This window comes from Arthrobacter sp. Rue61a (genome assembly GCF_000294695.2).
Taxonomy (GTDB): Bacteria; Actinomycetota; Actinomycetes; order Actinomycetales; family Micrococcaceae; genus Arthrobacter; species Arthrobacter aurescens_A.
Window position 1 is genome coordinate 2,286,052 of sequence record NC_018531.1, and the last position, 57,386, is coordinate 2,343,437.

A 57,386-nucleotide genomic window follows, 5' to 3' on the forward strand; every position below is an offset into this window, starting at 1 on the left:
TTGCTTGGCGGCGAACTGGCGGACGTCGAGGTCGAAGGCCAGGACGGTGATCATTTGTTGGACCAAGGTTGATGCTTGGGGGCCCATGTAGTGGGCGCCGAGGAGTTTGCCGGTGTCTTGGTCGGCAATGAGTTTGCAGATGCTGGTGGTGTCTTCCATGGCCCAGCCGTAGGCGACGTCCCCGTAGCTCTGGACCTTGGTGGTCACGTTATGCCCGCGTTCGCGGGCTTGGGATTCTGTCATACCGACGGTGGCGATCTGGGGATGGGTGAAAATGGCTGCGGGGACGTGGTCGTGTGGCATTTTCTGCATGTTGTCCGGGTTGAGCAGGTTGTGGCGCACGGCGCGCATCTCGGCGTTGGCGACGTGTTTGAGCATATACGGCGAGGATACGTCACCGAGGGCCCAGACACCTGCAGCTGAGGTTGACCGGCCGTACTCGTCAACCTTGATACGTCCGGCGCCTATCGTCTCGATCCCGCCGGAGGGCAGGTCCAATAGGTCCCCGTTAGGGATGCGCCCGGTGGCCACCAGCAGTACCTCCCCGGTGGCGGAGGAACCGTCGTCGAGCGTGACGGTGATGCCCCGGTCTGTCTGCTCAGCGCTGGTGGTGGTCCGTCCGGACCGGATATCGAAACGTTTGGCGGCCAGGTTGTTGTACGGGTCAAGCAGGTCCTCGTCGAGGTGCCGCAGGAGCGTGGAACGGGCGATGATGGTGACGTCCGTGCCAAGGGCGTCGAAGACGTGTGCGAACTCCATGGCGATGTAGCCGCCGCCGATGATGACCAAGGATTTAGGCAGCTGCGGGAGCCGCATGATGTCCTCGTTGGTGTGGTACCGCACGCCGGAGGCGGAGATGACGTCGGGTACGGCAGGCCTGGAGCCTGCGGCGATGACGATCCGGTCACCGGAGATGGTTCTCTGCTGGCTTCCTTGGCCGGTGCGTAAGGTGCGTTCTCCGACGAAGACCGCGTGCTGGTCGTAGACGTCGATGTTCGGAGTCCGTGGGCCGCGACGGTATTCTTCACCGGCGGCGGAGTCGGGGTCGATGCGGTCCTCGAAGATACGGCTGACAATGCCCGGCCAGTCTACGGAGTTGACCTCGGCGTGGAGGCCTAGCCGACCGGACTCGACGGTCTCCAGAGCGGTGTCGGCGGTGTAGACGTACATTTTCGACGGGATGCAGCCAGCGTTCAGGCAGGTGCCACCGAAGGACCCTTCCTCGATGATCGCGATCGACTGGTCTTCGAACTCGGGACCAGGAATGGAGTTCCCGGAGCCGGTGCCGATGATGATCAGGTCGTAGTGCCGATCCACGGTGGTCTTGCCGGCAGTGGTGTGCATGGAAGTGGTCCTCACTCTGGGGTCTTCTCCACCCTACTGAACAGCACCTGAACGAGACGGGAGATATCGGCTAGGTGCGTGTGGCTGACTGCGTCGCGGCTGCCCTCATTCCGCCTCGCGATATGCCTTCACTCTCTGTGCTGATGCTTACGTGCCTGTCCGGTTCGTAGGCGCTGACCTGGAAGTTGAGATCCGTTCGAGCCGGCCATTTGGCAGCCCCTGTGGAGTGGTAAACCTCAAAAGGGGCTGCTGCGCTCAAGACATTATTGATGTTTGACCAGCCAATCTCTTAGAACAGCGGCCAAGGCACCGCCGACATCTCACCACTCGGAGCCGGGAATCGCCCTGCCAAGCGCAACCGGGCGCAGCGCGTGCCGAGCGATGCGATTTCTTCGGCGCTCAGCAAGTCCGCCAGTTCTCGGCCAAGTCCGTGGTGCAATCCTTCGCTGACACGGTCGATTCCGTCGCATTCCTCGGCGGTCAGGGCGTCTCCGAGCCATCCCCATAGCACCGTGCGCAGCTTGTGGTCAGTGTGGAAGGTGAGCCCATGGTCAACGCCATGCCGGTGTCCGTCGGTCATGGCTAGGATGTGGTTGCCCTTGCGATCAGCGTTGTTAACCACCAGGTCGAACACCGCCATGCGCCTGAGGGCTGGTGAGTCTTCGTGAACGAGGGCCACCCTCTGTCCATTCTCATCGTGTCCCTCGAGGACTTGCTTCCAGCCTGTCTCCGGCAGGTTCTCCGTCGGGACCAGGTCCACGGCGGCTTGGACGGGGTCGTGCTCCCGCCAGAGTTGGACCATTCCGTCGCCCAAGGGCCCGTCGCGCAACCATGTGCGTGGCACGATGTCCCAGCCCAAGACTTGCGAGACCAGATAGGCGGCCACTTCACGGTGGGCGAGAGTGCCGTCGGGAAAATCCCACAGCGGGCTTTCGCCTGCTATCGGCTTGTAGACGACAGGTACGTCGCCGATGCTGCCCAGAAATGTAGCGTTTGAGGCGGTTGTGATGCGGCCGGTCAGCGTTAGCTCGGCAGTCAATAAGTCAGGCGCAGGCATCAGGCCTCGGGAAAGGTGCAGGTGTGTCCGTCGGCATCAATGGGGTAACCGCACAGCGAGCAGGTGGGACGCCCGGCACCCACGATCTCACGGGTGCGCTTGGCGAAAGCCCGTGCGGTGCCCACCGGCATTCGCACCAGCAGCATCATGTCCAGTTCGTCGGCGCCTTCTTCGAGGGGGTCGTCGTTGTCATCAGTATCTACATCGGCGAGGGGATAAGCCTCGAGGACAACCTGGGCCGTAGTTGGGTCCCAACCCAGACTCATGGCGCCGGTGCGGAACTGCTCCTGAGGGGCCTCGATGGGGTCGTTGTCGACGAGTTCAATGGGAGTACTCGTGGGAACGCTGAAGGGATTGCCGTCGACGGTGATGAGCTGATCGAGCATTTCGTCGATCTTCTCCGCGAGCAGAGCCGATTGCTGCTTTTCGAGGGCAACACTCACGATCTGTGCCCCTGCGCGGACCTGCAGGTAGAACGTGCGCTCTCCTGGAAGGCCAATGGTGCCGATGACTACCCGATCAGGCCAGGCAAATTCGTGAACGCGTGTGGGCATGTCATTATCTTAGGCACACGTGGTTCACGCCGTCTTCTGCCCCGCACCGCCTCCCACGGGCGCGTCGCCGGAACGGATACCGTTTGACAGCCACTCGAGGTCACCCGCTTCGGTATTGGTCGCGTAGACGCTCGGCCTACTAGCGCTGTAGTTGACGATTGATGCGGAGGCCGGGCTCACGTTGAGACGCTGGAACAGGTCGAGGTGCATACCGAGCGCGTCGGCAAGGATTGACTTGATGACGTCGCCGTGACTGACGGCTACCCACACGGCGCCTGGCCCGAACTCGGCTTCGAAGGCTGCATCGTGGCGTCGAATCGCTGCCACCGACCGAGCCTGCATCGCGGCCATGGATTCACCGCCAGGAAAGACGACGGCGGACGGTTGCGATTGGACCACAGGCCACAAATCCTCGGTCGCAAGTTCACTGAGCTTGCGCCCCTGCCACTGACCGTAATCGCACTCGTTCAGGTCGGGATCGACCGGCGCGAACGGCGTGCCGGCCTGGCGATCGAGGATAATGCTGGCGGTCTGCCGACACCGCTCGAGAGGGCTCGACACCACAGCGACTACGGGCACAGCCGCGAGCCGGTCTCCGGTAAGAGCAGCTTGGTCGCGCCCGGTTTGGTCCAGACTGACGCCAAGTGCCCGCCCGGCCAGCAGCCCGGTGGCATTGGCTGTGGTGCGGCCGTGCCGCACGAGAATAACTGTCGCCATCCACCCAGCCTAACCACCGTTCGCTCATGGTGCAGGACAACGAGGACTACAGTGGATGTATGGCTGCCAGCCGCAATCCGCTCGATGACCTGCGCGAAACCATCGGTCATCTGGCCAATCAGCTCAAGCTGCCCGGTTCGGAGCGCGTCGACGACCTGGTGGGCGATCTCATCGGTGCCAGGCCCGGCCCTGCCCGGCCGCTGTCCGAGGTGCAGGCCGAACTCGATGCCCTGGTGGGACTGGAGACCGTGAAGGAACAAGTGCGCGCCCTCGTCGCACTTCTTCAGGTCCAGGCCCGCCGTAAGACGCACGGCCTTCCGGAGGTGGCCACATCACAGCATCTGGTGTTCCTCGGAAACCCGGGCACTGGCAAGACGACCGTGGCACGGCTCCTGGCCGAGATGTACCGCGCGGTGGGTTTGCTGCAGAAAGGACACCTTGTGGAGGTGGACCGTTCCGGCCTGGTGGGGCAGTACGTCGGTGCGACCGCCATCAAGACGGACCGGGTGATCCGGCGGGCGCTTGATGGTGTCCTGTTCATCGATGAGGCCTACGCGTTGGCCCCGGAAGACGGCCGCATGGATTTCGGCCCCGAGGCGATCGAGGTCCTGCTCAAGCGGATGGAGGACCACCGCCACCGGCTGGTGGTGATCGTGGCAGGATACCCGCGGCTGATGGAGTCCTTCTTGCTATCCAACCCCGGGCTGCGTTCCCGGTTCGCCCGGGAGATCACGTTCCCCGACTACTCCGTCGACGCACTCCAGACGATTTTCCATCAGATGCTGGCCCAACATGAGTACACGCTGGAGCCTGATGCGGACCAGATGCTGCGCCGCATCCTCGCCGGGCTCCATGCAGGCGAGGACTCCGGCAACGCACGGTTCGCCCGTACGCTGTTCGAACAGGCGCTCAACCGCCAGGCGCTGCGGCTCTCGCTCGACGGTGAACAAAGTCTCGACGCACTTGATCGCGAGGCCCTCATGAAGCTCACCGCGGACGACATCGTCGGGGCCGCTCTGGCCCTGGGTGAGGAACCCGAGCCGGAACCGACGCCGGAACCGGAGCCGTCACGCTGGTGGCGCTGGTTGGCCTGACGGGATCCGTGGCGACACCCAAATTTTCAAGGGCGTGGTACTAGCCGGCGTCACCGCGGGGGCAGTTCGCTGCCACGGTGACGCCGGTTCGGGTAGAGGTTTCTCCGAACGCGCTAAACGATCGGGGCGGGTGGTTGTTCTCCGCTCAACACTGCAAGTGTGTTGTCGGCTGCGAGCATGGCCATGGCGGTGCGTGTCTCCACCGTGGCCGAGCCGAGGTGCGGAAGAAGCGCAACATTGTCCAGCTCCAGTAGCCCGGGATGGACACGGGGTTCCTGCTCGTAGACGTCGAGCCCGGCTCCGGCGATTGCACCCTCTCGAAGCGCGGATGCCAGTGCGTCTTCGTCAACGATCGGTCCGCGGGCGGTGTTGACGAGGAACGCCGAATTCTTCATGGCCGCGAGTTGCCCGGCCCCGATCAGGTGATGAGTGGCGGGCCCATAGGGGCAGTGCAATGACACGACGTCGGACAAGGTCAGCAGCTCGTCGAGATCGACACGTCGTGCGTCCAGTTCGGCGGCGATCTGAGGGTCGATCTCGCTGCGGGATTGGTAGACGATGTCCATGCCGAAGGCTTTGGCCCTGCGCGCGGTTGCTCGCCCGATGCCGCCCATGCCCACGACGCCGAGAGTCTTGCCCTGCAGGCTGGACCCGAGCAGGAAGAACATGCCCCACTTCCAAGCCTGGCCGGAGCGGATGAGCCGTTCACCCTCGCCGAGTCGTCGGGTTGCCATGAGGATGAGGCCGAACGCGATGTCGGCTGTGGCCTCGGTGAGCACGCCGGGCGTGTTGGTGGCCACGACGCCCCGTTCAGTGCAGGCGGGCACGTCGATGTTGTCATAGCCGACGGCGACGTTCGCCACGACTTTGAGCTGCGGTCCGGCGGCGTCGAGCAGCTCGGCATCGACGCGCTCGGTGAGCAGGGACACGATCGCATCGGCACCGGCTACGCGGCGCAGGAGTTCTTCGCGGGAAATGGTCTCGGGACCATCCCAGGCATCGACGTCGTGTTCGGCGCGGAGCTTTTCAATGGCAGCATCGGGAATGCGTCCCGTGACGACAACCCGGCTCATGCCGTCGCGATCCAGTCGCGCAGGCGGCCAAGGCCGTCGCGGATGTCCGCGACGTCGATGCCTGAGTAGGCGAGCCGGATGTACTGCCGCTCCTCGCCAGGTTGGCGGCGCCCGAAGTGCTCACGAGTGCAGAAGGAGACGCCGGTTTTGTAGAGTGCGTCGCTGGCGAAGTCTCCGACTGCCGTGTAGCCCATCTTTTCCATGGCGGCGGTGACATCGGGGAACAGATAGAACGTGGATTGTGGCACAGCGACGTGCATGCCGGGGATGGCGTTCACGAGCTCGCATGCAGCATCCCGGCGTTCACGCAGAATGTCGAGCATCTGTTGGACCGGTTCCTGGGTGCCGCGGAGTGCTTCGATTCCGGCCCACTGTACGTAGTGGGTGGTGCAGGATTCGTCGTTGGTGTTGAGGGTGCTGAGTACTTTGGCGATCTCGAGTGGCGCAACGGCGCAGCCGAGGCGTGAGCCGGTCATGGCGAACTTCTTGCTGAAGGTGTAGAGGATGACGGTGCGCTCTGCCATGCCTGGAAGGGACGCGATCGAGCTGGAGACACCCTCGTAGCGGGTCTCGAAATAGGCCTCGTCGGAGAGCACCCAGAGGTCGTGCTCCTGCGCGATTTGGGCGATGGCTTCACGTTCGGCGGCAGTCGACTCGGCTGAGATGGGATTCTGCAGGTCGTTGTAGATGATTGCGGCCGTGTTCGGTGTTATGGACGCGCGCACCTGGTCGAGGTCAATGGAGAAGCCTTGGCTGGTGGGGAGGTAGCGGTAGGGCACCGCGGTGCCTCCGAGGTATTCGATCTGTGACTCGTAGATCGGGAATCCAGGGTTCGGGTAGAGCACTTCCTGTCCGGGGTTCATGACTGCCTGCAGGAACTTGGTGATGACGGGCTTGCCTCCGGTCATGACCACGACGTTGTCGGGGGACAGGCTGATGCCGCGACGTGAGCCTATATCCTCGGCGAGGGCTTCGCGCAGCTGTGGGATGCCGGGCCCGGGGCAGTAGCCTGTGTGGCCGTCAGCGATGGCCTTGCTCATTGCCTCGACGATATGCGGGGCGGTGGGGATGTTGATATCGCCGAGGTGGAAGGGGTAAACCAGATTCCCCTTGGCCTTCCATGAGGCCGCAGCTTGGGCGACGCTAAAGGCGGTTTCGGTGCCGAGCCGTTCGAGTCGTTGCGCGAGATGCTGCATGCTATTTACTCCTCGTTGAGTCTGATACATCAGTAGACATCTAATACGTAACTAATATATCAAAGGCTCATGTGAGCTGGCCAACATAGCTCGCCGGAACGTCGGGCCCTGCTTCTACCGAGGCTTGGACGACGAAAGTCGGCTGATTCCCCGTAGTGCCGCAGTCGCCAGTGGGCGTCCAGCCAACAGGGCGCTTGACTTCCATGAACGAACAACCCTGATGACGCTTGTACTGAATAGCCCTCGGCTACGCCAGTACTGCGCCAGTGACCATGTTGACCGGATGGTGTGCACTGCGAGGACGACCGTAAAGAGTGAGATGACCAGGCCCGCCGCTGAGGCCGCTACGATCATCACCCCTGTCATGTGCACCAAAAAGACGGCAGAGATCACAACAGTGTGGGTGTCCAGAAGTTCCATATTCATTTCTTGAGATGTGGCTTAGCGGGTTGGCTTGGATTTTGCTGGCCGGTAACCCGCGATTGCGGCGCGGACATCGCCCTCTTCGTGGCCCTCATGCTTCTTCCCAAACGGCAGCACCTTGAGCAGCGGGTGCAGGATGACCATGATGACCAGACCCCAGACGGCTCCGAGAATCGCTGAGCACAACGTGTTCACCAGCCACGCAAGGAAGCCGCCCGCCACCGGGATCCCGGCGAAGGGCGTCTCGAGTACATGAACCAGGTCATAAGGGGCGTGCCAGCCGAGATCGTACGCTCCCTGCAACATGATGTGACCGCCAACCCACAGCATGGCGATGGTCCCGATAAGCGTGATCGCCGCCAGCACGGCTGGCATCCCCTTCACGAGCAGCCGGCCAAAGCGCTGGGAGCCCGAGGAGGCCTTGGTGGTCAGGTGCAAGCCGATATCGTCCATCTTGACGATGAGTCCGACGGCGCCATACACGACAACCGTGATGACGAACGCTACGACCACCAGGATGAGCGCCCGGACCCATAGGGACTCATCCGCTACCTCGTTCATGGCGATGACCATGATCTCGCAGGACAGGATGAAGTCAGTGGTGATGGCACCCTTGGTGACCTTGGCTTCCGCTTCAGGACCGCGTTGGACCGCCGGCGCCTTCTCGGTGGCGGAATGGCCGCGGAGCTTGTGCCAGACCTTTTCGGCGCCCTCATAGCAGAGGTAGGTGCCGCCCAGCATGAGGATGAATGGAATTACTCCCGGGATGAAGGCGCTGACAAGCAGCAGCGCCGGGAGGATGATCAGTAGCTTGTTTCGCAGAGAGCCCCAGAAGATCCGCTTGATCATAGGCAGTTCCCGTGACGGGTCCGCCCCGGACACGTACTGCGGAGTGACAGCGGCGTCGTCGATGACCACACCGGCAGCTTTGGCCCCGGCCTTGGCAGCTCCCGCGGCAATGTCGTCCACGGAGGCGGCCGCTATGCGGGCCAAGGCTGCGACGTCGTCCAGCAGCGCAACGAGACCGCCGCTCACAGAGCCACCCCGTCCTGCTCAAGGGTGGGCAGCTGTAGGTGAACTCGTGGGTCGAGGCGCGTAATTGGCATGTTCGGAGTATACGATGACCGACAAAACCGTAGATGTACGTGACGCGCGGAAAAGGAACGGCCCCTACGAGTGGGGGCCGTTCCTTATCGGTGCCGGAAGCCTAGTGCTCGGCTTCTGCGGCGTGCTTCTTGGCGGTCTTTTCGGCGTCCTTCTCAGCGCGCAGCGCCTCCGCCTCGTGCTGTTCCTCGGCCTTTTCCTGGTGAATGACTTGGGCGAAGAGCTTTTCCATTTCCTTCGCTACGCCTGCAGCCGAGGCAGGATTTTGGCCGGTGACCAGTCGGTCGTCCACCGCCACTTTCTCTTCAAAGACGCCTGCAGTGACGTGACGCGCTCCCTGCTCCTCCAAGCGGTCTGCAAGGAAGAACGGGATGACCTTGTCCTTGCCGGCGGCCACTTCCTCCTCGTTGGTGAATGCGGCGACGTCCCGACCCTGCACCAGACGGAACCCGTTCTCCAATTCCACGTTCAGCAGTCCAGCCGGACCGTGGCAGACTGCGCCCACCAAGCCGCCGGCGTCGTAGACGCTGGCTACCAGTCGCTGTAATCCTTCGCTGTCCGGGAAGTCCCACATGGTGCCGTGCCCTCCAACGAGGTAGACGGCATCGTATTGCCCGGGATCTATGACGTCGACCCGAGCGGTGTTGTAGAGCCCGGCGCGCGTGGTCTCATCCGTCGTGAAGGCGACCTGGATGGGATCGTCGGTATCTACTTCGTCGCTGGGAGGCTGGCCGCCCTTGATGGAGGCAAAATCGACGAAATGACCTGAATCTTTAAAAACTTTCCAGGGATGTGCAGCTTCGGCCACGTTGTAGCCGGTCTTCTCGCCCGTATCGCCGAGCTCGGACACGCTGGTCAGTACCATGAGGATTTTCTTCATGAAATGCTCCTTTCGTCCAACGTCCACACTACGCCCCACCCGTTTCAGGCCCTCAGGCAGGCTGGAGGACCGAAGCCCCTCGCTTCCGCGGAACACGCGAGCTGATTGAACCCACTGACCGGAATTGCTGAATGGCTCAGCTTTGCCAAGTTCGTCAGCATGCGCACCTATGCTTGGCTCATGTCTACTGATGAAGAGAAGGACCCGCCTGTACCTGCTGACGTTGAAGGCAAGATCCCGAAAAAGGTTCACGACGCCCCGGACCGAGAATCAAAGGAAGCCTCTGCCGACGAACCCCGCGAAACGTAGCCGGCAGGGCCCGTTCCGTCTCTTCCAGGTCTTCTTCACGTGCCGTTCCCAGCTTGTTGACACATGCTAAGTAACGCGGGTAACCTAAGTCACATGCCCAGTAGATAACGCGCGTTACCAACAGCGTTCCCTGCCGAGCTGCCGGACAAAGAGGGTCTGGCACCACACTCTGATCAATCAAGAGCACCCGGAGCATTCAATGGCGAAAACCACCCCCGGCGAGACCGTACCCGTACGGCAGCGGGGAGTCACCATGAAGGACGTCGCCAAACATGCCGGCGTTTCCCGGACTGCAGTCTCGTTTGTGCTGAGCAATCGCGAAAATGCCAGCATTTCCGAGGAAACCCGCACTCGGATCAATGAGGCCGTGCAGGAATTGGGTTACCGCCCCAATGCCGGTGCACGTGCGCTGGCATCCCAGCGAAGCGATTGGTACGGGATCGTGACAGAGATCGTCACTGCACCGTTCGCCGTCGACATCATCAAAGGTGCCCAGGACCAAGCCTGGCTTGACCGCCGATTCCTGCTCATCGCGCCCTCCGACCAGGCCGATGCTGTAGGACCCAACCAGGGCCTGGAAGATGCTGCAACTGAAAAGCTGCTGGAACAACGAGTGGAAGGACTTCTCTACGCAGCTACTTTTCACCGGGGCGTCCACGTCCCGGCGAGCGCCAATGAAGTACCCACCGTGTTGATCAACTGCTTCGATGCAGACGGTAAGCTTCCCTCGATCGTCCCTGACGAGCGTGGGGGAGGCAGGATCGCTGTCGAGCGGCTGCTCCAAGCCGGCCACACCCGGATTGGAGTCATCAACCTCGACCCGGTTATTCCTGCGGCAGTAGGGCGGTTGGAAGGTGCACGCGAAGCACTTGCCGTCGCCGGACTGGAGCTGGACCCCGAACTGGTGGTGTCCGGTTATGCAACGGCCGACGGCGGCTATGAAGCCGCATGCCGGATCCTGGACCGCTATCCACGACAGGACGGGCCAACGGCACTTTTCTGCCTCAATGACCGCATGGCGATGGGCGCTTACGACGCCATTAAGGAACGGGGCCTGACCATCCCCGGAGACATCGCCGTGATCGGCTTCGACAACCAGGAACTCATTGCGGCCTATTTGCGGCCAAAATTAACCACGGTTGCGTTGCCATTCGAAAAAATGGGCGCCCTGGGTGTCCAAACGCTCGCCGCTCTTACAGCAGGACAGCCGATCCTTGCCGACCAGCAATTGGTCGACTGTCCGCTGCTAGAACGCTCTTCGGTCTGACCGCGAAATCAACGTCGAAGAGCAACCCTTACCCACCCCTTCACCTTGCTGATGAAGATAGGAAAGAGATAACCATCATGACACAACCCCGATACTTCCGGGCTGCCCGGATGACGGCGGCAAGCCTTGCAGTGGGCGCGATGCTGCTCACCGGCTGCACGGCCAATGTCACCAAGACAAGCACGTCCGACGCCGGAGCGAACGCCAGCGCGTTCCTCACCATCCCGCGTGAGGACATGGGCACGTTCGTGCAGAACTTCAACCCGTTCGCCCCCACGGTAAACCCGATGGTTCAGCAGTCCATCTACGAATCCCTCCTGATCTTCAACCCGGCCAAGGGAGGCACGGTGCCATGGCTCGCCACCGAATGGAAGGCAGCCGAGGATGGCAAGTCGGTCACCTTCACTCTTCGGGATGGTGTGAAATGGTCCGACGGGCAGCCGTTCGTGGCTGACGATGTTGCCTACACGTTCGAACTTCAAAAGAAGATCAAGGGCGGCTTCGAGTACCTGGACACCGTCACCGCCCAGGGCAACAAGGTCACGTTCAACTTCAACAAGCCGTGGTCACCGGCCCTTTACGACGTCGGCCAGATCACCATCCTGCCCAAGCACATCTGGTCCGCTTTGCCGGACCCGGAAAAGGACGCAAACGCCAAACCGGTGGGTACTGGACCCTACACCGAGGTGGACAGCTTCCAGGCCCAGTCCTTCGTACTGACCAAGAACCCCCACTACTGGCAGCCGGACAAGCAGAAAATCGCCGGCATCAAGATGCTCGCTTTTGCAGGAAACGACGGCGCCAACCTCGCCGCCGCGAATGGCGACGTTGACTGGGCTCCGCAGTACATCCCGAACATCGAAAAGACCTTCGTTTCCAAGGATAAGGAACACCGTCAATACTGGTTCCCGGCTACGGGTGCCATGATCAACTGGCAGCTCAACACCACCAAGGCGCCGTTCAATGAGGTTGATGTCCGTAAAGCACTGAGCATGGCCGTGGACCGCGAGCAAGTCACCAAGATCGGCATGAGCGGTTACGCCAAGCCTGCGGACTGCACCGGGCTCTCCGGCAACTACGAGACCTGGAAGAACGCCGCGGTCAAGGACAACTGCACATGGACCAACCGTGACGTGCAGACCGCCAACGAGCTTTTGGACAAGGCGGGATACCCCAAGGGCGCCGACGGGAAGCGCACACTCAAGGATGGCAAGCCCTTCGAGTTCAAGATCTCCGTGGGCGCCACTTCCTCTGATTGGCTGTCCGTTGCCAACGTGATCGCGCAGAACCTGGCCGAGGTGGGCGTAACCGCCAAGGTGGAATCCCCGGACTGGGCTGCTGTTGTTGCAGGCTACGAGACGGGTGACTTCGACTCCGGCATCGTCTGGAGCGCCAACGACCCCAGCCCGTACAAGTACTTCAACACCTCCATGGGCACCGCCACGGTGAAGCCCGTGGGCACCAAGACGTTTGATAACTACCACCGCTTCGGCGACACGAAGGCGGATGCCCTGCTGGCCGACTTCGCTGCGGAGGCCGACGAGTCCAAGCAAAAGGACATCGCCAACAAGCTGCAGGAAGAATACAACGACGTCGCACCGCTGGTGCCGCTGTTCTCCGGCCCTGAATGGGGTGCCTTCAATGACACCCGCTTTACCGGTTGGCCCACCGAGGCCAACCCTTACGCCACGCTGTCGGTCCGGTCACCTACCACGGTGCTTGTTCTGACCACGTTGGAACCGCGCAAGTAGCGTAGCCGGCCGCAACCGGCGGCCAGCCCTCACACTGCACGCCCGGCGGCGCCCTCGCGTCGTCGAAGGATACTCCCGCCGGGCGTGCCCCCAAACTTTCCGCAATTCCCGAATGGAGGGAAACCGTGCGCTTCATCCTGCGCCGCCTGGGTTTCTACCTGATCGCCTTCTGGGCATCCATCACCCTGAATTTCCTGCTCCCGCGATTCATGCCCGGTGACCCCGTGTCCCGGATGTTTGCCCGCTCCCAGGACCGAATGCAGCCCGAACAAATCGAGGCCCTGCGCAAGCTGCTGGGTGTTGACGATCGGCCCATTTGGGAGCAATACATCGACTACATGCACAATATCTTCACCGGGCAAATGGGTGTTTCCATCTCCCGTTTCCCCACCCCCGTCACCGAAGTCATCTCGACCCAAATCGGCTGGACACTCCTGCTGGGCGGAACCGCACTGGTGGTGGCCGCCGTCGTGGGTAACCTGCTGGGCATCCTCGCCGCTTGGCGCCGTGGCGGCGCGATCGACTCCGCGCTCCCGCCGGTGCTGGTGTTCATTGGTTCATTCCCCTACTTCTGGCTTGCCATGGGTGCGCTGTATCTGTTCGGTGTGGTGCTGGGTTGGTTCCCGATCCGGCATGCGTTCACCGACGGTTTGGAGCCGGCGTTCACGTGGGAGTTCATCGGCGACGTCGGTGCCCACCTCGTGCTGCCGGCGCTGACGATCGTGCTGGTTTCCATCGGAGGTTGGATGCTGGGCATGCGAAACACCATGATCGCCACGAATTCCGAGGACTACATCACCATGGCCGAAGCAAAGGGACTCCGCCCCGGCCGCATCATGCTCCGCTACGCGGCACGCAATGCCATGCTCCCGTCGGTAACGAGCTTCGGCATGGGCCTCGGATTCGTGGTGGGCGGTGCGCTGCTCACGGAGGTGGTGTTCGCCTACCCCGGCGTCGGTTACCAACTCCTCAACGCCGTCCAAGGCCTTGACTATCCGCTCATGCAGGGCCTGTTCCTGACCATCACCGCTGCTGTTCTGCTGGCCAACTTCCTGGTGGACATCCTGTACGTCCGCCTCGACCCGCGCGTGCGCAGCAACTAGAGGACCGATCATGACAACCGCACTTCTGAAGCAGCCAACTCCAACACCGGCTGTCCGCAAGCCCAACCGCAGCTTTATCCACGGCTTAATCAGCAACAAGAAAGCGCTGACAGGTATGGCCGTAATGGTCGTCTTCATTGCACTGGCCTTGCTGGCACCGGTGCTGTTTCCGGGCGATCCTTCGAGGATCACGGCGATGGCCTCCCTGGAGCCTTCAACCGAGCACTGGTTGGGTACCACCGCCAAAGGACAGGATGTGCTGGCGCTGACCGTCCACGGTTCCCGCAGCTCACTGTTCGTGGGGCTGACCGTGGGCTTGGCGTCCACCTTCATCGGCATCCTCGTGGGCCTTGCCTCCGCGTACTTTGGAAAATTCATTGACGAAGCACTGTCCTTGGTCACCAATGTTTTCCTGCTTCTGCCTGGCCTGCCATTGCTGGTCATCCTGGCCGCCTTCCTTCCACCGGGCCTGGGCACAGTGATCCTGGTTCTTGTGGTCACCGGGTGGGCCGGGTCAGCCCGCGTCCTGCGCTCACAAGCACTATCCATCCGCTCCAAAGACTTTGTGGCCGCGGCCGTAGTGTCCGGCGAACGGGCAGGCCGCATCATGTTCCGCGAGATCCTGCCCAACATGGCCTCGATCGTCATGGGCACCTTGCTGGCCTGCGTGATCTATGGCATCGGCGCCCAAGCGGGCCTGGAATTCCTTGGCCTGGGCGATGTCAGCACGGTCTCCTGGGGCAACAACCTCTTCTGGGCCGGCAACGAAGGAGCACTGCTCACCGGCAGTTGGTGGGTGTTCGTACCCTCAGGCGTCTGCATTGCGCTGGTCGCGTTCGCCCTTGCCCTGATCAACTACGCCGTGGACGAGGTCACCAATCCGCGGCTGCGAAAGATCAAGACGCCCAAAACAACACCCACGAAAGCCGAAACGAGCGCCGCCAAATGACCATCTCCCAAGTTTCCTTCGGCTCCCGCCAACCCGTCCTGGACGTCAAGGACCTCACCGTCAAGTACATCGGCGACACCCGCTCAACCACCGCCGTCGATCGTGTTTCCTTCAGCATCGGCACCGGTGAGGTGTTCGGCCTCGCGGGGGAGTCCGGCTGTGGCAAGTCCACCATTGCCAACTCGATCATGAGGCTCCTGAAGGATCCCGCCAAGATCGCCGGTGGCAGCATTTCCTTCGGCGGCAAGGACGTCCTCGCCATGAGCCCGGAAGAACTGCGCCGCTTCCGCTGGCAGGACGTGGCCATGGTGTTCCAATCGGCCATGAACTCCCTCAATCCGGTGCTGACCATTGGCGAACAGATCGTGGACATCTTCACCACGCACGCCGGCTACTCCCGCAAGGAATCACTCCGGCGTGCTGGTGAGCTGCTGGAACTTGTGAGGATCGATCCTGCCCGGCTCAAGTCCCATCCGCACGAGCTCTCGGGAGGCATGCGTCAACGTGCCGTCATTGCCATGGCCGTGGCGCTCAAGCCGTCACTCTTGATCCTGGACGAACCCACCACCGCACTGGACGTGGTGGTGCAGCAGGAAATCATGGCGCAAATCAAGGACCTCCAGCGCGAACTCGGCTTCGCCGTCCTCTTCATCACGCACGACATGTCCCTCATGGTGGAGCTTTCACACCGCATGGCCGTGATGTACGGCGGCCGCATCGTGGAGACCGCCAAGGCCCAGGAGGTGTACGCCAACCCCCGCCACCCCTACACTCAGGCGCTCATGGGCGCGTTTCCACCGCTCACCGGTCCCCGCGTTCCGCTGACAGGCCTGCCCGACGGCGTGAAGTTCCGGAACATCCCGGACCTCACCGAGGTGGTGCCGGGCCATTTTGTGGCTCCGTTTGGTGCCGACGCTTCGGTGATTGATTCAGCAAACCTGGAAGGAGCTGTACGATGAGCCACTCCCTGATGACCCCCTCGGCTGTGTCCAAAACCGGTACACCTGCCCTGGAGATTCGCGGCCTGGGTAAGTCGTTCCCTGTCGGCGGGCTGTTCTCCCGCGATTCGGTCCGTGCACTGCACGGCGTCGACCTGACCATTGGCCGGGGCGAAATCGTAGCCCTCGTGGGAGAGTCCGGTTCCGGCAAAAGCACCTTGGCCCGCTGCGTCGCCAGGCTCGAGAAGCCGAGCTCCGGTGTGATCCTCATTGACGGCGTCCACGTCCTCAAACGCGACCGCTTCCAAGCGTCACGGGCGTTTCGATCCCAGCTGCAGATGGTGTTCCAGGACCCCTTCGGCTCCTTGAACCCGGCCCACAGGATCGAGCATTTCCTGCGGCGTTCCTTGGCCATCCACGGCAAGGGCGGCGGTTCCGAGGAGCAGTCCCAGCGGAGGCTCGAAGAACTCATGACCACCGTTGGCCTGGACGCCGACATGTTGAACTCTTATCCGCACGAGCTCTCCGGCGGTCAACGCCAACGCGTTGCGATCGCCCGGGCCCTGGCCGTTGAACCGCAGGTCATCCTGGCCGACGAGCCTACCTCCATGCTGGACGTTTCCGTCCGGATCGGCGTACTGAACCTCATGCGCAAGCTCCGCGACGAGCAAGGCATCTCCATGCTGTACATAACGCACGACCTCGCGTCCGCCCGATACCTGGCGGACCGGACGGCGGTCATGTTCGCCGGTGAGGTGGTGGAGGAAGGCGAATCCCTGGACTTGTTGGCCAACCCCGCTCACCCCTACACACAACTCCTGGTCTCGGCCGTCCCGGATCCGGCCAGGGCAGGCTCCTACGATCCCGTCCGCAGGGCCGAATTGCGGACGGCGGTCATGGCCTCGACGCACTGCGCATTCGACGGCGATCCGAACCAGGCCTGTTCGGCCGAAGAATCCGTCCGCCATCAGGTGGGGGACCCTGCAAACCGTCACTGGGTGCGATGCCACCTGTATCGGCCGTGGGCTGCTGCCGGTGGCCATGCCCTGGCGAGTGAACCACTCCAACCCAGCCACCCGGCGTCGATCGCTCAAGAAGAGGCTTCCGCATGACTGAACTGACCCACCCGCTTGCCACCGTTCCGCAGGATGAGTTGGTGGCCCGCGCCGAAGCCGACCCCCTCCGCCCGCGATTCCACTTCGTATCACCGGCCGGTTGGCTCAACGATCCCAACGGCGTGAGTCATTGGAACGGAACCTACCACCTGTTCTACCAGTACAACCCGGAGGGTGCTTTCCACCACCGCATCCAGTGGGGCCACGCCACCAGCACCGATCTCGTCACCTGGACAGACCAGCCCGTTGCCTTGGAACCGTCCGCGGGACCTGACGCCGACGGCTGCTGGTCGGGGGTGTTGGTGAACGACGGCGGTACGCCCACCTTGGTGTATTCGGGCCGGTTTGAGGGCAGGGAACTGCCCTGTGTCGCAGTAGGTTCCGATGACTTGCTGAGTTGGACCAAGGACCCCGGAAATCCGGTGATTGCCGCACCTCCGGTTGGAGTCGAGACCACCGCTTACCGCGACCATTGTGTATGGCGCGAAGGAACCGTGTGGCGGCAGTTGGTGGGGTCAGGGATCCGCCACCGCGGTGGCACGGCTTTCTTGTACGAGTCTGCTGATCTTCGCTCCTGGAACTACATTGGACCATTGTTCATCGGTGATGCTTCGCAGGGGGATCCCGCGGACACCGACTGGACCGGAACCATGTGGGAATGCGTTGACCTGTTTCGGGCAGGACATGGATCGCTGGGGTCTGCACCCGGTGACGACTCGCCGGACGTGCTGGTCTTCTCCGCATGGGACGACGGCGAAACCCGCCACCCGTTGTACTGGACCGGCCGCTACTCCGAGGATGCATTCGAGCCCGAGGGGCTCCACCGGTTGGACTATGGAGGCCGCTTTTTCTACGCACCGCAGTCATTCCTGGACGAGTCCGGGCGGCGTGTGATGTTCGGCTGGATGCAAGAAGGCCGAAGTGATGCGGCGATGGTGGAAGCCGGCTGGTCCGGCGTCATGAGCCTGCCGCGTGTCACAACATTGGCGAAAGACGGAACCCTGGAGTTCGCACCTGTTCCCGAAATAGAAAAGCTGCGCAGAAATCACGTTAGCGTTCCAGCCCAGGTACTCGTAGGCGCCGGAACGCCCATGGATACCGGCGTGTCAGGCAAGCAGCTTGACCTGGAACTGGACGTGCAGCTCGCTCCCGGTGCCGAGCTCCGACTCGGAGTGCTTAGCTCCCAGGATGGGGCTGAGGAGACAGCGATCGTGCTGAGCCGGACCGCCGACGTAACCCTCGCTGGCATCCTCCGCCTGGACCGCACCCGCAGCAGCCTTGACCCTGGCGTCGATGTGGAGGACAAGTCCGGCGCCCTACCGATGACCGACGGTCGCGTTCGACTGCGCGTCCTGGTGGACCGGTCCGCCGTCGAAATTTTCGCCAACGGTAAGCCGCTCACAGCCCGCGTCTATCCGACCCTGGGCGGTGAGCGCATGACCCTGGCCGCCACCGAAGGCTCCGTGCGGCTCCTCTCATTCGATGCATGGACCATGGCCGGGGTCTTTGAAGAGACCCGTAGCCTCTTGCCGGAACGAAAGTGAATCCCATGGAACAATCACCATCGGTCTCCCGCCGTGGACTACTTACTGGAGCCGGCGCGGTTGCGCTGGGCGGATCGATTGCGCTGGGCGGATCGATTGCTATGGGCGGGTCGCTAGCCCAGTCCAGCCCCGCTGCGGCTGCCACGACACCAGGCTCACCATCGAAAGGAACATCCAGGATGCGCCCGGTTTATCACTTCAGCGTGCCCGACAACTGGAAGAACGATCCCCAGCGACCCATCTACCTGGATGGGGAGTACCACTACTACTACTTGTACAACGCTGACTACATCGGTGGCGGTGGCGGCACGTCCTGGCGTCGCGCCACCACCACGGATCATGTCGCCTTCCGGGATCGCGGAGTGGCGATACCGAAGTTCACCAACACTAACGGTGACTGCTGGTCCGGATGTCTGGTGGTGGATGAGCAAAATACCGCAGGGTACGGAGCGGGTGCGGTCATAGCCCTAGTTACCCAAGCGCCGGAAGGTCGCCAAGCCCAGTACCTTTGGTACTCAACGGACCGGGGACGCTCTTTCAAGCCGGGAGGCGCGGCTCCTGTGCTACCCAACCCGGGTGTGCACGATTTCCGCGACCCCAAGGTGATCTGGGACGTGGACCGTGGGCGGTGGTTCATGGCCAATGCCGAGGGGCAGAAGCTCGGTTTCTACAGTTCTCCCGACCTGCGGTCCTGGACGCGCGTTGGCGAATTTCTTCGCAACGACTTAGGGCTGCTCGAGTGCCCCGATATTTTTCGAATGACCGCCGACGACGGCACCTCACACTGGATCCTTGGTACCAGCGCGAACGGCAAGGGCCGCGGACTGCCCGCGACGTACGCCTATTGGACAGGCGTTTTTGACGGCAGTTCCTTCACGCCTCACCGTCCCGAGCCGGAATGGCTCGACTATGGCTTCGACTTCTACGGTGCTGTGACCTACCCGCATCACGATGCATCGGGTGCCGAGGACCCCACACTGCGCCGGGCCATCGGCTGGGCGAACTTTTGGGACTACCCCCACAACACTCCCACCCTCGCAACAGAGGCTTACAACGGCGATGACATGATCGTCCGCGATGTCCGGCTCATGAGCGGAAACGGTGCTTACTACCTCGCTTCGGCCCCCACCTCTGCTTTGGATAATCACGTGAAGCGCGGGCATCGCCTGGGTGATGTGGCGGTTTCTGGGACCAAGGATCTGACCGTCCGGTCGCTGGCCTACGACCTGTCCTGCGAGCTGGTGTGGAATCCGGCCGCTCCGCCCGCCAATGTCGGTTTTGAGTTATGCCGCGCCCCGGGTGGCGGCAGGCATGTAGCTGCGGGCGTCTTCCTGCGTGGCCCGTTCACCTATGTCAACCGCCGCCCCACGATCAACCCCACTGCCGGCGAAACCCAAACCCCTGTTGACCCCGCCGCCGGGCGCCTCGCTATACGCATCCTCGTGGATCGCACAAGCGTCGAGATGTTCGTAGGAGATGGGCGCGTGGTGCACTCGCACCGGGTTTTCCCCCTGGAAGGCGACACCGGTATCCGCCTCTACGCCCATGAAGGAGCCGCTACCTTCCGGGACCTGACCATCCGTGAACTCAAGATCACGCTATAGCCCGCACCCCAACACGAGAGACAGCTCATGGATTACCTCAGAACAGCCTCACCCCAAACTCATCCGGCACTGGATGTCATGGTGGTGGGTGAGGCGCTTATGGACGTTGTTACCGCCGGCAACCGGAAGGTGGAGCACCCTGGAGGTTCACCGGCGAACGTCGCTTACGGACTCGCGCGTCTCGGCGTAGGCACGGGCCTCCTCACGGCCATAGCCCCGGACGACCGGGGGAGGCGCATCGAAGAGCACCTCCGAAGTGCAGGTGTGATACTTCTGCCGGGATCCAGATCCCTCACCCGCACGGCATCGGCAACAGCAACCGTTGCGCCCGATGGATCAGCCCACTACGACTTCGACATCTCCTGGGATCTGGCCCATCAAACCCCTGCATTCTTCCCGAAGATACTGCATACGGGTTCTATTGCCACTTTCCTTCATCCGGGCGCCAGCGTGGTGAAATCCCTGCTGGAACAAGCGCACAGGCATTGCGTGATCACGTACGACCCGAATATTCGGCCCGCACTTCTCGGAAGCCACGTGGAAGCGAAGGCGATCTTTGAGGAGCTGGTGACTTTCACCGACGTCGTCAAACTCAGCGATGAGGACGCTCAGTGGCTGTATCCAGGTCGGAGCATGGACGAAGCGGCCGCTTACATTCTGGGGCTGGGTACCAGTCTGGCGGTCATTACCAAGGGCGCGGAAGGCGCACACTTCGCCACCCCGGGCTTCAGCGTCAGCATCCCTGCCGCGAAAACCCGCGTTACAGACACCATCGGTGCCGGAGACTCGTTCATGTCAGCGCTGATTCTGGGATTGCTCAACCGCGGAACGGAAGGGTTCGCCCCAGCCGTTCTGGACCAGCTCGGGCATGCCGCGGCCGCGGCTGCGGCAATCACTGTTCAGCGCCCGGGAGCGAACCCTCCCACCCTTGAGGAATTGAACGCCGTTCTCGAAAGTCAGCGGGTCGGATGATTGATTAGCTCACCCGTCGGCCGCCGACCAGTCTCACTACGCAGTCCGCGGCGTCGATCGATTCTTCGTCGTGGCTGACGCAGGCCACTGCTGCACCGCGTACTGCTTCTGCTGCGAGCATGGCGCGTGTTCGCTGCCGGCTCTCCAGATCCAAGCCAGCCGCGGGTTCATCCAGCAGGAAAATGCGGGCACGGCGCGCCATGCCTTGGGCAAGCAGCACGCGCTGCCGTTGGCCTCCGGACAGGGCATTGAACGGTGATGACGCATATTTTGTGAGCTGAACGCGGGCCAAAGCCTCCGCTACCCGGGCTTTTCGCTCCGCTGCTCTTGGTGTGGAACCCCGGCCGGACCTGTCTCCCCACGTGCCCATCGTCACTACGTCACGGACGGTGAGGGGGAGAGAGGTCGGGGTGGTGACCCGCTGGACTACCAGGGCCACGTCGTCGTCGCGGTCCACTGTGCCGTGGGCAGGTGTCCGAACCCCCGCAAGGATCTCGATGAGGGTCGATTTTCCTGCTCCGTTGGGGCCGGCGATAGCCGTGACTTTGCCCCGTTCGAGGTCCAGGTCAACGCCGTGCAGGGCGGTAACGTCGCCGAAGCTGAAGTGAAGGTTGCGTGCGCTGAGGGCGGGGCCGGAAGTGATCACACCCAATTCTAAGCGCTTTTGATAATGAATCTCAATATGCTTTACAGTGACTGGGTGCACTGGCTAATTGAACCCTTTACCGCAGACTTCTTCCTTCGGGCCCTCATCGGAGGAGGCCTCGTTGCGATCATCTGTGGTGTCGTTGGGACCTGGGTGGTTATACGGGGCATGGCCTTCCTTGGCGAGGCCATCGGCCACGGGATGCTGCCGGGCGTAGCACTGGCGACAGTCGTCGGCGCACCAGCCATAGCGGGCGGGGCGGTGAGCGCCGTCGTCATGAGCGCGACGATCAGCTTGCTTCAACGTCGCGGCCGGCTGTCGTACGACACCAGCATCGGTCTGCTCTTCGTCTCCATGCTGTCGCTCGGAGTCATCATCGTGTCCCACTCACGCTCTTTTGCCACGGACGCAACCGCCATGCTGTTCGGTGACATCCTCGCCATGGACGCCGGAGACCTGCTTGGGCTGCTCCTGGCGGCCTTTGCCACAGTCTTCATTGCGGTGATCCTCCACCGCAGCTTCGTGGCCACAGCTTTCGATACACGCATCGCCCAGACCTTGGGCCTCCGACCACGGCTCGCCCAGCTGGCAATGGTGGGACTGGTGACCCTCGCTGTTGTCTCTTCCTATCAAGCCGTCGGTTCGTTGCTGGTGGTGGGACTCTTGCTCGCGCCGGCTGTTGCTGCCGGCCCTTGGACACGCAGCATTCCGGCCCGAATGGCGGTAGCAGCCGCCTTCGGCATAGTGGCGGTGGTACTGGGCCTGCTGTGTTCCTGGTACGCCGGCACAGCGGCGGGCGCCTCCATCGCCATGGCCGCCATTACCCTGGCCGCCTTATCCAGCTTGGTAGCGTCCAGCGTGGTGGCGTCCAGCGTGGGTGCATCAGGTGCGGGGCGGCGCCTAAACGCCTGGCGCAGCAGGCGGGCAGCCAAAATGCCCGAACCGCAACCTGCCCCTGTCTCTGTATCCCTCATTGGAAAGTAGCTATGAACCTCCGCGCAAACCCGGTGAATCTCCGAACGAAACCCGCAGCCCTCGCCGCCCTGGCCCTTCTCTTTCTTTCGGGGTGTGGCAGTCCGTCCACCACGCAGGCGCCACAACCTGGCGCGGGCGAACTTTCCTCGAGTGGTGATGGGCACGGGACGATCAACGGCGTGGCTGAGGTTGCTGAACCGCAGCTTCACCTTGTGGCTATCGACTCCGAAGGCGAGGCCTCCATGCTGGATCTCCTCAATGGAACGCCGTCCCGGCTGGGAAGCGTTGGGTCTCCGGCTTCGGTCAGCACCGACGGGCGGTACATCTTTGCTGCCAGCAGCACCGGCGTGGACATTCTGGACAGTGGTGTGTGGACGTGGGATCACGTGGACCACTTCCACTACTACCGGGGTGAAGCCGGGAAGCTCGGCAAGGTAGACGGTGAAGGTACTGCCGCCATCGCCACGGGGATGCTCTCTACGGCGGGCACAACCGGGCTGTTCTTCCCAACCTCCGGGGAAGCAGTCCTAGTGGATAACACGGCGCTCTCCGACGGGACTATTTCCGAGACCCTTCGCATCAAGACCGAGCCACACGCAGGCTTGATCGCCCCCTTGGGCGAAGGGGCAGTGGTCACCGACCCGGACAGCGCAGGGAACGCTGCCCGGCTGCGCGCCCTCGACGCCAACGGCAAGGAAGTGGCCAGCACTGATTGCCCTGCGGCGGAAGGAACCATCACCACCAGGGTGGGATTGGTGATTGGCTGCTCCGACGGTGCCGTGATCGCAACCATGGACAACACAACACCAGTCTTCGAACACGTTCGCTACCCGCAGGGTGCTGCTGCCCCGGCCACCGAATTCAATGCACGAAAGGGCAGGCCTACGGTTGCCGGCCTGGGCACCGATTCCGGAGTATGGCTCCTGGACACCCGCCAGCAAACGTGGGACTGGCTGCCGACGTCCACCCCCGTCGTAGCTGCCGCAACAGCGGACGACGCCGAGCACCACGCGGTGATCATCGGCGCCGACGGCACGGTGCAGGTATATGACACGTCAACAAAGGAACGCATTGCCACCACGGAGCCGCTGATGGCCGCTTCCCTTGCGGATCCAGCTCTGGCCGGAAAAATTCAGCTCGCAGTCGATGCCCAGCGGGCCTACGTGAATGCCCCCGCCGAGGGCCTGATCTACGAAATTGACTATGCCGACGACGCGAGGATTGCGCGGACGCTGGACCTGCCTACAAAGCCTGTTCATTTTGCGGAGACCGGCCGATGAGGCGCGCGGTCGTACTTGCCCTCGCCGCGGCGGCCGCACTGGCCCTCCCGGGTTGCTCGCAACCCGGGACGCCGGAGAAGCCGCAGGTAGTGGTTACCACCAACATTTTGGGTGACGTTACCAAGGAAGTACTGGGTGACCAGGCCGAGGTAACAACTCTGATGCAGCCCAACGCTGATCCGCACTCCTTCGAAATATCGGCCCAGCAGGCGGCCCTCATGGGCAGCGCAGACCTGGTGGTCTCCAACGGCCTCGGCCTGGAGGAAGGATTGCAACAACATCTGGACAGGGCCGCGAAAGCCGGTGCGCCAATGGTGGCGGCAGGTGAGGTGGTGGACGTCGTGCCTTACAGTTCCGGCGACGCCCAAGGCGCGCCCGACCCCCACTTCTGGACGGATCCGGCAGCCATGATCGACGTCGTTGACGCCGTCGAAAATGCGGCGCGCGATATTAAGGGGATCGATCCCACCCGGCTTGCTGCCAGCGCAGCGGCTTATCGGAACCAGCTCAATCAGCTGAACACGGAAATGACGAGCGCCTTCGCTGCCATCCCCAAGGAGCGAAGGGCCTTGGTCACCAACCACCATGTTTTTGGCTACCTTGCCAAACGATTCGATTTCCAGGTTGTTGGCGCGGTGGTCCCCGGGGGGACAACCTTGGCGGCACCGAGCGCCGCTGACCTGCGCCAACTCAGCGAGGCCATCCGCAGCGCCGGTGTCCCTACCATTTTCGCGGATTCATCCCAGCCCGACCGGCTGGTGCAAGTCCTCGCCAGTGAGGCCGGCGTCAACGTTCAGGTCGCGGAGCTCTTCACCGAATCGCTGACAGGACCCGACGGCGGCGCAGCCAGCTACCTGGACATGATGCGTGCCAATACAGATCGCATTGCCTCCGGGCTCAAGGCCTGATTACTTCACACAGCACTCGTAACAACCCGCACTCAAAACAACACAACAGAATGAGGAACCACTACATGCTCCGCCAACGAAGCACCCGCCTGGGAGGCATCGCACTGATTGCCGGGATGACGCTCCTGGCCTCCGCCTGCGCCAGCACCACATCAGGCAGCACCACTCTAGAAGGTACAGCCGGGCCGCCCAGCGCGTCCTCCACGGACTCCGCAGAGGCTCACGGACGCGTTGCTATCTCCTACCCGGGAGGCATCAGCGTCCTGGATAGCAAAACACTGGAGGTGGTCAAGGAATTCGACTCCGAAGAGTTCACCAGGCTGAACGCTGCCGGCGACGGCCGCCACGTTATTGTCACCACTAAGGCAGGCTTTCAGCTTCTGGACACGGTGGAACCTAAGCTCACTGAGCTGGTGGTGGACGCAACGGCTGCCGGGCACGTAGTCCGGCACGCCGGCAAGACGGTCCTGTTCGACGACGGTACGGGAACCACCACCATCCTGAAGACCGACGCCCTCGCCAAGGCAGAGGGTGCTTTGCCTGAGGCACAGACGTACAAGGCCGACTCCGCACACCATGGAGTGTCCATTGTGTTGGAGGACGGGAAGCTCCTTACCACCCTTGGTGACAAGTCATCACGCAGTGGTGCCATTGCGCTCGAATCCCACGGCGACCACTGGGACAAAGTGGCCGAGAGCAAAGAATGCCCCGGGATCCATGGCGAAGGAACTGCAGCTGATGAGGCAGTGATCTTTGGCTGCGAGGACGGCGCCCTGCTGTACCACCACGGAAAGTTCGAGAAGTTCACGGCACCGGATAAGTACGGCCGGATGGGCAACGCCTTCGTCTCCGAGACCAGTCCGATTGTGGTGGGCGACTACAAAACTGACCCTGACGCTGAAGGCTACCTCCTCAACTCTGTGGCGCTGATCGACACGGATCAGCACACCTTCAATGTGGTCAAGCTCCCGGAAGCCGTCCAGTACACCTTCCGGGATGTCGCCCGGGGACCCGGAGACTTGGCCTACATCCTCTCCACGAACGGCTCAATCCACGTGCTGGATCCAAAGGACGGGAAGATCGTCAACGAGTTCGCCGTGATCAAAGCCTGGGAAGGCCCGGCTGATTGGCAGGACGCCCACCCCGCCATCGTGGTCAACGGGAACATCGCGTACGTCACCGAACCGGCAGCAAACACCGTACATTCGGTGGATCTGACCACGGGGAAGATCACAGCATCGTCCAAGCTGGACGTCGTGCCCAACGAAATCGCCATCACCCTCGGAACGCACTGACCTACTACTTCTGATTTATCAACCAAGGGCAGGACCACTGATGGTGGTCCTGCCCTTGGTTGGCTGGGTCCGTTCCTGCGCCCGTCGGTCGGGCTTCCTGTTGCGAATGGAGTGCAGGTGCGGTCCGTGCCGGCCGACGGCGTGCGTCGGCAGTTTGTTGGTTTCGGGGTTACATGATGCCGGTGGGTACCAGCAGCGCCCAGGCAAGGGCGGGTGCGACGAGGACTACTCCGCCTGCGTACATCATCAGTTGCTTGTAGACGCGCTGCCTGTCGTCTTCGCGGGCGTTCGCTACTACCAGGGCACCGTCGGTGGAGAAGGGCGATACGTCCACGACGGTTGCGGCGATGGCGAGAGCGGCCACCGTACCTGAGGCGCTGAGTGAGCTGGTCGCCAGCAGGGGCCCGGCCAGGGGGATGAAGGCGGTGAGCAGCGCAGTGGACGAAGCGAAGGCTGAACCGACGCCGATCACGTAGCAGAGTACCAGGGCGATGAGCAGCGGAGCGCCGAGGGCGAGGGCTTGCTCCGCAAGGGTATCGATGACGCCGACGTGCTGGAGCAGGGAGACGTAGGTGATCATGCCGGCGACGAGCAGGACCGTGGACCAGGAGACGCCGCCGATGAAGGTCCGGTGTTCCTTGATGTTGACCAGGGCCAGGAGGAGCCCGGCGGAGAGGGCAACGAAGCCGATGGGCATGTGGAAGCCCAGGGCGCAGACGAGCATGGCGACGATCAGTGCCAGGGTGAGGATCTGCTGGCCGTGCGGGCGCGTGGTGCGTGTGGTGTCGAGGTCGGCGTGTTGGCCCGTGGCACCGTCGCGGAGTTTTCCAAGGAGGGCGAACAGCACCACGGTCAGGACGGACAGGATGAGGTTCAGGGCGAAGCTGGCTCCGAAGAGCGCGCCTTGGGAGATGGGGAAGCCGTTCTTCACAGCGATGTCATGAACCAGCACACCTGCCACGGAGAGTGGGGAGAATCCGCCGGCGTGGGCTCCGTTGATGATGAAGGCGCCCATGAGGACGGGATGGATGCGTGACTCGTAGGCGAGACCGATGGCGGCGGGTGCCAGCAGTGCGACGGCGGCGGGGGAGAAGGTGCCCAGTGCAGTCAGGGACGCGGCGAGGAGGAAGAATACCCAGGGCAGAAGCAGGGTTTTGCCGCGGACGAGCCGGACGCAGGTTTGGACGATGATGTCGACGGTGCCGTTGCGTTGGGCCATGCTGAAGAAGTACGTGACGCCGATGATGGTGATGACGATGTTTGCGGGGAAGTCGGCCAGGATTTCCTTGTCGGTCATGCCGAGCATGAAGTAGCCGACGCCGAAGGAGGCGACGAGTCCCATCACGCCGATGTTCAACGGCCACTTGGTGGCGACGACGAACATCACAACGAGGATGACCAGAGGGATGATCTGGGTGGCGGTCATGGTCGGCTCCGATTCCCGGGTGGCCGCCGGGTTAAGGATGGCACCCCCGAACAGGATGGCAACCAGACCCAGGATGACGGAAGCGGCAACCGTTATCAGCAGGATACGGCGGCGGTTGTTGGGACGCTGGGAACGTTCTTCCCGGATGTTGCTCTCTGCCTCGGGAGCTGGTTGGTAAATAGTCTTAGCCATGGTGGTTTCTCCTCATCGAGTGGCTGTTGCTAGTGAGGCTTCGACGGCGTTGCCGAGAGTCTCCGGGAGATGAATGATGCTGGTGGCGATGGTGCGGGCGGTCCGGTCGACGCCGACCAGAAGGGACCCGTCGTGCTCCTCGCTCCAGGTCTCGATGACGCCGGCCGGTGTCCGCAGTTTCAGGACTGCCTGGGGTGCGTCGCCGGTGATGTCGTTCATAACCGTGCCCGGGGTGCGGGCGGCGAGCGTGAGTGCGATGCTGCCGGTGATGGCCAACGCCGGATGCGGCTTGCCCATCGACAGCATCATTACGTTGACGTCGCACTCCGGCCCGGTGGGTGGGCCGACGATTGCGAGCTTGGGAACGGCGCGTGCAGCTTCGGTTGGAGTTGCTGCCATTCCCATTCGGACCGCTGCCTGACGACGGATTACGTCCAGGGTGTCCAGGTGCAATTCCACGCTGGCCTTCCACGTCTCGTAGTGGGCAGTGTCCAGTCCAAGTTCCTCGGCCCGGACGATGACTACCGGGGCGCCGGCGTCCACCATCGATACGGTCCAGCGGGTTCCGCCGGCCATGATCGTGTCTGACGCCTCACCCGTGGGGAGCAGATGTCCGGTGGTCTTGCCGGCCGGATCTTGGAAGCCAAGACCGACTCTGTAGCCGGGAAACACAACGCCGGGCATGTCCGCGTCCGGGGTGATCGGCAGCGCGCCGGCAGGTGTGGAGACCCGCTGGATGATGATCTGGCCCGTGTTGGTGTTACGGGTGACGATGCGCGTGGAATCACTACTGGGTACAACCCAGCCTTTCTCGATGGCGTAGAGGCCGACGACGGCGGAGCAGTTCCCGCAGTTGCTGCCCCAGTCAACGGTGGCCTCCTCGATGCCGACCTGGGCGAAGGTGAACTCGACATCGACATCATCGCCTGCCGGTCGGCTGAGGATCATTGCCTTGCTGGTAGTCGACGTAGCCCCGCCCACCCCATCGATCTGCCGGGAGTCCGGGCTGCCGAAGAGCCTGGGCAGAAGCACGTCCCAGTCTGTGCCGGCCATATCGGTGGGGCCTGTTTCGAAGACCCAGCATTTGCTGGTGCCTCCACGCATCCATTCGGCTTCGATCTTCATGGTGTTCCCTGCTTCCCGTGGCGCTTTGTAAACTTTGTGGCCTATAACGAGAATGATGCGGATCACACATGAAGACAATGTTGGATATCCGTGGGGGAATGTAGCTTTACTTCATTCATTGCTGTGAAGAGCTTCCTGTGCCTCTTATGTGAACGACTCATCTTTAATCATCACGGAACTGGCCCTTGACACACCGGGACCTTGCATAGAATGAACTAATGAAGAACAAGGGTGAAGCATTGCTTAACGATGAATACTCGGATTTGTTCGATATCCGCCGGCTTGCCCTGCTGGTGGAGGTGGTTGAGCATGGATCGATCACGGCGGCGGCTGACATCATGATGTATTCGCCCTCAGCCGTCTCGCAGCAGCTGCGGAAGCTGGAACAGGAAGTGGGCCAGCCCCTCCTCAACCGCAGATCCCGAGGGGTGGTTCCCACTGAGGCGGGTCAAGTGCTGGCGGGGCATGCTCGGAAAATCGTCGGACAGATGAGGGCAGCCAGGTCCGACCTGGGCCAGATCGCGGGTTTGAGGCGTGGATCGTTGACGGTCGGTACGTTCCCTACGCTGGCCGGTTCCTTCTTGCCATTGGTGATCCGCGCGTTCAAAAAGCGATACCCGGCGATCGGCCTCTCCGTGCGCAGCGCGCGCTTCGATGAGCTCGTCTCAGATCTGGAGTCCGGGGTCACTGGACTGTGCTTACTCTGGGATTATCCGTGGAACCGGTTCAACGACGAGGCCATTCGGATCACGGAGGTGTTCCAAGAGAGCACGGTGATCCTCGTGGCCAAGGGACACCCCCTGGCGGACCGTGATGAAGTGACCATGAAAGAACTCCGCAAGGAGTCATGGATAGTCCGTGCGGAGGCCCACCCTGTAGTGGAGGTACTTCAGCGATCCGCTCACGACGCCGGCTTTGAGCCGACCATCGGTTTCCTTGCCAATGACTATCAGGAGGCTCAAGCCATGGTCAGTGTTGGCATGGGCGTGGCGATGGTCCCCAAGACAGCAGTGGCTCTGCAGCATCCGGATGTCAGGATCCTCAGCCTCGGTGCTGACGCCCCAAAGCGCCGGGTTCTCTTGGCCCAGCGCCAGGACAAAGTGTATGCACCCGCAGAGGTAGCCTTCCACTCAACCCTTCTGGAGATTGCGCGTGAGCGGGGCAATGACTACCTCTAAGGCGGTGCGCTGACTTAGGTAGCCCGAATTTCGTCCCGAAGCGCTGCCTGACTGGACGGATGGGGGATGAAGCGGCGGATGAACGTTGCGGTAATTGCCCCGAGTTCGGACAAGAAGATCCAGGGAACGAAGGCTGTGGCCGAAGGTGTGTAGGCGAGTTCGTAGAGGGGCGCTAGTGCTGCATTGCCCAAGACCACGGCGAGCCCTCCGGCGCTGGCCAGCAATCCGTAGTACGCGCCGGTGGGGCGGCCGGATGCAAACTCCATAACCAGCCCCATGGTTACTGGCTGCACGCACATGTTCCCCAGTGCAGTACCTGTGACAAGAACAAGCGCTGGAAGAATCGGTAGCCAGCCCGCCGGGGGCAATGTGGCCAGGACTCCTAATGAGGCGAAGCCAAGGGACTGGAGAGCGAAGCCCCAAGGGAAGGGCTATCCCGGGCACGGCTCTCCGCATCAGGCCTGCTATCGGCCATTGCAGCGTGTTGGTCAAGACGGATGCGTAAGTAAAGACAAGCGCCAGTGAGCCGACTCCGGCTCCGCTCCGCTCCGCTCAAGTTCCACGGGAAGCCCGAAGTAGAGCTGGTGGATCGCCAAGAGGTTGACGCTGTAGAAGGCCGCGAACCGGAGGAACCTCCTGTCCTTAAGGCAGGATCAGAGGTTCGACGGCGGCGCGGGGCTGTGCAGTTCGGCAGAAGCCTTGGGGTTGGGGCTGTTTTTCGGCAGGAACAGCCAAAAGATCACGGTCATGAGGGCGAACACGCCGGCCCCGGTCAGTAGTGCCGTATCAAACCCTGTGTTGAGGAGAAACGATCCGAGCAGCGGTCCGACGACGACGCCTACCTACCGCAGATCACAAGCAATGCGAAGAGGGTTGACCGGCTGCTTTGCCCCTTGCCGTTCTTCACCGACGCGTCATCGGTGCCGCCGCCGGCGGATGGTGCGGATTCCTTGGAAGGACCGCGTTCGGCGGCGGCGCCAACGAGGCTTTGTAGTGCAGGGGAGAACAACGCCCCACCGATCCCGGTGACGATGGCCCCGATGAGAAAGAGCGGGAAGTCAGCGGCCCAAACCAAGAGCAGGAAGCCGGCAATACGCACGATGCATCCAGTGATCATGGACCGGCGGGCGCCCAGGACAATCCCGATGGCCAATGCGCCCATGCCGAAGTCACTTCGCATGGCCACTGCAAGGAAGGGCATAAAAACCTATGTTGAAAATCAACTGGCTCGCCAGCAGAAGTTGCGGCGCTGGTTCAACCCTGCCGGGACGTCCTTTTCTGATGATCGAACCGAAGGTCCGGGGAGCCGACAGGCTGATCTTTTTCTGCCGTGCGGCGGGGCTGGGTCATGATCCTATCTGGGGGCGCTGAAGCCTTCAAAGATTATCAAGAACGGTTCGCAGTTGCTTCCCTCAGGCATCCGTATCTCGACCAAGGGCAAGATCGCGTCCGATTTCGTCCCCAACTTCCCGTAGCTTCTCCGCGAGCAGTGCCGCGCTCGGAGTCAGCGGACGGTCCGGGGGAAGCAGCAAACCAACCTGTTGGGCGAGCCCCTCCAAGTGCAGGTCCAGAATCTCTACTTTCGCTTCCACAGTGGCCATGGACTCGGGCATGAGGGCAAGGAAGCCGCCCTCAACAACAAGCGTGCGCAGGGTTGCGGGTGCGCCTGATTCGACCTGCTGCGCCGGCGGTGCCAGCCCGGCATTCCGGAAGTTCAGTTCGAGTTCGTCCCTTAGGGGCGTATTAGCCAAGGGCACTACCCACCGGTGAGCGGCCAAATCGGCCAATGTCACCTGCGGCAGCGCATGCGCAGGATGCGACGGTGCAGCAACGATCCGGAACTCCTCCCTATAAAGCGGGACAAGCCGCAGCCGTGCTGTGCTTGGATGGTCGGTCACCCTGCCCACCAGCAGGTCCAAATCCCCGCTGCCCAGCTCCTGGATCAGGGTTTCCGGTGGTGCCTCGCGCAGCCGAACTTCAACCCGGGGCTTCTCAGCCATGAGCCTGGCCACGGCACGCGGCAAGAGCAGATTCGCGCCGGTGACATGGGCCCCCACCTGCACCAGGCCGGCATCGGGGTCATTAAGCTCATCTACCCGACGCCGCAGGGTTCCAAGGTGTCCTACGATCGCCTTGGCGTGTTCGAGGCAGGCTGCCCCGGCAGGAGTGGGAACCATGCCTCGCACTGTCCGGTCGAACAGGGAGGCCCCTACGGCGTGTTCGGCTTCCCGAAGCGCACGGCTGAGCGCCGGTTGAGTCAGATACAGTTCCTCTGCGGCCCGAACCAGGCTTCCGTGTTCTGCGACAGCGAGCACTATGACAAGGTGGCGCAGCTTCAGGTGGGTTGTCAGCAGCGCCCGCAGGTCCATACGCTCATCCTACGGGCAGCTACCTCCACGGCCGGAGCTCCAGGGACTGGATGACGGTCAGCGGGCACCAACCGCCGCGGCACGCCTCGGCTGCGCGATTTCCCGATCCCACTCGGCGGCCTCCCGGCCGGCGGCTTTAAGAACCTGTTTGCGTACCTTGCCGTTCTCCGTCTGAGGCAGTTCGTGCACAGTGCGGAAGAAGCGCGGGATGGCGAAGGACGCCAGGCGCGGAAGGCAGAACCTGCAGACTTCGCCGAAATCTACGGGCTCCCGGAGAATCAGGGCGGCCATGACTTCATCCTCACCGAGCTCGGAGTCGACCGCGTATACAGCGGCTTCCTGGATGGCAGGGTGTTGGCGGAGTACCTGCTCTACCTCGACAGAGGAGATGTTCTCGCCGCGGCGGCGGATCACATCCTTAATCCGGTCAACAAACCGCACCCAGCCGTCGTCGTCGATTACCACACGGTCACCGCTGTGGAACCACAGGTCCTGCCAGGCTTTGGCAGTTGCCTCGGGCATGTGGTGATATCCGGTGGCCATGGCGTGCGGCTGATCGCTGCGGATCAGCAACTCCCCGGGCTGGCCATCGGGAACAGGCACGCCGTCTGAGTCCACCACGCGGATGGAGAAGCCCGGCCGGACCTTACCCATGTACCCTGGTCGCCACTGCTGTGGGGTGGACCCAATAACGGAGTTGGTTTCGGTGGACCCATAACCGTCCAGCAGGAGTACCCCGAACCTCTCCCTGAAGGGCTCAACCAGGCGTGTGGGTGTGGCCGGAGAGAGTGCCAATCGGATCTGGTGATCACGATCCCCAGGGCTGGGGTCGCGACTGTCGAGTATTCCCACCATGGCACCCAGAAGATAGGTGACCGTTGCCCCGGCCAAGGATGCATCAGCCCAGAATCGCGTTGCAGAGAACCGCGGTCCGAGCACGTACTCGCCGCCACAGATGACCGCTTGCATGAAGGCATTAAGGGCGTTGGTATGGAACAGGGGCAAGCAGGTGTACAGGACATCGTCAGGCCGTAGCCCCAGTTGGTCGGACATGTTCGCAGCCCACCAATAGAACTGTCCTTGCGGGCAGAGAACTCCTTTGGACACTCCTGTGGTGCCGGAGGTGTACAGGATGGCCGCGGTATCTGCTGGTCCGGATTCCAGAGGCTCAATGGCGGCCGAGGGCTCCGGCATGGGCTCCACCCCCAGCTCGGGGTGACTTTGTACGTTCGTCCCATCAAGGACCCAGACCTTCACCCGTACGGGCGCCGGACCGAGGGCGGCAATGTGGGGCAGGAACTCCTGCTCGGTGACCAGCAGGACGGGGTTGGCATTTGTCAGGATGTGCCGTAGTTGCTCTCCCCGGCTGGCCGTGTTGATGGGAACGGCGATCGCGCCGATCCAGGCGCAACCGAGAATAAAGTCCAGCAATTCGGTCCTGTTGGATGACATCAAGGCAACGCTCTGGCCCGCCTCGATGCCGGCCTTGCGCAGCAGTCCACCTGTGCTGGCAGCGGCCTGAACCACCATGGTGCTGTCCCTACGGACCTCGCCGCAGCGGAACAGTGGAGCCGAAGGAGAGGTGCGGGCGCGTTCAAGCAGCATCTGTGGAATGGTCATTGGACGTTGGCTTTGATTGGCAAAACCGAGGTTCATTGTTGTTCCCCATTCAAGAGTTGTTTCGTGGTCATGGTTGTCCTCGCTCACGGTTGTTGCCCACTTGTCTGTGAGGGGTCCGGCAGGTAGGCGTACACACCGCGGGTAGTGTTCAGATTGTTCGCAAGCGGCAAACGGTCACCGGAGGATGCGGGGCCGCCGGTTACACGCCCGACGACGGATGGCCCGCCCGGGATTCTCAGCGTTGCCAAGAGTGTGCCGTCCGCTAGACGCGTTGTTTCGGCCACGTCAGCGTGCTCCACCAACTCTGTGGAGAAGTTCTCCCGACCGCACTCGGGACAGAAAAGCCGTGCCGGGAAGAAGAGGTTCCCGCAGCCCAGGCACTTTTGGATCGCGGCGCTCATTGGGCAGCCTCCAAGACCGACATGGTGGCGCAGGCTCCGTAGCGGTAGAGGACCATGCCGTAGCCGCTGACCACCGCATGACGGGCAGCTACCTGCCGTGTTCCGGCGCGGCCCATAAGCTGAAGTGCCGCTTCGGCCAACCCGTGCATTCCACCGGCGGCGCCCGCTTGGCCGGCGGAGAGCTGCCCACCGGAGGTGTTTACAGGCAGCAGGCGGGTGGCGATCCGGGCTTTGATGAAGGTCGCAGGATCATCGTGATTGGAAAGGACTCCCAGATCCGAGAGTTGAGCCACCACCATGGCCGGGTAGTCGTCGTAGACGCAGGCCAGGCCCACGTCTTCAGGCCCAATTCCTGACTGTTCCCAGCCCAAGGGCGCGCATTCCCGCAGCCCGGTTACCAGTCCGTCGCCTGATTGCTGGTCTGTGTTGTAGGAGGCCCGGACGGAGAGCACCTTTGCCCGGGGAGTTCCGTTGCCCGGATCTGCGATCAGCACAACGGCGTCCGCGCCGGTGACCGGCGGTACGCAGTCGTACCTGCCCAAGGGCGTGGCGACCATGGGGGAGTCCAGGTATTGGTCAAGGCTCAGGGGTTTCCGGTACACGGCGCCGGGATTATCGGCGGCCCACTCGCGTTGTGCCACAGCAATACGTCCGTAGTCTTCCCGGCTGAGTCCGAGCTTCTCCATCTGCCGGGTGGTCAACATGGCAAACAGGGCGTTGGGGCCGTTCATCGGCAGCGGTGCCAGGTGGTCCTCGGTGGCTTTGTTGTAGCTGGCTACCAGGCGGGAGAAGGCTGCTTGATCCATCACATCCCCTGCGGCGAGGACTATCACGTTTGCGTCACCTGCTTCTATGGCCCGGACTGCATGTTGGAGCATGCCGCCGGCGCTGGCACCGCCGTTGGTGTCTTGCATCAGCCATGAGAGACGCAGGCCCATCCGCCACGCCAAGTCGATGGCGTGATCGGGGCCGAGGGTGAAGCTGGACACTGCGAACCCGTCTACGTCGCTTAGCCTTAGACCTGAATCGTTGAGCGCGTTGCTCACGGCACGGGCGATGACACTGGATGTTTCTGTTCCGGCTGAGGGATGCCGGGTGTAGGGGGACTGTCCTGTCCCGACAATGGAGACCGTCACGGTGATCCTTTCGGTGAGTACGTCAACAGGAAGAGAAGGCATGTCCGTTGCTACGGAACCCTCTGCACTGTGCGCTCTGCTGACTCCCGCTTTTCAGTCTTGATGCCGTGCCGGGAGAAGACCAGCGCTATGACGGTGACCAGTACCAGACCGATCACGTAGAGCGACACCGGGACGGAGGAGCCGAATTGCAGCAGCAAGGCCGTGGCGATCAAGGGTGCGAAGCCACCGGCAAAAACTGCTGCGAGTTCGTGTGCGATCGCCATCGCGGAGTATCGGACTTCAGCGGAGAACAGTTCATGGAAGAACGCAGGCTGCGTTCCGATCATGGCACCGTGGCAGAGACCATTCGCCACGAGGAAGGCCAGGATGACCACAGCCGGCGTATTTGAATCGATCATGGCAAAGAAGGGGAAGGCCATGGCACCCATGCCGATGGCGCCGAGGGCGTATACGGGCCGCCGTCCGATCCGGTCCGAGAGGTAGCCGAAGAAGATGTAGGTGCCAAACGAAACGAGCATGGACACTGCCACAGCCATCAGAAGGAGCCCCTTGTCCACCCCCACGTGGACCCCGTAGGCGATGGAGAACGAAAGGAAAATGTACGAGCCCCCGTTCTCTGCGACCCGAAGGCCCATGGCAACCAGGATTTCCCGAGGGTGGGTTTTGATGGCGGCCAGAACCGGGAGACGGTGTTGCTTGGTCTCGCTAACTGCGGTGAATTCCTTGCTTTCAGGCAACCGAAAACGAATGTAGGCGCCCACTGCGAGCAACACAACGCTCAGCAGGAACGGTATACGCCAGCCCCACGCCATGAACTGCGAATCAGGCATCAACTGAACCAGGAAGAAGGCCAGCGAGGAGAGAACGAAACCCAAGGAGATGCCACCTTGGCTGAAAGCCGACAGCATTCCGCGCCGCGAGTCCGAAGAGTTTTCGCTGATCAGCAGAACACCGCCTCCCCACTCGCCGCCGGCTGCGATGCCTTGGGCGATTCGAAGCAGTATGAGCAACGTTGGAGCCCAAAGCCCAACCTGGGCATAAGTGGGTAGTAGACCCATGAGGGCTGTGCTGATGCCCATGATGGTGAGCGTCATGACCAACGCCCGCTTCCGCCCCAGCCTGTCGCCAATATGTCCGAAGATGATGCCGCCCAAGGGCCTCGCGGCGAATCCGACGGCGAACCCGGCGAAGGCGGCCATGGTGCCGACGAGCGGGTCGACGTCGGCGGGAAAGAACAGCCGGCCGAAGACTACCGCCGACGCTGTGGCGTAAAGAAAGAAGTCATACCATTCCAAGGCGTTGCCTACGAGCGATGCAACAACGTACCGACGGACTCCGGGACGTTGTCCTGGCAAGGTGTGCTGCTGATGGGACATTGGTGCTCCTTGAGTAAAAGCTGGGGCGTTCGTCCGGCCAGAGCGACCTCGTTGTCGCGGCCGGGACGCCTCGGCGGGGCTTACGCTCCAGTGCCGAAGCGGACGAACTGTGATGGGCGTTACAGCTGCTAATTCAGTTTCTCTCCATGCCGGGACAACGTCGAATGCCTGTTTTGCCAGGGGCTATGCCTATCTGGGTAACCCGGGACTCAACGCTTGAAAAGCTGTTCCTGAGGGATCGCGGGGGTGCTAACGTCGCTGCCACAAGTCCCGTTTGAATCTTCACGGGCCCGGCCCTGTCGAAGGGTAAAACCCCTACCAAGGAACGTACTCATGGATATGAACAGCACTACAGACGTGCGTCAGGGCAGCGTCGCCCATCTGCTGGAGGGCCTCGCAACTCGACGGATCGATGTCATCGACCTGACCACCAAACTGTCCCACGCAACGCCAACACTGGAACTACCCGAACCGTTCGCGAACCTCATCGACTTCAGCCTCGAGGAAGTCTCCGCGTACAACGAACCTGGCCCGTACTGGAAACATCACAACATCCACACCGGGGAACACATCGGCACACACTTGGATGCTCCAGTGCACTGGATCACGGGGCGCGGCGGCAAAGACGTGGCGCAGATCGAGCCGGGCCGCCTGACGGGTTCGGCCTTGGTCCTGGACGTGAGCGAAGAGGCCGCCGCCAACCCCGATTTCCTCTTGGATCTACACCACATCCGTCAATGGGAGGCCACCTTCGGTCCTATCCCGCAGGGCAGTTGGTTACTCATTCGAACGGGATGGGAAGCCCGTGCCCATGACCGTCAGCGGTTTCTGAACAACGACGAAAAGGGTCCCCATTCACCCGGCTTGACAGTGGAATGCGCACAGTGGATCGCAGAAGAGTCGCCGTTGTCCGGAATAGGCGTGGAAACTGTGGGAATCGACGCCGGAGCCGCAGCCGGCCAAGAGCCCCCGTTCCCGGCGCACCACTTCCTGCTGGCCAACGACAAATACGGAATCACCTCCTTGCAAAACCTTTCAAAGCTTCCCCCCATCGGCGCGGCCATCATCGTGGCGCCCCTGCCGATCGTTGGCGGAACGGGCAGTCCAGCCCGGGTGCTCGCATTCGTGGACACCTGAGCGGCACTATCACTCACAGACGTCACCTGACCCACCGGAAAGAGAAACACACATGACACTTACAACCAGCAGTCCCAAGGCCGACGAGGCATCCACATGGGCAGATACAGAACCGAGCGCTGTCACTGTGGCTGAACTCGTTGGGACCACACTCGCCAGTCTTGGCGTGGGCCATGTCTTTGGCGTAGTGGGCAGCGGCAACTTCGTAGTAACAAACGCCCTGCGAAGGGCCGGCGTTCCGTTCACTGCAGCCAGGCACGAGGGGGGTGCCGCCACCATGGCCGATGCCTATGGCCGAATGTCCGGAAAGGTAGGTATAGCCACAACGCACCAAGGCTGCGGGCTTACCAACGCCGTGACCGGCATAGGCGAGGCGGCCAAGAGCCGGACACCAATGATTGTTCTTACGGCAGACACCCCTGCGCCGGCCACCCGATCCAACTTCAACATCGATCAGGATGCGCTCTCCGTCAGCGTCGGAGCTGTGGCTGAACGGGTACACAGTGCTGAAACCGCGGTGGCAGATACCGTTCGGGCCTACCGTACGGCGGTTAACCAGCGGCGGACCGTGGTCCTGTCGTTGCCCACTGATATTCAGAGCCAATGGGCAGTTGAAGAAGGGAACCAGCCTGGACCGCTCGACCCTCCCCAGCATGTCAGGCCATCCGAGGCAGCCGCCTCACAGTTGGCAGAACTCATCAAAAACGCAAAGCGGCCAGTCTTCGTTGCCGGGCGTGGCGCCCGGGAAGCAGGGCCCGAAATAGCCGCGCTCGCCGAAACTGTGGGTGCGCTTCTGGCGACTTCCGCTGTCGCTCACGGGTTGTTCAATGGCAACCCGTACAACCTCGGTATCTCCGGCGGATTCTCGTCCCCTTTCACCGCGAAGACCATCGCGGAAGCCGACCTGATCGTGGGTTGGGGTTGTGCGCTGAACATGTGGACCATGCGGCACGGCTCCCTGATTGGTGACTCAACAACGGTGGTTCAGGTGGACCTTGAGGACTCAGCCCTTGGTGCCAACCGTCCCATCGATCTTGGGATCTTGGGTGACTGCGCTGAGACGGCTGTGGCTGTGCTCAAGGAAGTGCAATCCGCTGGATACAGCGCTACCGGACTTCGGACGCTCGAAATGGCACAGCGCATCGATGAGCACGCCCGTTGGAACTCCGTGGAAACGGAGGACCTATCAACTGATGAGACCATCGACCCTCGAGTACTGAGCCGTGAACTGGACCGGATGCTGCCGGCAGATCGCATCGTCTCTGTGGACTCGGGCAACTTCATGGGCTACCCGAGCACCTATCTTTCCGTCCCGGATGAGTATGGCTTCTGTTTTACGCAGGCTTTTCAGTCGATCGGGCTGGGCCTTTCCACCGCTATTGGGGCGGCAATCGCCAGGCCTGAGCGGCTCCCGATCCTGGGAACCGGGGACGGGGGCTTCCTGATGGCCATTTCAGAATTGGAGACAGCGGTACGGGAAAGCATCCCGCTGGTAGCAATCGTCTACAACGATTCCGCCTACGGGGCTGAGGTCCATCACTTTGACGCGGACGATTCAGATCTTGAGGTTGTGAGGTTTCCAAGCACCGACATCGCCTCCATCGCGTCCGGCTATGGAGCGGCGGCCGTAACGGTTCGGCGGCCCGAGGACCTGGCTCGAGTGAAGGAGTGGTTGGCAAGCCCCCGCCGGGCTCCGCTGGTCATTGATGCACGGATCGCCTCTGATGGCGGTGCGTGGTGGCTTGCCGAAGCCTTCAAGGGCCACTGAAGTAGGGAAGTTTGCCTAGCCCTTCTTGCGCAGCCCCGCCTGTTCCACGAGTTCGGTCAACCACGGCCGGTGTCCTTGATGGAATACCATCCCGTCCGGCAGTCCCCGCACTCGGGGGACCGAATCGGCAATGTCGATGGTTACCCTGCCCCCTGCCATGGGTGCGTTGGTGATGTGCAAGTCGCCGTAGGAGGCCGGTAATTGCGGGTCCATCCAAAATCCGCCGTGAGATACGTGGGCGTCGTACCTCATCAAGCTAGTGATCAGCTGGATGGGTGAGGTGGCTGCCCAGGCTTGGGGTGAGCAGGCGGTGGGGTAGGGCACTGGCTCGCTGTACTGCTCGCGGTTGAACCCGCAGAACAGCTCGGGGAGGCGTCCCTCGGAGAAGGCGGCCGCATCGAACAGGGCTGTGGCGATTCTTTGAGCCTCCTCCACGAATCCGTAGCGCATCAGGCCGGCCGCGATGACGGCGTTGTCATGCGGCCAAATGGATCCGTTGTGGTAGCTGGCCGGGTTGTAGGCACCCATGTCGGTTGCCAGGGTGCGCACACCCCAACCACTGAACATCTCGGGTGACATCAGCCGTTCAGCTATGAGTGGCGCCTTGTCATCGTCTACCAAGCCGACCCATAGGCAGTGCCCCATGTTGGAGGCGCACGCGTCCACCTGGCGCTTTTTGCCATCCAATGCAATCGCGTAGTAGCCGCGGTCCGGCATCCAGAACTGCTCGTTGAAACGTGCCTTCAACTGGGCCGCGCGATCGGCGAGCTCTCGCGCCAAGGGTGCGTCACCGGCGTCGTAAGCCATCCAGGCCCGGGCCATGTACGCGTCATAAACATATGCCTGGACCTCGCACAGCGCGATAGGAGGCTCGGCGAGGCGTCCGTCCGCAAAGTTGATCCCGTCCCATGAGTCTTTCCAACCCTGGTTGATCAGCCCGCGATCGTTGAGGCGCTCATACTCGACGAAGCCATCGCCGTCCCTGTCGCCGTAGTCGCGGATCCAGTCGAGGGCCCGGTCTGCATGGGGGAGCAGGGCGGCGATGGTGTCCTTGGCGAAGCCCCATCGGCTCACCGAACCCAGAACCACCACGAACAGGGGAGTGGCATCGACACTGCCGTAGTAGATGGACTTGCCGCCCAAGGCCAAGCTGCTGGAAACGTCGAGTCGGACCTCATGCAAAATCTTGCCCGGTTCTTCCTCGCTTACCGGGTCAATCACCGTGCCCTGGCGCTCTGCCAAGGTTTGCAATGTTCCCAAGGCCAACGACGGATCCACCGGCATGGCCATTTCCGATGCCCACAAGGAGTCCCGTCCAAACAGCGTCATAAACCACGGTGCACCTGCGGCCACAACCACTCTCTCCGGGTGGGCAGGATCCTCAATGCGGAGGGCGCCGAGATCGTCATAACTGCGTCGCAGGGTCCTCTCGATGGAGCGGTTACCCATGTGAAGGACGGGAATTTTGGCCACCCATTCCAGTCGGCGTTGGTCGCTTCGGGAGAGTTCGCCGACCGCGGGACGCACCAGGGGCGCTAACGGTTCCGCTCCTTCAAGGCCAGGCATCACCACCACTTGGGTGGCCCAGGAGCCGCGCGCGGGGATGGTGGTCCGGTAGGTGAACCCTTCACGACTCGCCTCAGCGACATCGGAACTTACGACGACGGACTTCCGGACTTCCTGCCATCGGGCGCGAATGGTCAGTGTGTTGGCATCGACCTCGCGGCTTTCTTCCCACTGAGTCTGCACGCGCGCTTCCTTCACTTCGAAGACATCGGCGAAGTCGGAGGCTAGGGTAATCGCGATAATGCATTCCGCAGGCTTCACAGAGTAGTTGCGGACGGTGACGTCCTCCACCATTCCCAAACCCAACTCCCGGGTGCGTTCAACAATGAGCGGGGTATCCGCATAGCCGTCGGACATGGTGATACGGCCTGCAAAGACTGCCCTGTATGGTTCCCTCGTTTGGGCTGTCAGGGGTTCCACTGACTGCCCGTTCACGGTCAGGGTCCACGCGGACAGGATGCGCGTGTCCTGAAAGAACAAGCCATGCGGATGATCCGGGCTGATGTCACCGCTGGGCAATGAGATGCAGAAGGACGTGCCCTCCACCAAGGTGACCGTCCCGGCACCCAAGGGACCGGCAGCGGTGTCGGCATTCCATCCAGCCATTTCCGGCTCCTTTGACGCTCCTGCTGAGTCCTCGGCGTTCTTCGACGTCCTCACAGTGACGCTACTCTTGCTCCGCGGCGTGGGCCAGAGCTGCGGTCGGCAGTCATCATTGGGATTGACCATGTTGGCTGGCCCTCCGGCACAGCGTCCATTCTCTGGATATTTGCCGCCATTCCTATCGTCGATTGTTGACAATTGCTAGGATTATTTCTGTGCGTTCCAAAGATGGCGGGCACATTCACGCGAGGGGCTAAGGCCCCAGGAGGAGAAATCAATGGTCAAGGCAACTGTTATGAAAAACGCGAACACCGAGAACCCTGGCGAACACCTTCCGAAGCCCACATCGGGCACACCAGGTCAGACCGAAGTGTCCCTCCGCCTTTGGGCACGGGAAGGACTCAAGACGGGCATCTGGGAGGCAACGCCCGGTGTGTCCACGAGCACCAGGCCCGGATATGACGAGATCTGCCAAATCCTCAGTGGCACGGCGACCATCACCGAAGAGGATGGAACCAGCTTCGAAGTCGGCCCCGGCTCGTTGTTCGTCACGCCGGCCGGTTGGACGGGAACGTGGACCATCCACGAAACAATGAGGAAGATGTGGGTAGTGGCCGACCTTCCCCAGGTCTAATATCCAAGGTCAATGAATGGAGGGAGGGGCCCGGTTCAATGAACCGGGCCCCTCCCTCCATTCGGAAATTCGACGATGCCTAGGCGGTTATCCCGCTTACTTCAGGCTCGGAAGTAAGGTCCTCCACGGCTTTCTGCATGTGACGTTTGATGGCATTCTGCAGGCCGCTCTGATCGCGCGCTTCGAGCAGATCCAGAATCATTTGGTGTTCCTGCACCAACGCATCGATACGTGGGTAGGCCACCTCCAAACTGAGGATACACATCCTGGATTCCGCAGCAAGGGTCTCGTATATCCGGATCAGGCGCGTGTTCCCTGTTCCGGAAACAAACGCAGTGTGGAACTGCATATCCAGCCGGGCAATGGCCTGCCAGTCCGACGCCGCGACCTGTTTGGCCATACTTCGGATGATGCCCTTAAGTTCCCGGCACGTGTCAGCGACCTGATCCGCCTCGGAACCCAGAATCGTGTTGGCGGCGGCCAGTTCCACAGCTTCACGGACTGCATATATCTCCCTGACGTCATCCGGGGAGAGTTCCAGCACGAAGACGCCGCGGTTGCGCTTGCTCACCAGGATGCCTTCCTGACACAGCCGTTGCAGAGCTTCGCGGAGTGGGCCCCTGGACGTGCTGAGCTGACTGGCCAGTGCCGATTCGTTGACTTGTTGTCCAGGCCTGAAAGCTCCCTGGACAATAAGCTCCCGCAATTGGTCAGCTATCAGTTGCGCCGTGGGCCGGCCCTCCAAAACGAACATTCCCTCCGGTGCCGCCATTGACATCCCCTCATTCCATGCTTCGGCAATTTGAATTTATTAGACCGCTACTGCGGTGTACTTGTATTCCAAAAACTCTTCAATCCCAATTTTCCCGCCTTCGCGTCCCAACCCGGACTGTTTGACGCCACCGAACGGCGCGGCGGGATTGGATACCAAGCCGGTGTTCAGCCCAACCATTCCCACTTCCAGATCCGCGGAGAACCGCATGGCCTTGTCCATGCTCTCCGTGAAGACGTACCCCACCAGGCCCCATTCAGTATCGTTGGCCAGGCGTACGACTTCGTCTTCGCTGTCAAACGGTGTAATGGCAGCTACAGGGCCGAAGATTTCCGTGGACATCAACGCTGCGTCCCTGGGTACGTCCACAAGGACGGTGGGGGAGTAGAAGTAGCCAGGCCCTTCCGGACGGCTGCCGCCGGTTAGGATACGTGCGCCCTTGGATACGGCGTCCGCGACCAGGCTTTCGACTTTTTCCAGGCCCTTCTGTTCAATCAGGGGTCCGACGTCGGTCCCTGCCGAAGCGCCATTGCCTACCTGCAATTCTGACATCTTTTTGGAGAACTTCTCGCCAAAGTCTTCCACTACGGAGCGGTGGACGAAGAAGCGGTTGGCGGCCGTGCAGGCCTCGCCCATGTTCCGCATCTTGGCTTTCATGGCTCCATCCACGGCCTTCTCGATGTCCGCATCGGCCAGCACGATGAAGGGGGCGTTTCCGCCGAGTTCCATGGAGGACCGCATGACGTTGTCAGCAGCCTGGCGCAGGAGGATCTTTCCCACTTCCGTGGAACCCGTGAAGCTGATCTTGCGCGCAATCCCGCTGTCCGTCCAGGTCCTGACCACGCTGGAGGCGCTCGACGTCGTCACAACGTTCAGTACGCCGTCGGGAAGTCCTGCTTCCTTGAAGATCGCAACGAGGGCCAACGACGTCAGGGGCGTCAGCTCGGCGGGCTTGAACACCATGGTGCAACCGGCAGCAACTGCCGGTGCGATCTTCCGCGCGCCCATGGCGAGCGGGAAGTTCCATGGCGTCACCAGCACGGAGGGACCAACCGGTTCCTTGGTGATGAGGATACGCGTGTTGCCGTCTACGGAGCTGGCGTTGTCTCCGCCGATCCGTACTGCCTCTTCGGAGAACCAGCGGAGCATATCGGCGCCATAGGCCACTTCGCCCTTTGCCTCCATGAATGGTTTGCCCATCTCGGCGGTCATGATGGCTGCCAATCGCTCCGTATTGGCAATGACGAGGTCGTACGCGCGGCGGAGAATGTCTGCGCGTTCCCGGGGCGTGGATTTTCCCCAGGCTGCCTGGGCGCGTCCGGCGGCCTCGATGGCCAGGGCGGCATCCTCGGGGCTGCCGTCGGCGACGTGGGCGATGACTTCGTTCGTGGCGGGGTTTTCCACTTCAAAAGTGGCGCCGTTGGTGGCCTGCCGCCAGCGTCCGTCGATGAACAGGTCTGTCTGCAGTGAACTGGGATCGAATGAGGGGGTCATGGTGGCTCTTTCAGTGATCGTGAAGACTAGGAGGTGGCTGACTTGAGCGCCTGCGAGAACCTGGACAGGCCAACTTGGATCTCGTCTCTGCTGACGTTCAGCGCGGGGATGAGCCGGATGACGTTGCCGTGCGGCCCACAGGTAAGGAGAAGGAGCTCTTCCTTGATGGCAGCCTGTTGGACGGCCAGGGCAGTTGCCGCGTCCGGGCACTTGTCCGCAGTGGTGAATTCGACGCCCTGCATTAGGCCCCGGCCGCGGACGTTACCGATTTCGGTGAACTCGGTTTGTAGCGCTTCCAGCCCTGTCCTTAGTTCGTCGCCGCGGAGTAGAGCGTTTTCCACGAGATTTTCGCGCTTGATGACACCAAGAGTGGCCACTCCGGCTGCTGCCGCGACGGCGTTCCCTCCGTAGGTTCCGCCTTGGGAGCCTGGCCAGGCTTTGCCCATCAGCTCTGCGGAGGCGGCGATTGCCGAGATGGGGAAGCCACTGGCGAGGCCCTTGGCGGTGATCACTACGTCAGGCAGGATTCCGGCCCAGTCGTGGCCCCAGAACTTACCGGTGCGGCCAACGCCGGCCTGGACTTCGTCAAGGATTAGCACGATGCCGTGTTTGTCTGCTCGTTCACGCAGGCCTTGGAGGAAGGCTATGGGGGTGGGGATGTAGCCGCCGTCACCGAGGACGGGTTCGATGATGAAGCCGGCTGTGTCACTGGGCGCACTGATGGTCAGGAGGAGGTGGTCCAGTTCCTTCAGCGCGAATTCGACGGCGGTGGCTTCGTCCCAGCCATACCGGTACCAGTGCGGGAACGGGGCTACGTGCACGCCACCCATGATGGGAGAAAACCCTGAACGGAACTTTGTTCCAGCTGTGGTGAGGGAGGCCGCGGCGACGGTCCTGCCGTGGAACCCGCCCTGGAAGGAGATGATGTTGGGCCTGCCGGTGGCCATGCGGGCCAAGCGGATGGAGGCTTCTACGGCCTCAGAGCCGGATGTTGCGTAAAAAACGCTATCCAAACCTTGCGGCAACACAGTTCCCAGCAGTTCAGTGAGCTCCAACAGCGGCTTGTGCATCACGGTGGTGTATTGGGCATGGACAATCTTGCCGACCTGTTCGCGGGCGGCGGCCACAACATCGGGGTGGCAGTGGCCGGTGCTGGTGACACCAATCCCGGTGGTGAAATCCAGGTATTTCTTGCCGTCGGTCGCGTGGATCCAGCTACCGGCCGCGTGGTCGACAACCACGGGGGTTGCCTGCTTCAGGATGGGGCTAAGTGTTGCCATGGCTTCATACTTTCTTAGAAACTGTAGATTGTCAACAATTGTCGAATCGAGCGTTATTCCCGCTGCTCACGCGGAACTTGTCAGGGTTCTTGGAACCGCTGGGGCCGCAGGAAGTCCAGACCGTCGAACCAGCGCTTGCCGAGCGCTTCGTTGGCTGCAATTTCCCCGTAGCCGGAGGCCATTTTGAAGCCGGCTCCGGAGAATCCGGTTGCAGAGTAGACCCTGGCGGATTTGCCGAGGAAACCCATCAAGGGCTGCGAATCGGAGGTGAAGAGGTCCGGGAACGCATCCGAGCGCACGATGCTGGGAATCAAGCCCGGGAAGAACTCCGAAACTGTCTCTATGGTTTCCGTGATCTCCGCTGTGCTGAGATCACGGGGCACGGAGTCGGCAGCGGGAGTTGGTGCCCCGCGACCATCAAGAGTGGCTTTGACGGTTACGCCGTCCACTGCGGGGGCCCCATACATGGAGCGATTTCCCGAAATCCTGATGAAGATCGGAAATTTTTCCGGTGAGAATTGTTCTGCTTCGCGGGCAACGAACCATGAGAGGAAGATCCGCTTGGTTTCGGTGTGGGCTTTGAGGTATTCGGGCATGAGTTGTTTGGACCAGGCGCCCGAGGCAACGATGACTCGTTCGAAGGTCCAGGAGTTTGCGCCGGACGTGATAACGACGCCGTCGTCAGTTTCAGTGATGCTGTCAATCGGAGTGTTGGTCTTGACCGATGCACCGTTGGTTTCCGCCGCGGTGATGGCCGCGGTGATGGCGCGATCGGTTCGCAGGGCGCCGGCGTTGGGGTCGTAGACGGCGATATCGTCGGAGCGGAGGTTGTGCTGGGGGTAGCGGCCGGCCATTTCCTCACGGCTGAGGATCTGGTGGGCGGCGCCGGTGATTCGTGTCGTTTCGAGCAGGCTGCGGAGGTACGGTCCGTCACTGGTACCGATGGAGAGTCCCCCGCAACGGGTGAGGATGTCTTGTCCGGTCTCCGCTTCGAGTTCTGCCCAGAGCCCGCGGGAACGTTCCAGGAGTGGGTAGTAGGCCGGGTTGCCTCGGTAGATCACGCGGAAGAGCCGGGTGTCTCCGCCTGCGGCGCTGCGTGCGTGGGCAGGGGAGTGCGCTTCGAATCCCACCACGGCGTCGGTGAGCCGGGAGGCTTGCCAGAGGGCCATGCTGCCTATGCTGCCCAGACCGATGATTGCGAGTTTTCCGTCCATGGTTAGAGGACCTGTTTGAGGAAGGTTTGGGTGCGGGGTTCTTTGGGGTTGGTGAGGATTTCGCGGGCGTCGCCGCGTTCTACGACGTTGCCGTCGTCCATGAAGATGAGGGTGTCGGCTACTTCGCGTGCGAAGCCCATTTCGTGGGTGACGACGACCATGGTCATGCCTTTTTTGGCGAGGTCTTGCATGACGTTGAGGACTTCGCCGACTTTTTCGGGGTCCAGGGCGGAGGTGGGTTCGTCGAAGAGGATGATTTCGGGGTTCATGGCCAGTGAGCGGGCGATGGCGACGCGTTGTTGTTGGCCGCCGGAGAGTTCGGCGGGGTAGCGGTCTCCGAAGGCTTCGAGGCCGACGCTGGCGAGGAGTTCTTGTGCGTGTTTGGCTGATTGTTTTTTGTCGGCGTGTTTGACCAGGACGGGTCCTGCCATGACGTTGTCGCGGGCGGTCATGTTGGGGAAGAGGTTGAACGATTGGAAGACCATGCCGACGCGGGTGCGTTGTTGGGCCAGTTTCTTGGGGGGTAGGGCGTGGTAGGCGGTGTCGGTTTCGTAGTAGCCGAAGTCTTCGCCGTTGACTTTGAGGATGCCGGAGTCGATGGTTTCGAGGCCGTTGATGCAGCGTAGGAGGGTGGATTTTCCGGAGCCGGAGGGGCCGATGATGCAGCAGATTTCTCCGCTGGCGATGTCGAGGTCGACGTTTTTAAGGACTGTTTTGGGTCCGAAGGATTTGCGGATTTTTTGGGCGTGGATGGTGCCGTCAGCGTTCATCGTGCGATGCCTTCCGGTGCGGTGAGTGTCACTTTGCGGGCTTTGCGGGGGACCCGGGCGGAGGTGTGGGAGTATTTTTGTTCGAGTTTTGATTGGGGGTAGCTCAGGAGCATGGTCATCACGAGGTACCAGAGGCTGGCGACGATGAGCAGAGGGATGGTTTCGTAGGTGCGGGCGTAGATGAGTTGGGCGCTTTGGAGTAGTTCGGCGACTCCGAGGACGGAGACCAGGGAGGTGCCTTTGAACATGCCGATGACTTGGTTGCCGGTGGCGGGGATGATGGAGGGCATGGCTTGGGGGATGATGACTTTGCGCATTTTCGTGGCCCCGCTCATGCCCAGGGAATCGGCGGCTTCGATCTGGCCTTTGCCCACTGAGGAGAATCCGCCGCGGATGATTTCGGCCATGTAGGCCGCTTCGTTCAGGGTCAGGCCGATCAGGGCTGCGGTGATGGGTCCCATGAGGGCGTTGGTGTCGATCGCGGTGCCGATGTCGGTGAACGGGATCCCGATGCTCAGGTTCGGGTAGAGGGCGGAGATGTTGAACCAGAAGATCAGTTGGACCAGGACCGGGGTGCCGCGGAAGATCGTGATGTAGACCCCGGCGAGGGCGGCGATGGGTTTGATGGTCGAAGCCCGCATGATGGCCAGGCCCAGTCCGAGGAGGGTGCCCAGGGCCATGCTTGCTACGGTGAGGAAGATGGTGAGCATGAGTCCGCGGAGGATGGATTCGTGGGTGAAGTATTTCGCTACGACGTCCCATTTGAAGTTCGGGTTGGTCGCGACCGAACTCAGGACGCCGACACCGACCAGGATGCAGACCACCCAGGAGACGTACTCGAACGTGCTGCGCCGCTTCAGGCGCGGCTTCAATGCCGAATCCAACCCGCTCATCACATTGCTTCTTTCCATAGTCACTTGCTTCATCGGGGCACCCACTAGTTCAGCTTGGCGTCGGTGATGGCTCCCGAGTCCAAGCCCCAGTTCTCGAGGGACTCCTTATACTCCGGGGTCTGAAGGACGGACTGGAGAGCCGTCTGGAAGGCCGGCGTCAGAGGTGAGCCCTTCTTCAAGCCGATTGCGGTCAGGTCGCTGGTGCCGACGTCGACGCGACCCACGAGTTCGAAGGAGCCCGGCTGCTGCTTCTCGGCCCACCCGAGTGCAGTTGTGTCGTACAGAATTCCGTCGATGCGCTTGGAGTGCAGCTGGGTCAGCGCGTCCTGGATGTTGGGCAGTGTCACGCCGTTGATGGCCGGCTGTCCCTTGGACGTGCAGCTCTGCTCGCTGAGGGCGGGGAGACGCTTAAGCTGACCGGTTGATCCTTGCGTCACCGCGATGTTCTTACCGCACAGGGTCTCAACGGTGAGCTTAAGTGGATTGCCAGCGGCCACCGCCACGGAGTTGCCGGCTTTGAAGTAGTCGATCATGTCCAGGACCTTAAGGCGTTCCTCAGTTTTGGACATGGTGGTGGCAGTGAAATCGAAGCGGCCGCCATCGAGGCCGGGAACAATCGTGTCGAACTTCGTGTCCACGAACTTCAACTTCAGGTCAAGCTTCTTCGCAATGAGCCTGGCGATATCCGGGTTGAGGCCAATCGGAGTCGTATTATCCTCAGCCAGGAAGGTGGTGGGAGGGTAGTGCAGGTCCATGGCAACCGTGAGCTCGCCCTTGTCCTTGATGGACTGCGGCAACAGGGCAACAGCAGCTGAATCCGGCTGGACGCCCTCGGAAATGTCGGTGGTGTTGGCAGTCTTGCTGTTGTCGGCGGAATCGCTGTTCGCGGTGCCTCCACAAGCGCTCAGTGCCAGCAGTACGGCAAGTCCGGCAGCTGCGGTTTGCGCCTTGGTTCGAATCTTCATGGTGCTTCCCTTCGAGGGAGTCGGGCGGTGGGGAGGGGAGAAGGTCTTGGTAGTAATGTGATCCGGATCTCTCCGTCATCTACTGCAATGCAACCCCCTCAACAGTAGATTGTCAACAATTGACAGAAACTTTTTTGAACATATCCCTTCGTTGAGAATCGTTCTAACTAGGCGCCGAAAACTGTTGACAATTTACAATTTGGCACCCTAGAGTCGAGTCAGCGGTCGAGAAGCTCCCGGACTGCCCGGCAGTTTTTTACGGGTGCATCCGCTTCACTCGACACCCTTACACGCGGCCCGCCCGCCTCCATATCCCGAAAAGAAACGGACTTGACATGGCAGAGACCAATTCCCGGCCGAAGTACATCTCCTTTGATATCTACGGCACACTCATCAACTTCGACATCGATCCCACTACGCGGCGTTTGCTCGATGGCCGAATCTCTGAAGAGCAGTGGCCCACCTTCAAGAAGCAGTTCCGCGGATACCGCTTTGACGAAGTACTGGGGGATTACAAGCCGTATGAGCAGATCCTCCAGGATTCCTTTGATCGTGTGTGCAAGCGTTGGGGAATTGGACCGACTGAAGGGGCAGGTGCAGCATTTGCTGATGCTGTCCGCGGTTGGGTTGCCCACGACGACGTGCCGGCCCCGCTGAAGCTCATGGGCGACAACTACCAACTCGTGGCTCTATCCAACGCGGACACCAGCTTCCTGGACATCAGCATTCCCAAGCTCGGCGCAAACTTCCATTCAGTCCTCACCGCCGAGCAAGCCCAGGCGTACAAGCCCCGGTACCAGGCCTTCGAGTACATGCTGGACACGCTGAATGCCAAGCCCGAGGACTTCCTGCACATCTCCTCCCACACTCGCTACGACATGCATCCCATGCACGACCTGGGTTTCCGGAACCTCTGGATGCTGGACCGCGGCTATGACCCCATTGGCGAGGGCTACGGCCTCAACACCGCTAAATCCCTGGACGAGATCAACAAGCACCTCGGTCTCTAAAACGACCACGAGGCGAAAGGCCAACCGTGAAACTTGTTCCTTACTGGCTCGACACTGCAGAGCCATCCGGCGACTACCGCCGCACTCCAGTCCCGGAGAACGTAGATGTCGCGATTATCGGCGCGGGCTTTACCGGGCTGTCCGCAGCACTTGAATTTGCCAAGCAAGGCGCCACTGTTGCTGTCTTCGAACGCCACACTGTTGGTTGGGGTGCGTCAGGCCGCAACGGGGGCATGGCTACCACTGGTTTGGCCATTGGGTTCAGTACGGCAGTCAAGCGCTACGGGGCTCCCCGTGCCGTTGAGATGTTCCGCGAATACAACGACGCCATTGAAACCATCGAGAAGCTGGTGCACGACAACGGCATTGACTGCGACTTCAAGCGCTTCGGCAAGCTCTCCCTCGCGTTCCACAAGTCCCACTACGACGGCTTCCTGAAGTCGCAGGAGCTGCTCGCCAACCTGGTTGACCACCAGGTAAAGGTCATTCCCAAGTCCGAAATCCACAGCGAAATCGGCACCGACTTCTACCAGGGTGCCATGATGGATCCGCTGGGCGCCGGCCTGCACGTGGGCAAGTTCGTGCACGGGCTGGCGAAGGTGGCAGCGGACAACGGCGCAGCCATCTGCGAAAACGCATCGGTCACCGAGCTGAACAAGGTCTCGGGCACAGTGCACGATGTTCACACCACCCGTGGAATTACCCGGGCCAAGCAAGTCCTGGTGGCCACCAGCGGCTACACCGGCAACGTCACCCCGTGGCTGCAGCGTCGCGTGATTCCTGTGGGCAGCTTCATCATCTGCACCGAGCCTCTGTCCGAAGAGGTCGTGAACCGCATCCTGCCCAACAGGCGCCAAGCCTCTGACAGCAAGATGCTGACGTACTACTTCCGCATCACGCCGGACAACAGGTTGTTGTTCGGCGGCCGCGCACGCTTTGCGCTGTCCAGCCCGGATTCGGATGTCAAGAGTGCGGAGATCCTGCACAAGGCCATGACCGAACTCTTTCCCTATCTGTCCAACGTCAAGGTGGACTACATCTGGGGTGGCCTGGTGGACCTCTCCATGGACCAGATGGTCCATGCCGGCCAGCATGATGGCCTGTTCTACTCCCTTTGCTACAGCGGGCATGGTGTTCAGATGGCTGCACACATGGGCAAGAGGATGGCCCACTACATGGCGGGGGACAAGCAGGCGAACGTGTGGGAAGACCTGAAGAACCCGCCTGTACCCGGCCACTTCGGCCCCCCATGGTTCCTGCCTTTTATTGGCGGAGCCGCGAAGATCATCGACCGCATCAAATAGGCAGGGCAAAGGATCACATGAGTTCATTATCCAAAGTCGCTGAAGCGCGCCCGAAAACAGGGCAGGAGACGGCCTACAGACGGGCAAGTATCGCCGCCCTGCCAGGAGGTGCGTTCCTGGAAGGCCGTTGGGAGACGGCTGACAGGATCCTCGAAGTCAGGGATCCCGAAGACGGCGTTCTGTTGGGAACTGTGTGTTCCTCCACTCCTCAAGATGTGCGCCGTGCAGTTGCTTTCATACACCACCACCTCCAGGAAGACGATTGGGTCCTGCGGGACCGCAGGGAGGCTTTGGAACGGGCTGCAGTGCTGCTCGTGGACAAGGCCGTGCGGTTCGCGGAGATCATTGCCGCGGAAAGCAGCAAGACCATCACCGAAGCTGAACGCGAAGTGCGTCGTTGCGCAGAGACGTTGCGGCTATCCGCTGCCGCCTCGAGCGAACTTGTTGGAGAGACTCTTGCCTTTGAAGACAGCATGGCCGGGGCCAACAAGATTGGCTGGTACAACCGCAAACCTGTAGGAATCATTGCGGCCATCACGCCCTTCAACGATCCCCTGAACCTTGTGGCACACAAGTTGGGTCCGGCGCTGATCGGAGGCAACGGCGTCGTCCTTAAACCCTCGGGACGCACGCCACTCACGGGCCTTGCCTTCATCGAACTGTTACTTGAAGCGGGCGTCCCGGCAGGTCGCCTTGCCGCAATCGTCTCGGGACCGGGTGTTTCGGAGGCGATCGTGACCGACGCCCAAGTGGACCTCATCTCCTTTACGGGTGGACCGAAGACTGCCGACCGTATCGCTGCCGCCGCGGGAGCAAAGAAGATCCTCTCTGAGCTGGGCGGCAACAATGCAACGATCGTCTGCGCGGACGCTGACGCCGACGCCGCGGCCGAGACGATCGTGGCCGGCGCATTCGGAGTGGCAGGCCAAAACTGCCTGTCCGTGCAGCGGGTCTACGTTCACATCTCCCTGTTCGATCAAGTCCTCGAACAGGTGGTAGCTGGAACGCGGGCACTCCATGTCGGGGCCAAGTTCGATCGCACCACGGACGTCGGACCCCTCATCACTGAAACCGAAGCCCGCCGCGTGGAGGAATGGGTGGAGGAGGCCAAAGGGCTTGGCGGCACCGTCCACGTGGGTGGCCAGCGCCACGGGGCCTTCTACCAGCCCACCGTGCTCACGGACGTGCCCGCCGAGGCCTTGGTCATCAGCGAAGAAGTGTTTGGGCCGGTGGTCAGCATCATGCCCTTTATCCAGATCACTGACGCCATCCATGCGGCCAACGCCTCCGACTACGGACTTCAGGCTGGTGTCTTCACCGAATCCATTGACCTGGCCCTGGCAATTGCCGACAAGCTGCATGTGGGGGCGGTGGTCATCAACGAGACCAGCGACGTCCGGATCGATTCCATGCCGTTCGGCGGGTTTAAGAAGTCCGGCGTTGGCCGTGAAGGCGTCAAGCACGCAGTCCGCGAAATGACCGAGCCCAAGAGCACCATTATCAAACTGGCGGAGCCCGCCACCCGCTGGCAGCAGCTGACGGGCACCTCAGAACGGAATGCATCATGACTACCCATAAAATCGCGGTTATCGCCGGCGACGGTATCGGCAAGGAAGTGGTCCCTGCGGCCATCCAAACCCTTGAGCGAATCGCTGAGATCCACTCCATCAACCTGCAGTTCACGCACTTCGACTGGGGATCCGACTACTACGCGCAGCACGGCCGCATGATGCCGCTGGACGGGCTGGAACAGCTGGCGCAGCACGATGCCATTTTCCTGGGCGCCGTGGGCTCCCCGGAGGTTCCGGACGCTGAATCTCTGTGGGGCCTCCTGATTCCCATTCGCCGCGAATTCCAGCAGTACATCAACCTGCGGCCGGTAAAAACGCTCGACGGCGTCAAGTCGCCGCTGGCGTCCAAGGAACCGATCGACATTCTGATCGTGCGGGAGAACAACGAAGGGGAGTACTCGGAGGTCGGCGGCCGGATGTACCGCGGACTGCCGCACGAAACAGCTGTCCAGGAAACCATCTTCACCCGCCGGGGAGTATCGCGTGCCGCACACTTCGCCGCCTCCCTCGCGTCGTCGAGGAGGGGGCACCTGACCTCGGCCACCAAGAGCAACGGCATCATCCACACCATGCCCTTCTGGGACGAGGTAGTGGAAGAAACCACCCGCCTTTACCCCGACGTGACACTCACCAGCGAACTGGTGGATGCCTTGGCTGCGCATCTGGTCCTCAAACCTTGGACCTTGGACGTCATCGTTGCCTCGAACCTGCTGGGCGACATCCTCTCGGACCTGGGCAGCTCCGTCACCGGTTCCATCGGTGTGGCTCCCAGCGCGAACCTGAATCCCAACGGTGATTTCCCATCCCTCTTTGAGCCGGTGCACGGATCTGCCCCGGACATTGCAGGGAAGGGACTGGCAAACCCGGTGGGACAGATCTGGTCCGGAGCAATGATGCTCCAGCACCTGGGCCACCCCGCAGCCGCAGAGCATCTGCAGTTGGCTTTCGAGTCCGTGTTGCGAGAGGGTTTGGGTACCCGCGACGTTGGAGGACCGTCGTCGACCTCTGAGTTCACAGCGGCCGTCCTGGCTGCCATTGACGTCTTGGAGGCTGTGGGCAAGGCTGAACCCAGCGATCCCACGCCAGCGGCAGCAGCGGCGTCGTCAGCATGACGAATGCCGAAGGCAAGCGGCCCATCGTCGCTGTCCTGTACCGGGAGGCCCTGCCGCCCGGATTGAACGAAATCGCGGACCTGGCCGAAGTCCGCCTGACCAAGGCTGACGGTCTCGCTAAGGCAATGGATGGTGCGGATGTTCTCTACCAATGGCATTCCTTCTCGCCCGCGCTGCGGGAGAACTGGGCTGCAGCTTCATCGCTGAAGTGGGTCCACGTAACAGCAGCGGGCGTGAGCCAGCTCCTGTTCGACGAGCTCATCCACAGTGATGTGGTCTACACGAACTCCCGGGGAGTCCTGAGCCGTGCCATAGCCGAATTCACGCTGGGCTTCGTCCTGGACATCGCCAAAGACTCACAGGGCTCGTTCAAGCTTCAGCAGCAGCAGCGCTGGCAGCACCGCGTCACGCGAAAAATTCAGGGACAGCGCGCCTTGGTGGTGGGTACCGGGTCCATTGGTCAGGAAATCGCCTCCCTGTTCCGTGCCGTTGGCTTGCGCGTTAGCGGTGCCGGGCGCAGCAGCCGGCCAGGGGATGAGTACTTTGAGGAGATCTATTCGTCCAAGGACCTGGCCTTGGTGGTTGGCGACTTCGACTACATTGTGCTGGCCGCGCCCCTGACCGACGACACCAAAGGCTTGGTGGACGCCGACGTGCTTTCAGCCATGAAGCCCACGGCCCACCTCCTTAATGTGGGGCGCGGGGAGCTGGTCCGCACCGACTCACTGGTAGACGCGCTTCGCTCAGGTTCCATTGCCGGCGCGGCGCTGGACGTGGTCCATCCGGAACCACTTCCTGCGGAGCACCCGCTGTGGGGCATGGACAACGTCATCCTTACCCCTCACATGAGCGGCGACACCGAAGGTTACCTGGACGATCTTGGGAAGCTGTTCGTGGAGAACCTCTGGCGGTTCAGCCGGGATGAACCGCTGCAGAACGTCGTGGACAAAAGGCTCGGGTTCGTTCCCGCTTCCTGATCCCTGTCACCCGGATTGGACGCCCGTGAACCTGAGCACATTATTACGGCACTTCGGAGCGTCAATTTTCTGGAAGCAGGAGGTAAGGCTAACCTAATAGTCTTCACTTTCCCCATGCCCACCCGTTCGGGCATACATAGCAGGCGGTTCCTTTTGCGCACTCCCAGCCGTTACACGGCAGCCCTCGGGTTGGCAGCCCTCCTCACTCTTTCCGGTTGTGGCCTCAGCGGAGGCCAGCCCGGTTCCACCGAGCAGGTGGCGGATACCAATGAGCGCATCGTCGTGGACAATTTCCGGGCACCCGTTGCCAACTGGGCCCCCGAGTCGGACGCCGCCTACATCCTGTCACTCTCCGGCTGCTTGGAAACCCTCACCAAGTACGATTCCGCCCAAGGCAAAGTTGTTCCCTTCCTGGCAACGGAATGGAAGCAGACCTCACCGCTGGAATGGGACTTCACCCTCCGTGAAGGCGTGAAATTCCAGGACGGTACCGAACTCACCGCAGAGGCCGTGGCCGGCTCACTCAACCACGTCCTCAAGGCCAAGGTGCCTGCCAGGGCGTTCAGCCCAAGCGTTGTCAGCGGTGTCCAGGCAATCGATGCAAAGACCGTTCGCGTGACCACGCCCGTGGAGAACCCCTTGGTGCCGTTCCGCCTTGCGAGCGTCAACACCGGCGTTCTTGCCCCGGCCGCGTATGCCGGCGCCACCGTTGATCCCTTCGGTCACTGCACCGGTCCGTTCACTCCTGTATCGGAGAAAGCGAAGCAGTCCCTGACTCTGGACCGCAATGAAAACTACTGGGGCGGCGAGGTGCAGCTCGCAGGGGCTGAGGTCCGTTTCATCACCAACGGCGCGACGCGCGCGGCACAAGTCCAAACCGGCGAGGCTGACATTTCCCTCTCCATCCCGGCCTCCGCCTTGTCCACGCTCGAAAACGCCCCCGAAGTCTCTGTGCTGAAGGCAGACTCACCGCGTACGGCCACGCTGTACATGAATAACGGCCGGGCCCCTTTCAACAACGTCGATTTCCGCAAAGCCCTCCGCTCGGCACTGGACCTTGAAGCCCTGGCCGCCAGCGTGTACGAAGGCGCTGCGCTTCCGGCAGCCGGACCCTATGCGCCTTCCGAACCATGGGCCGCTAGCGATGCAAGCTCACCAAAACAGAACGTTGAAGAAGCGAAGAAGCTTCTTGCCGCTGCCGGATACACGCCGGACAAGCCCTTGGAAATCATCGCGATTGTTGAACGTGCAGAGTTCGCCGACGTCGCAACCGTGGTCCAGGACAACCTCAAGAACATCGGTGTGCCCGTTGTTATCCAGGCCAAGGAATACGCCTCCGCTGAACCCGACGTTCTGGCGGGGAACTACGACATGATCCTGAGCCAGCGAAAC

General features: G+C 61.8%; 51 protein-coding genes (2 of these 51 only partly in view). 25 read left to right on the forward strand and 26 right to left on the reverse strand.

Annotated features, from left to right (window positions below; translation table 11 throughout):
• The 4 genes from mtr to ARUE_RS10395 all read right to left on the reverse strand — a co-directional run.
• Nucleotides 1-1,344, reverse strand: the 5' portion of a protein-coding gene (mtr, locus tag ARUE_RS10380; protein ID WP_014921740.1) for a mycothione reductase. The gene continues 66 nt to the left of window position 1, outside the view; 1,344 of the gene's 1,410 nt are visible here — the first part of the coding sequence; its start codon is at nt 1,342-1,344; its stop codon lies off the left edge, out of view.
• A gap of 289 nt (nt 1,345-1,633) precedes the next feature.
• On the reverse strand, nt 1,634-2,401 hold the full coding sequence (locus ARUE_RS10385; RefSeq protein ID WP_043470182.1) for an SCO1664 family protein: 768 nt from the start codon (nt 2,399-2,401) through the stop codon (nt 1,634-1,636).
• Nucleotides 2,401-2,955 (reverse strand): DUF3090 domain-containing protein, encoded by a 555-nt coding sequence (locus ARUE_RS10390; RefSeq protein WP_014921742.1) that lies wholly within the window; start codon nt 2,953-2,955, stop codon nt 2,401-2,403. Before ARUE_RS10390 ends, ARUE_RS10385 begins: the two co-directional genes overlap by 1 nt.
• 24 nt (nt 2,956-2,979) lie before the next feature.
• Nucleotides 2,980-3,672, reverse strand: coding sequence for a histidine phosphatase family protein (locus tag ARUE_RS10395; protein ID WP_043470185.1), 693 nt, complete (start codon nt 3,670-3,672; stop codon nt 2,980-2,982).
• Nucleotides 3,673-3,731: 59 nt separating this feature from the next.
• Here ARUE_RS10395 and ARUE_RS10400 point away from each other — a divergent pair, with 59 nt between their 5' ends.
• On the forward strand, nt 3,732-4,766 hold the full coding sequence (locus tag ARUE_RS10400) for an AAA family ATPase (RefSeq protein ID WP_043470188.1): 1,035 nt from the start codon (nt 3,732-3,734) through the stop codon (nt 4,764-4,766).
• A gap of 113 nt (nt 4,767-4,879) precedes the next feature.
• On the opposite strand, the gene ARUE_RS10405 is transcribed toward ARUE_RS10400, so the two are convergent.
• The 4 genes from ARUE_RS10405 to ARUE_RS10425 all read right to left on the reverse strand — a co-directional run bounded on the left by ARUE_RS10405 (nt 4,880) and on the right by ARUE_RS10425 (nt 9,442).
• Nucleotides 4,880-5,839 (reverse strand): 2-hydroxyacid dehydrogenase, encoded by a 960-nt coding sequence (locus ARUE_RS10405; RefSeq protein ID WP_014921744.1) that lies wholly within the window; start codon nt 5,837-5,839, stop codon nt 4,880-4,882.
• Nucleotides 5,836-7,035 carry a pyridoxal phosphate-dependent aminotransferase gene (locus tag ARUE_RS10410; protein WP_014921745.1) on the reverse strand — a complete coding sequence of 400 codons (1,200 nt, stop codon included), beginning with the start codon at nt 7,033-7,035 and terminating at the stop codon, nt 5,836-5,838. Before ARUE_RS10410 ends, ARUE_RS10405 begins: the two co-directional genes overlap by 4 nt.
• Before the next feature lie 441 nt (nt 7,036-7,476).
• Nucleotides 7,477-8,493: a DUF808 domain-containing protein gene (locus ARUE_RS10420; protein ID WP_011774639.1), complete on the reverse strand. Its 1,017-nt coding sequence runs from the start codon at nt 8,491-8,493 to the stop codon at nt 7,477-7,479.
• Between the two features lie 172 nt (nt 8,494-8,665).
• Entirely contained in the window at nt 8,666-9,442 is a 777-nt protein-coding gene (locus ARUE_RS10425; RefSeq protein ID WP_187329937.1) for a type 1 glutamine amidotransferase domain-containing protein, read from the reverse strand.
• A 180-nt stretch (nt 9,443-9,622) separates the two neighbouring features.
• Between ARUE_RS10425 and ARUE_RS24685 the strand changes: the two genes are divergently transcribed.
• The 10 genes from ARUE_RS24685 to ARUE_RS10470 all read left to right on the forward strand — a co-directional run bounded on the left by ARUE_RS24685 (nt 9,623) and on the right by ARUE_RS10470 (nt 20,994).
• Nucleotides 9,623-9,751, forward strand: coding sequence for a hypothetical protein (locus tag ARUE_RS24685; RefSeq protein WP_286140368.1), 129 nt, complete (start codon nt 9,623-9,625; stop codon nt 9,749-9,751).
• A 199-nt stretch (nt 9,752-9,950) separates the two neighbouring features.
• Nucleotides 9,951-11,018, forward strand: a complete 1,068-nt coding sequence (locus ARUE_RS10430; protein ID WP_014921748.1) for a LacI family DNA-binding transcriptional regulator — start codon at nt 9,951-9,953, stop codon at nt 11,016-11,018.
• Between the two features lie 77 nt (nt 11,019-11,095).
• Nucleotides 11,096-12,769 (forward strand): ABC transporter substrate-binding protein, encoded by a 1,674-nt coding sequence (locus ARUE_RS10435; protein ID WP_014921749.1) that lies wholly within the window; start codon nt 11,096-11,098, stop codon nt 12,767-12,769.
• Between the two features lie 125 nt (nt 12,770-12,894).
• Nucleotides 12,895-13,872 carry an ABC transporter permease gene (locus ARUE_RS10440; RefSeq protein ID WP_014921750.1) on the forward strand — a complete coding sequence of 326 codons (978 nt, stop codon included), beginning with the start codon at nt 12,895-12,897 and terminating at the stop codon, nt 13,870-13,872.
• A gap of 10 nt (nt 13,873-13,882) precedes the next feature.
• On the forward strand, nt 13,883-14,821 hold the full coding sequence (locus tag ARUE_RS10445; RefSeq protein ID WP_014921751.1) for an ABC transporter permease: 939 nt from the start codon (nt 13,883-13,885) through the stop codon (nt 14,819-14,821).
• The gene (locus ARUE_RS10450) at nt 14,818-15,780 is read left to right on the forward strand and encodes an ABC transporter ATP-binding protein (protein ID WP_014921752.1); all 963 of its coding nucleotides are present in this window, start codon (nt 14,818-14,820) and stop codon (nt 15,778-15,780) included. The genes ARUE_RS10445 and ARUE_RS10450 overlap by 4 nt, the downstream gene beginning before the upstream one ends.
• Nucleotides 15,777-16,871 (forward strand): ATP-binding cassette domain-containing protein, encoded by a 1,095-nt coding sequence (locus ARUE_RS10455; RefSeq protein WP_011774646.1) that lies wholly within the window; start codon nt 15,777-15,779, stop codon nt 16,869-16,871. The genes ARUE_RS10450 and ARUE_RS10455 overlap by 4 nt, the downstream gene beginning before the upstream one ends.
• Nucleotides 16,868-18,418, forward strand: coding sequence for a glycoside hydrolase family 32 protein (locus ARUE_RS10460; RefSeq protein WP_014921753.1), 1,551 nt, complete (start codon nt 16,868-16,870; stop codon nt 18,416-18,418). Before ARUE_RS10455 ends, ARUE_RS10460 begins: the two co-directional genes overlap by 4 nt.
• A 179-nt stretch (nt 18,419-18,597) precedes the next feature.
• Nucleotides 18,598-20,022 (forward strand): glycoside hydrolase family 32 protein, encoded by a 1,425-nt coding sequence (locus tag ARUE_RS10465; protein WP_043470196.1) that lies wholly within the window; start codon nt 18,598-18,600, stop codon nt 20,020-20,022.
• 27 nt (nt 20,023-20,049) lie between these two features.
• Nucleotides 20,050-20,994 carry a carbohydrate kinase family protein gene (locus ARUE_RS10470; RefSeq protein ID WP_014921755.1) on the forward strand — a complete coding sequence of 315 codons (945 nt, stop codon included), beginning with the start codon at nt 20,050-20,052 and terminating at the stop codon, nt 20,992-20,994.
• Between the two features lie 4 nt (nt 20,995-20,998).
• Here ARUE_RS10470 and ARUE_RS10475 read toward each other — a convergent pair whose 3' ends face one another.
• Nucleotides 20,999-21,640, reverse strand: a complete 642-nt coding sequence (locus ARUE_RS10475; RefSeq protein ID WP_286140369.1) for a metal ABC transporter ATP-binding protein — start codon at nt 21,638-21,640, stop codon at nt 20,999-21,001.
• Between the two features lie 24 nt (nt 21,641-21,664).
• On the opposite strand from ARUE_RS10475, the gene aztB reads away from it, so the two are divergent.
• The 4 genes from aztB to aztD are packed head-to-tail and all read left to right on the forward strand — an operon-like array spanning nt 21,665 to nt 26,098.
• On the forward strand, nt 21,665-22,624 hold the full coding sequence (gene aztB / locus ARUE_RS10480) for a zinc ABC transporter permease AztB (RefSeq protein WP_014921757.1): 960 nt from the start codon (nt 21,665-21,667) through the stop codon (nt 22,622-22,624).
• A gap of 2 nt (nt 22,625-22,626) precedes the next feature.
• Nucleotides 22,627-23,895 (forward strand): hypothetical protein, encoded by a 1,269-nt coding sequence (locus tag ARUE_RS10485; RefSeq protein ID WP_014921758.1) that lies wholly within the window; start codon nt 22,627-22,629, stop codon nt 23,893-23,895.
• Nucleotides 23,892-24,803 (forward strand): zinc ABC transporter substrate-binding protein AztC, encoded by a 912-nt coding sequence (gene aztC / locus ARUE_RS10490; RefSeq protein ID WP_014921759.1) that lies wholly within the window; start codon nt 23,892-23,894, stop codon nt 24,801-24,803. Before ARUE_RS10485 ends, aztC begins: the two co-directional genes overlap by 4 nt.
• Before the next feature lie 50 nt (nt 24,804-24,853).
• On the forward strand, nt 24,854-26,098 hold the full coding sequence (gene aztD, locus ARUE_RS10495) for a zinc metallochaperone AztD (RefSeq protein WP_014921760.1): 1,245 nt from the start codon (nt 24,854-24,856) through the stop codon (nt 26,096-26,098).
• 169 nt (nt 26,099-26,267) lie between these two features.
• Here the strand turns inward: aztD and ARUE_RS10500 are convergent, their stop codons facing one another.
• Both ARUE_RS10500 and ARUE_RS10505 read right to left on the reverse strand, forming a co-directional pair.
• A complete protein-coding gene (locus ARUE_RS10500) occupies nt 26,268-27,716 on the reverse strand; it encodes an SLC13 family permease (RefSeq protein ID WP_014921761.1) in 1,449 nt (482 codons plus the stop codon).
• A gap of 12 nt (nt 27,717-27,728) precedes the next feature.
• Entirely contained in the window at nt 27,729-28,841 is a 1,113-nt protein-coding gene (locus ARUE_RS10505) for a PrpF domain-containing protein (protein WP_014921762.1), read from the reverse strand.
• A 218-nt stretch (nt 28,842-29,059) separates the two neighbouring features.
• Here ARUE_RS10505 and ARUE_RS10510 point away from each other — a divergent pair, with 218 nt between their 5' ends.
• Nucleotides 29,060-30,019 carry a LysR family transcriptional regulator gene (locus tag ARUE_RS10510; protein WP_014921763.1) on the forward strand — a complete coding sequence of 320 codons (960 nt, stop codon included), beginning with the start codon at nt 29,060-29,062 and terminating at the stop codon, nt 30,017-30,019.
• Between the two features lie 14 nt (nt 30,020-30,033).
• Here the strand turns inward: ARUE_RS10510 and ARUE_RS24120 are convergent, their stop codons facing one another.
• From ARUE_RS24120 to ARUE_RS10540, 7 genes are all read right to left on the reverse strand, one after another.
• A complete protein-coding gene (locus tag ARUE_RS24120) occupies nt 30,034-30,285 on the reverse strand; it encodes a hypothetical protein (RefSeq protein ID WP_051024971.1) in 252 nt (83 codons plus the stop codon).
• A 572-nt stretch (nt 30,286-30,857) separates the two neighbouring features.
• Nucleotides 30,858-31,220: an MFS transporter gene (locus ARUE_RS24690; RefSeq protein ID WP_051024973.1), complete on the reverse strand. Its 363-nt coding sequence runs from the start codon at nt 31,218-31,220 to the stop codon at nt 30,858-30,860.
• A gap of 211 nt (nt 31,221-31,431) precedes the next feature.
• On the reverse strand, nt 31,432-32,388 hold the full coding sequence (locus ARUE_RS10520) for a LysR substrate-binding domain-containing protein (RefSeq protein ID WP_014921764.1): 957 nt from the start codon (nt 32,386-32,388) through the stop codon (nt 31,432-31,434).
• 57 nt (nt 32,389-32,445) lie between these two features.
• The gene (locus tag ARUE_RS10525; RefSeq protein WP_014921765.1) at nt 32,446-34,008 is read right to left on the reverse strand and encodes an ATP-dependent acyl-CoA ligase; all 1,563 of its coding nucleotides are present in this window, start codon (nt 34,006-34,008) and stop codon (nt 32,446-32,448) included.
• Between the two features lie 83 nt (nt 34,009-34,091).
• A complete protein-coding gene (locus ARUE_RS10530; protein ID WP_043470203.1) occupies nt 34,092-34,409 on the reverse strand; it encodes a zinc ribbon domain-containing protein in 318 nt (105 codons plus the stop codon).
• A complete protein-coding gene (locus tag ARUE_RS10535) occupies nt 34,406-35,587 on the reverse strand; it encodes a thiolase family protein (RefSeq protein WP_014921766.1) in 1,182 nt (393 codons plus the stop codon). Before ARUE_RS10535 ends, ARUE_RS10530 begins: the two co-directional genes overlap by 4 nt.
• Nucleotides 35,588-35,595: 8 nt before the next feature.
• Entirely contained in the window at nt 35,596-36,924 is a 1,329-nt protein-coding gene (locus tag ARUE_RS10540) for an MFS transporter (RefSeq protein ID WP_014921767.1), read from the reverse strand.
• Between the two features lie 333 nt (nt 36,925-37,257).
• On the opposite strand from ARUE_RS10540, the gene ARUE_RS10545 reads away from it, so the two are divergent.
• Nucleotides 37,258-38,061, forward strand: a complete 804-nt coding sequence (locus ARUE_RS10545) for a cyclase family protein (protein WP_014921768.1) — start codon at nt 37,258-37,260, stop codon at nt 38,059-38,061.
• A 52-nt stretch (nt 38,062-38,113) separates the two neighbouring features.
• On the forward strand, nt 38,114-39,829 hold the full coding sequence (locus ARUE_RS10550; protein WP_014921769.1) for a thiamine pyrophosphate-binding protein: 1,716 nt from the start codon (nt 38,114-38,116) through the stop codon (nt 39,827-39,829).
• A gap of 15 nt (nt 39,830-39,844) precedes the next feature.
• On the opposite strand, the gene ARUE_RS10555 is transcribed toward ARUE_RS10550, so the two are convergent.
• Entirely contained in the window at nt 39,845-42,001 is a 2,157-nt protein-coding gene (locus ARUE_RS10555) for an amylo-alpha-1,6-glucosidase (RefSeq protein ID WP_043470205.1), read from the reverse strand.
• A 292-nt stretch (nt 42,002-42,293) separates the two neighbouring features.
• On the opposite strand from ARUE_RS10555, the gene ARUE_RS10560 reads away from it, so the two are divergent.
• A complete protein-coding gene (locus tag ARUE_RS10560; RefSeq protein ID WP_286140372.1) occupies nt 42,294-42,632 on the forward strand; it encodes a cupin domain-containing protein in 339 nt (112 codons plus the stop codon).
• Nucleotides 42,633-42,711: 79 nt separating this feature from the next.
• Here the strand turns inward: ARUE_RS10560 and ARUE_RS10565 are convergent, their stop codons facing one another.
• From ARUE_RS10565 to ARUE_RS10595, 7 genes are all read right to left on the reverse strand, one after another.
• Nucleotides 42,712-43,410, reverse strand: a complete 699-nt coding sequence (locus ARUE_RS10565; protein WP_081589136.1) for a GntR family transcriptional regulator — start codon at nt 43,408-43,410, stop codon at nt 42,712-42,714.
• Nucleotides 43,411-43,443: 33 nt separating this feature from the next.
• Nucleotides 43,444-44,898, reverse strand: coding sequence for an NAD-dependent succinate-semialdehyde dehydrogenase (locus ARUE_RS10570; protein ID WP_014921773.1), 1,455 nt, complete (start codon nt 44,896-44,898; stop codon nt 43,444-43,446).
• 26 nt (nt 44,899-44,924) lie between these two features.
• Nucleotides 44,925-46,178: an aspartate aminotransferase family protein gene (locus tag ARUE_RS10575; RefSeq protein ID WP_014921774.1), complete on the reverse strand. Its 1,254-nt coding sequence runs from the start codon at nt 46,176-46,178 to the stop codon at nt 44,925-44,927.
• An 80-nt stretch (nt 46,179-46,258) separates the two neighbouring features.
• Complete coding sequence (gene solA / locus ARUE_RS10580) at nt 46,259-47,392, reverse strand: N-methyl-L-tryptophan oxidase (RefSeq protein ID WP_014921775.1); 1,134 nt, start codon at nt 47,390-47,392, stop codon at nt 46,259-46,261.
• Nucleotides 47,393-47,394: 2 nt separating this feature from the next.
• Entirely contained in the window at nt 47,395-48,162 is a 768-nt protein-coding gene (locus ARUE_RS10585) for an amino acid ABC transporter ATP-binding protein (RefSeq protein WP_014921776.1), read from the reverse strand.
• Nucleotides 48,159-49,055, reverse strand: a complete 897-nt coding sequence (locus ARUE_RS10590) for an amino acid ABC transporter permease (RefSeq protein WP_043470208.1) — start codon at nt 49,053-49,055, stop codon at nt 48,159-48,161. The genes ARUE_RS10585 and ARUE_RS10590 overlap by 4 nt, the downstream gene beginning before the upstream one ends.
• A 44-nt stretch (nt 49,056-49,099) precedes the next feature.
• Nucleotides 49,100-50,020 carry an ABC transporter substrate-binding protein gene (locus ARUE_RS10595; protein WP_014921778.1) on the reverse strand — a complete coding sequence of 307 codons (921 nt, stop codon included), beginning with the start codon at nt 50,018-50,020 and terminating at the stop codon, nt 49,100-49,102.
• A 335-nt stretch (nt 50,021-50,355) separates the two neighbouring features.
• On the opposite strand from ARUE_RS10595, the gene ARUE_RS10600 reads away from it, so the two are divergent.
• The 6 genes from ARUE_RS10600 to ARUE_RS10625 all read left to right on the forward strand — a co-directional run.
• The gene (locus tag ARUE_RS10600; RefSeq protein WP_014921779.1) at nt 50,356-51,030 is read left to right on the forward strand and encodes a haloacid dehalogenase type II; all 675 of its coding nucleotides are present in this window, start codon (nt 50,356-50,358) and stop codon (nt 51,028-51,030) included.
• A 26-nt stretch (nt 51,031-51,056) separates the two neighbouring features.
• Nucleotides 51,057-52,334 (forward strand): NAD(P)/FAD-dependent oxidoreductase, encoded by a 1,278-nt coding sequence (locus ARUE_RS10605; RefSeq protein WP_014921780.1) that lies wholly within the window; start codon nt 51,057-51,059, stop codon nt 52,332-52,334.
• 17 nt (nt 52,335-52,351) lie between these two features.
• A complete protein-coding gene (locus ARUE_RS10610; RefSeq protein ID WP_014921781.1) occupies nt 52,352-53,902 on the forward strand; it encodes an aldehyde dehydrogenase family protein in 1,551 nt (516 codons plus the stop codon).
• Nucleotides 53,899-55,017: a tartrate dehydrogenase gene (locus tag ARUE_RS10615; RefSeq protein ID WP_014921782.1), complete on the forward strand. Its 1,119-nt coding sequence runs from the start codon at nt 53,899-53,901 to the stop codon at nt 55,015-55,017. Before ARUE_RS10610 ends, ARUE_RS10615 begins: the two co-directional genes overlap by 4 nt.
• Nucleotides 55,014-55,994, forward strand: a complete 981-nt coding sequence (locus tag ARUE_RS10620) for a D-2-hydroxyacid dehydrogenase (protein ID WP_014921783.1) — start codon at nt 55,014-55,016, stop codon at nt 55,992-55,994. The genes ARUE_RS10615 and ARUE_RS10620 overlap by 4 nt, the downstream gene beginning before the upstream one ends.
• 114 nt (nt 55,995-56,108) lie before the next feature.
• On the forward strand, nt 56,109-57,386 hold the 5' portion of the coding sequence (locus ARUE_RS10625; protein ID WP_014921784.1) for an ABC transporter substrate-binding protein. Its footprint extends 312 nt past the window's final position; only the first 1,278 of its 1,590 coding nucleotides appear in the window; the start codon lies at nt 56,109-56,111; its stop codon lies beyond the right edge, outside the window.

Excerpts from the sequence above, each read along its gene's own strand:
- ARUE_RS10465 (WP_043470196.1), top strand. The coding sequence starts at position 18,598 with ATGCGCCCGGTTTATCACTTCAGCGTGCCCGACAACTGGAAGAACGAT.
- ARUE_RS10560 (WP_286140372.1), top strand. The coding sequence starts at position 42,294 with ATGAAAAACGCGAACACCGAGAACCCTGGCGAACACCTTCCGAAGCCC.
- ARUE_RS10505 (WP_014921762.1), bottom strand. The coding sequence starts at position 28,841 with ATGAAGATCGAAGCCGAATGGATGCGTGGAGGCACCAGCAAATGCTGG.
- ARUE_RS10595 (WP_014921778.1), bottom strand. The coding sequence starts at position 50,020 with ATGAAGATTCGAACCAAGGCGCAAACCGCAGCTGCCGGACTTGCCGTA.
- aztD (WP_014921760.1), top strand. The coding sequence starts at position 24,854 with ATGAGGAACCACTACATGCTCCGCCAACGAAGCACCCGCCTGGGAGGC.
- ARUE_RS10590 (WP_043470208.1), bottom strand. The coding sequence starts at position 49,055 with ATGAGCGGGTTGGATTCGGCATTGAAGCCGCGCCTGAAGCGGCGCAGC.
- ARUE_RS10500 (WP_014921761.1), bottom strand. The coding sequence starts at position 27,716 with ATGGCTAAGACTATTTACCAACCAGCTCCCGAGGCAGAGAGCAACATC.
- ARUE_RS10545 (WP_014921768.1), top strand. The coding sequence starts at position 37,258 with ATGGATATGAACAGCACTACAGACGTGCGTCAGGGCAGCGTCGCCCAT.
- ARUE_RS10540 (WP_014921767.1), bottom strand. The coding sequence starts at position 36,924 with ATGTCCCATCAGCAGCACACCTTGCCAGGACAACGTCCCGGAGTCCGT.
- ARUE_RS10600 (WP_014921779.1), top strand. The coding sequence starts at position 50,356 with ATGGCAGAGACCAATTCCCGGCCGAAGTACATCTCCTTTGATATCTAC.
- ARUE_RS10520 (WP_014921764.1), bottom strand. The coding sequence starts at position 32,388 with ATGGACCTGCGGGCGCTGCTGACAACCCACCTGAAGCTGCGCCACCTT.
- ARUE_RS10450 (WP_014921752.1), top strand. The coding sequence starts at position 14,818 with ATGACCATCTCCCAAGTTTCCTTCGGCTCCCGCCAACCCGTCCTGGAC.
- aztB (WP_014921757.1), top strand. The coding sequence starts at position 21,665 with ATGAATCTCAATATGCTTTACAGTGACTGGGTGCACTGGCTAATTGAA.
- ARUE_RS10610 (WP_014921781.1), top strand. The coding sequence starts at position 52,352 with ATGAGTTCATTATCCAAAGTCGCTGAAGCGCGCCCGAAAACAGGGCAG.
- ARUE_RS10510 (WP_014921763.1), top strand. The coding sequence starts at position 29,060 with ATGAAGAACAAGGGTGAAGCATTGCTTAACGATGAATACTCGGATTTG.
- ARUE_RS10525 (WP_014921765.1), bottom strand. The coding sequence starts at position 34,008 with ATGACCATTCCACAGATGCTGCTTGAACGCGCCCGCACCTCTCCTTCG.
- ARUE_RS24690 (WP_051024973.1), bottom strand. The coding sequence starts at position 31,220 with ATGCCCTTCCTTGCAGTGGCCATGCGAAGTGACTTCGGCATGGGCGCA.
- ARUE_RS10445 (WP_014921751.1), top strand. The coding sequence starts at position 13,883 with ATGACAACCGCACTTCTGAAGCAGCCAACTCCAACACCGGCTGTCCGC.
- ARUE_RS10435 (WP_014921749.1), top strand. The coding sequence starts at position 11,096 with ATGACACAACCCCGATACTTCCGGGCTGCCCGGATGACGGCGGCAAGC.
- ARUE_RS10535 (WP_014921766.1), bottom strand. The coding sequence starts at position 35,587 with ATGCCTTCTCTTCCTGTTGACGTACTCACCGAAAGGATCACCGTGACG.
- ARUE_RS10550 (WP_014921769.1), top strand. The coding sequence starts at position 38,114 with ATGACACTTACAACCAGCAGTCCCAAGGCCGACGAGGCATCCACATGG.
- ARUE_RS24685 (WP_286140368.1), top strand. The coding sequence starts at position 9,623 with ATGTCTACTGATGAAGAGAAGGACCCGCCTGTACCTGCTGACGTTGAA.
- ARUE_RS10575 (WP_014921774.1), bottom strand. The coding sequence starts at position 46,178 with ATGGCAACACTTAGCCCCATCCTGAAGCAGGCAACCCCCGTGGTTGTC.
- ARUE_RS10430 (WP_014921748.1), top strand. The coding sequence starts at position 9,951 with ATGGCGAAAACCACCCCCGGCGAGACCGTACCCGTACGGCAGCGGGGA.
- ARUE_RS10400 (WP_043470188.1), top strand. The coding sequence starts at position 3,732 with ATGGCTGCCAGCCGCAATCCGCTCGATGACCTGCGCGAAACCATCGGT.
- ARUE_RS10585 (WP_014921776.1), bottom strand. The coding sequence starts at position 48,162 with ATGAACGCTGACGGCACCATCCACGCCCAAAAAATCCGCAAATCCTTC.
- ARUE_RS10555 (WP_043470205.1), bottom strand. The coding sequence starts at position 42,001 with ATGGCTGGATGGAATGCCGACACCGCTGCCGGTCCCTTGGGTGCCGGG.
- ARUE_RS10620 (WP_014921783.1), top strand. The coding sequence starts at position 55,014 with ATGACGAATGCCGAAGGCAAGCGGCCCATCGTCGCTGTCCTGTACCGG.
- ARUE_RS10410 (WP_014921745.1), bottom strand. The coding sequence starts at position 7,035 with ATGCAGCATCTCGCGCAACGACTCGAACGGCTCGGCACCGAAACCGCC.
- ARUE_RS10385 (WP_043470182.1), bottom strand. The coding sequence starts at position 2,401 with ATGCCTGCGCCTGACTTATTGACTGCCGAGCTAACGCTGACCGGCCGC.
- aztC (WP_014921759.1), top strand. The coding sequence starts at position 23,892 with ATGAGGCGCGCGGTCGTACTTGCCCTCGCCGCGGCGGCCGCACTGGCC.
- ARUE_RS10405 (WP_014921744.1), bottom strand. The coding sequence starts at position 5,839 with ATGAGCCGGGTTGTCGTCACGGGACGCATTCCCGATGCTGCCATTGAA.
- ARUE_RS10485 (WP_014921758.1), top strand. The coding sequence starts at position 22,627 with ATGAACCTCCGCGCAAACCCGGTGAATCTCCGAACGAAACCCGCAGCC.
- ARUE_RS10565 (WP_081589136.1), bottom strand. The coding sequence starts at position 43,410 with ATGTCAATGGCGGCACCGGAGGGAATGTTCGTTTTGGAGGGCCGGCCC.
- solA (WP_014921775.1), bottom strand. The coding sequence starts at position 47,392 with ATGGACGGAAAACTCGCAATCATCGGTCTGGGCAGCATAGGCAGCATG.
- ARUE_RS24120 (WP_051024971.1), bottom strand. The coding sequence starts at position 30,285 with ATGGAGTTTGCATCCGGCCGCCCCACCGGCGCGTACTACGGATTGCTG.
- ARUE_RS10615 (WP_014921782.1), top strand. The coding sequence starts at position 53,899 with ATGACTACCCATAAAATCGCGGTTATCGCCGGCGACGGTATCGGCAAG.
- ARUE_RS10455 (WP_011774646.1), top strand. The coding sequence starts at position 15,777 with ATGAGCCACTCCCTGATGACCCCCTCGGCTGTGTCCAAAACCGGTACA.
- ARUE_RS10530 (WP_043470203.1), bottom strand. The coding sequence starts at position 34,409 with ATGAGCGCCGCGATCCAAAAGTGCCTGGGCTGCGGGAACCTCTTCTTC.
- ARUE_RS10390 (WP_014921742.1), bottom strand. The coding sequence starts at position 2,955 with ATGCCCACACGCGTTCACGAATTTGCCTGGCCTGATCGGGTAGTCATC.
- ARUE_RS10570 (WP_014921773.1), bottom strand. The coding sequence starts at position 44,898 with ATGACCCCCTCATTCGATCCCAGTTCACTGCAGACAGACCTGTTCATC.
- ARUE_RS10470 (WP_014921755.1), top strand. The coding sequence starts at position 20,050 with ATGGATTACCTCAGAACAGCCTCACCCCAAACTCATCCGGCACTGGAT.
- ARUE_RS10395 (WP_043470185.1), bottom strand. The coding sequence starts at position 3,672 with ATGGCGACAGTTATTCTCGTGCGGCACGGCCGCACCACAGCCAATGCC.
- ARUE_RS10460 (WP_014921753.1), top strand. The coding sequence starts at position 16,868 with ATGACTGAACTGACCCACCCGCTTGCCACCGTTCCGCAGGATGAGTTG.
- ARUE_RS10425 (WP_187329937.1), bottom strand. The coding sequence starts at position 9,442 with ATGAAGAAAATCCTCATGGTACTGACCAGCGTGTCCGAGCTCGGCGAT.